Origin of the sequence: Paracoccus rhizosphaerae (genome assembly GCF_026162645.1) — a bacterium.
Classification (GTDB): domain Bacteria; phylum Pseudomonadota; class Alphaproteobacteria; order Rhodobacterales; family Rhodobacteraceae; genus Paracoccus; species Paracoccus rhizosphaerae.
Genome location: NZ_JAOTBE010000013.1, coordinates 1 through 57,671 on the forward strand (window position 1 = coordinate 1; position 57,671 = coordinate 57,671).

Sequence of the window (57,671 nt, forward strand, 5' to 3'; positions counted from 1 at the left end):
GGATCAGGATCTCTTGGTCCAGACGGCCCAGAAGCTGCCGTCCATGCACTGCGGAACCCTCGGCGAAGACCAGGTGCCGTGCCCCCGCATAGGCCTCGAGCTGCGCGCGCAGCGGCAGGCGTCGCGCGGTCCGTCCAAGGGCCGACGATGGCGCCGCGGCCATGACCATTCTGCGCCGCTCGCGACGCCAGCGCCCTTAGGCGACCGACGGCAACCTCGACGGATGTGACCTGCAGCTCGAGCAGGCTGTGCTGGTGAGCGCCTGCAACACATGATGGTCACGTATCGCGGTCACTAAAAAGCCCGGCGCGAGGGCCGGGCTTTCTGGACGGAATGTCGGATCGTCAATCGACGGCTGCCCTGTTGACGCCGCCTTCGGCGATTTGGGTCATCGTCTGGTCGCCGTGACGCGTGTGGTCCAGGCATTCCTGCAGGGCGGCACCGTCGCCGTCGTGACCCAAGCGGTTGGCGAAGCTGCGCACGCAGCCATAGCCCGCGATCGCATAGTGGGTCAGCCGCTGGTACTGCGTGATGATCGCCGCGTCGCGGGTGTCGTCATCGCCGAACTGCGTGTCGATGGCGTGCTTGCGGGCCTCGGCGACGATGCCTTCCATGCCCTTGCAGTGCTCTCCGGTCGGGTCGACGCCGTGGCGGTTGCACAACTCGGAGATGGTCTCCATGCCGCGCTCGATGCCTTGGTTGCCGGCGATCAGCGCCTCGGACAGTTCTTTCGATTTGGCGGCCCGGCCCATTTCGGTCACGATGGGCTGGGACTGCTTGCAGGCCGAATAGAGGTCCTTCAGCTGGTCGAGATAGAGGTCGTGGAGCGAATTGACGGTCATGTCTGCGCCTTTCTGTGATCGATCAAGAATCTGCGGCACAACGCGCGGCGGCGGTCGATGTTCCAGACGATTGGCGGTCATGGAGCGCTTGACTCTGGGTGCGTGCCGGGTCAGCACTGCAGGCCGCATATCCCCGTCCCGATCGCAAGAGGCCGCACCATGTTCGCCTGGTTCGAACGGCGCATCGACCCCTATCCGGACCAGACGCCGCAGATGCCGCCGCGGTCCTTCTGGCGCTTCGTCCTGCACTACAGCCGCGGCTCTTTGCCTTGGCTGGTGGCGCTTGCCGTGGGTTCCGGCGCCATCGCCATCATCGAGGTCCTGCTGTTCGGCTGGCTGGGAGAGCTGATCGACAGGCTGGCCGACACGCCGCCTGATGTCTTCTGGGGGCAGGAGGGGCGGCGCATCGCGATGATGGCGGTGGTGCTGCTGGTCGCGATGCCGGTGCTGAACCTGCTCAGCACGCTGATCCTGCACCAATCGCTGATGGGCAACTTTCCGCAGCGCATCCGCTGGCAGGCGCACCGCTATCTGCTGCGCCAGTCCGTGGGCTATTTCCAGGACGAGTTCGCCGGCCGCATCGCGCAACGCCTGATGCAGACCGCGCTGGCCGTCCGCGAGGTTGCCATGAAGATCATGGATGTCGGCAGCTATGTCCTGATCTACTTCCTGGGTGCGCTGATGCTGGCGGCCAGCCAGGACTGGCGCCTGGCGCTGCCGTTCCTGCTGTGGGCGCTGGCCTACGGGGTGATGCTGTGGCAGATCGTGCCCAAGCTGGGGCGCGTCGCGCAGGCGCAGGCCGATGCCCGCAGCTTGATGACGGGGCGCATCGTCGACAGCTATACCAACATCGCGACGGTGAAGCTGTTTTCCCATTCCGACCGAGAGGAACGGTGGATGCGCGAAGGCATGGACGGGTTCCTGCGGACCGTCTATGCGCAGATGCGCCTGTCCAGCACGCAGGACGTGGTGCTGAACCTGATCAACGTCTGGCTTCTGGGCTCGGTCGCGGGACTGGGGCTGTGGCTGTGGTCGCAGGGGCAGGTCGCGGTCGGCGCGGTGGCCATAGCGGTGCCGCTGGCCATGCGGCTGAACAGCATGTCCCACTGGATCATGTGGGAATTCGCCGCGCTGTTCGAGAACATCGGCACGGTCCGCGACGGCATCACCAGCCTGGCCCTGCCGCGCCAGGTCCGCGACGCTCCGGGCGCCGTCCCGCTGCGCCCCGGTGCCGGAGAGGTGCGGTTCGAGAACGTGACCTTCCGCTATGCCGGCGTCGAGGGGGCCGAGCCGATGGCGGTGCTGGACAACCTGACGCTGCACCTGCGCCCCGGCGAGCGGGTGGGCCTGGTCGGGCGGTCAGGCGCCGGCAAGTCGACGCTGATCAACCTGCTGCTTCGGTTCCACGACATAGACGGCGGGCGCATCACCATCGATGGCCAAGACGTGTCGCTGGTCACGCAGGACAGCCTGCGGGCGGCCATCGGGGTGGTGACGCAGGACAGCTCTCTGCTGCACCGGTCGGTGCGCGAGAACATTTCCTATGGCCGCCCTGACGCCTCCGAGGAGGAGATCCAAGCCGCGCTTCGTACCGCCGAGGCCGAGGGCTTCGTGCCGGATCTGTCGGACAGTCATGGCCGCAAGGGGCTGGACGCGCATGTCGGCGAACGCGGCGTGAAGCTGTCGGGCGGGCAGCGGCAGCGGATCGCGATCGCGCGGGTGGCGCTGAAGGACGCGCCGATCCTGATCCTGGACGAGGCGACCAGCGCCCTGGACAGCGAGGTCGAGGCCGCGATCCAGTCTCGGCTCGAGGTGCTGATGCAGGGAAAGACGGTCATCGCCATTGCGCACCGCCTGTCGACCATCGCGGCCATGGACCGGCTGGTGGTCATGGATCGCGGCCGGATCGTCGAGCAGGGCAGCCATGCGGAACTGCTGGCCCGCGGCGGCATCTATGCGCGGCTGTGGCAGCGCCAGTCCGGCGGCTTCCTCAGTGCGGACGAGGCCGTGCCGGCCTGACCGGGCGGCCTCAGCGCACCAGGGCGGCCTTGGCGGCGCCGATGACGGCCGTGGTCAGCCCCTGCAGACGCTCGGTGGCCATGCGGCTGATCTGCCAGAACAGCGGCACGTCCAAGGGCGTCTCCGGCACCAGCTCGACCAGCGCCCCTGACGCCAGGTGATCCTCGACCAGGGATGCGGGGTTCAGGCCCCAGCCCAGCCCCGCGCGACAGGCATCCACGAACCCCTGGGTCGAGGGGAGGGAGTGGCAGGGCAGTCCGACCGGCTGTCCGAAGACCTGCCGCACCCAGCTTTGCTGCAGGTCGTCCTTCTGGTTGAAGCGCAAAGCCGGCGCCCTGTCCAGCGCGGCCAGGGTGACTCCATCGTCGAAGTGCCGGCGCATGTATCCTGGGCTTGCCGTCGCGCGATAGCGTTGGCTGCCAAGCCGCATGACGCCGCACCCCTGCACCGGCCGTTCCAGCGAGGTGACGGCAGCCAGGACACGCCCCTGCCGCAGCCAGTCTGCAGTGTGCTGTTCGTCGTCGATCGCGATGTTCAGCAAGTGGTCCGACTGTTTTGCGAAGGTCGCCACCGCGGGCAGGAACCATGTGGCCAGGCTGTCGGCATTCGTCGCCACCTCCAGCGTCACGCGGGGGCCGCCATCCGGTCCGGCCGCGCCAGGCAAATGCTCCAGCAGCGCCTCCTCCAGCATGGCGACATTTTCCATGTGACGGCAGAGCCAGGCGCCCGCCTCGGTGGCGAGGCAGGGCTGCCCGCGCTGGATCAGCACGGCCCCCAGCCTCTCCTCGAGGTTCCTGACCCGCTGAGAGATGGCCGAGGGCGTGACGTTCAGCGCCCGCGCCGCGCCTTCAAAGCTGCCGGTCTGCACGATCATCGCGACAGCGCGCGCCCCCGCGTAATCCAGCATGAACAGTTTCCCTTATGCCGCGTTAGAAGATCAAGTTTTCCTAATGCGGACGGGTGCGCTAGATCAAGCGTCACCTGAACGGGAACCGCGGATGAACCCTGGCGTCTACATGACCGGCATGATGACCGGCCTCAGCCTGATCCTGGCGATCGGTGCGCAGAATGCCTTCGTGCTGCGGCAGGGGCTGCGGGGCCAGCATGTTCTGGCCGTCTGCCTGGCCTGCGCGCTGTCGGATGCAATCCTGATCGTGCTGGGCGTGACCAGCTTCGGCCGTGTGGCGGTCTGGCTTCCGTGGTTGTCGCCCGTGATGCGCCTCGCGGGGGCGGCGTTCCTGATCTGGTACGGAGCGCTGAGCATGCGCGCGGCGCTGCACTCTGACAATGCGCTGGTGATCGGCAACGGCAGCTCCGCAGGACTGCGGCGGACGCTGCTGGCGTGCCTGGCCATCACCTGGCTGAACCCGCATGTCTATCTTGATACGGTTGTGCTGCTGGGGACGATCTCGACAAGGTTCGCCCCTGACACGGCGTCCTTCGCCGCGGGGGCCGTCAGCGGGTCGTTCCTCTTCTTCTTCTCGCTCGGCTATGGTGCCGCGCGGCTGCGGCCGGTCTTCGCGCGTCCGTCGTCCTGGCGGGTGCTCGAAGCCGTCGTGGCGGTCGTCATGTGGACCATTGCCGCCAAGCTGATCCTGGCGGACTGACCGCCGGCGGGTCCGCCAATGAAAAGGCCCCGGACGATGCCTGACACATCCCGGCCCTTAGGACACCGCCCGCCCCGTGAAACGGGGCGGGCTTTCGACATTTTCCTTTACCCTGCAAGCCGGCTCCAGATCGGCGTGCCGTAGAGCAGCCACGGTTTGTAGAGGACCCTGTGAAGGTCCGGTGCCTTGCAGGGTGTCGCACTTCCGGCTCGGCCCTGAAGTCCAAGCCGCATCGCCGGAGTCTGCTTGATTGATACGCGCTTTCTCTGCTTCGGGATCGTGATCCGGTCGGACGAGCCTGGGACGCGCTTGGCCACTGTTCCTGGCGGCACTGCTTGGGTGGCGTCGTTTTCGTTCAGCTCCGAGACGTAAGAGCGCGGGTCGAACCAGTTGTAGTAGATGCGGTAGATGTTGAGCACGGCGATCAAGACCCGCGGGTTGTAGGCAGCGCCGCTGACGAAGCTGGGTCCGCTTTGCGTTGATCTGCCGCCAGCGCGCCCGGCGAAGGCAAGGCGCGTGCGAAGCGCGTTGAAGAACGTGCTGGTGGCTTGAAGCGTCGCTCGAAGGGTGCGGCGCGCCAGGGCTGCGCGAAGATCTGGCTCGGTCGGATCAGCATCGAACGGAAGCGGACGCAGGCGCGAACGATATTGGGGCGAAAGGATCGGGAACCCCACGATCTTCTGTGTCTCGCCAGCGATCTCGGCCGGCGATTTGATCCATAGCTGAGAGAACGCACGCGACTCGAAGGTAGCACCGTGCGCTGGCCCGCATTTGCCGCCGCGCGTGCTGGATAGGCGTTGTTGCAGAACTCCAGCCTACAGCGGGATTCACGTGGGCTGGCTGGTAGGGTAAGCGTGTATGCATGAGCAACCCTGAGGCTGTACGCTACCGCACGACGAACTGGAAGTCCTACAATGACGCGCTGAGGCGGCGCGGCTCGCTGCTGATCTGGCTGGACAAGGACATGGGTGGCTGGCGGACAGGGCGGGACGACCTGGCCGTCCGCCGGTGTTCTCCGATGCGGCCATCCAGTTCTGCCTGATGGTGAAGGTGCTCTTCGGCCTGCCGCTGCGGCAAAGCACAGGGATGGTGGCCAGCATCCTGGAGATGGCAGGGCTGGACCGGCCGGTGCCGGACTTCTCCACCTTGAGCCGCAGGCAGAAGATCCTTTCTGTGCAGATCCCCCACCGCCGCGCGCCAGGCTCTCTGAACCTGCTGGTCGACAATGAGGCGCAAGCGCCATCGGTCCGAGCGCCGCGCCGAATGGCATCAAGTTTCTGGGGGTGAAGAGGGACCGTGGCCCCAGTGGGGCCGCGCAAGCCCGATGAACGCGAATGGCAGACCCGCAAGCACGGCACCCACCGCAGGCGCCAATACCGCAAGGTCCATCTGGCCATGGACACAGCCACCGGTGACATCCGAGGTGGAGAATTCACCTCAGGCCGTGAAGGTGACAGCCCGGTTCTGCCTGACCTGCTGGATCAGATCCCGCCGGATGAACGGATCGGCACCGTGACCGGCGACGGTGCCTTCGACACCCGGCGTTGCCACACCGCAATCGTGGATCGCGGCGGCACCGCCGACATACCCATCCGCAGGAACGGACGCCTGTGGAAGGAGGACTGTCCTGCCGCGCTTGCCATTGTCCTCGGACCGATGGCGGACATTGTCTCGCCCCGCAACGACATCTTGCGGACGAGCAAACGCTTCGGGCGAGCCAACTGGAAGCACTGGTCCGGCTATCACGTCCGAAGTCGGATCGAGGCAAAGATGCGCTCGCAGGTTCGCTAGAACCGGTGGCGCTGAACCTGCTCGACCTCAAGTCCTTCGGCGAACAGATCGCCTCGCGAGACCCGGACAGACAAACGGCCGAAGTTCATATCCGCATTGCGCTCATGAACCGCTTCAACGCACTCGGCACCGCCGAGATCGAGCGCGTGGCCTGAGCTTTAACGAGGTAAGGGAAGTCCTGCTTCAACGCCGAGTTCTGCAACAATGCCTGCTGGATGTCGCAGGCGTCATGCTGTGCTCGACGAAGAGTTCGAGCATTTCCCCGTCGGACACAACCTGGCCCGTGTAGGACTGCCGGAACTGCTCAAAGTTGCTGCGGAACACGCCCACCCGGTGCTGAACCTTTGGCTTCGTCGCCTCCTTGTCAAAGGCGATGGCCAGCCACTCGAAGCGGTCCGCAAGGATTTCGTCGCGGAAGATGTGCGGCGCGGTTCGGGCGATGAGGGCTTCCTGTTCCGACACCAGGGTCATCTTCCCCACAGGAAGCATCTCCTTCAGCAGCGCCAGATGCGCTGCCTTTGTATAGGCGTCGCGCGTCATGATGCCGGTGAAGGTGTTTCGGCTGTCGCATCGCTGCTCGGACAGCCCGAACCAGCCCTCCCCAACGAGTTCAGCCGCGTCGGCGAAACACCGTGCTTCCGTTACAACCTGCTGGACATCCGGCGGCAGGGCGGCCTCGCCGAAGGCGTCCTCCGCCTGCACCGCGAACAAGCGCAGGCTCGACTGGCAGGCACCGAAGAACGCGGCCTCGTCGAAGCGCCCCGTTGGGCGCTGGTAATGCAGGAGCGGAGCGACGAAGCGCTGTGTCGCGTTCTGATACTGCCCGTGCAGGTTCATCGGGTTCCGGTTTCCATCGAGGCAGGCGTCCTTGAATGCTGCGACCGGACCGACGCGAGGGTCTAAATCTACATCGAGGCGGAAGATATACCTACTCTCGATGTCCGTCGAGGCCGTGCAGTTCAGGGCGGTGATTCGCCGATCAGCGGAAGTTTCCCAGTTGATGCCGAGCACGATGTCATCATGCGCCACGCGCGTGTGATAGAACATGCCTCGGCGCTCCAGGTTCTTCCGCCACTTCCCGAGTTGGGCCCGCTCGAACGCAAGAAGTGTCCGCTCCAACCAGAAGATCCGGTCGTAGATCCTGGACATGCCGGCGCGCTCGCCGATTCTGGGGCAAGTCAGGACCCGCTGGATGCTATTGATCGACGCTCCGGTCACCAGCATCTTCAGGATCTTGATGTTGTCCTCTCGATCGCGCTGTTCCTGGTGATCCTTCGAGACGGTGAAGCGAGCGCCTTTTCGGCTCCTGCACGGCTTGTGTATCACGCGAATCCCGAGTGGACGCGCGGTCTTCGGGTCCTTCCCGTTGGCTCCGTTCAGAGCAAACTCCTCTGGTGCGTCGAAATATCGTCTTCCACATGCCCCGCATCTGGGACCATCGAGGGCACCGTTGTTGTCCCTGAGCCGCTCGACTTCATCCAGAAAATGCTAGTTGGAATAGAGGGTAAAACCGACCTTGCACTGAGACACAGTGAGCTTCGGCAGAGTCTGGACCTGCAAGTTGCCTCGCGTCTTGATCATTGCGTAGCTCCATAGATTGGCCGTTCTCGCCAGTTACGAAGCGGAATAATCCGAAATCCCGAAAAAAGTGTTTCCAGGCGCAGCTGCGCGCCACCTCTCGCGCAAGTTGTGCCGGAGCGGCCTCCATAATGCCGTTAAACAACAAGGGCCTGCCGGATCATCTCCGGCAGGCCCCTGCCTCGTGTCCTAAAGGACGGAATGTGGCAGACGATGCCGGGGCCTTCCTCGTTCAATCAACGGGCGTCAGCGCGCCAGCAGGTCAGTGATGCGGCGGACCGAGGCGCGGCGGTTTTCGCGGATGTCGCCCTCGGCGCGGACGCGCGGGAACTGCTCGCCATAGCCCTGGGTGACCAGGTTCTCTGGCGGGACGTCGAAATACTCGGTCAGTGCCAGCGCGACGGATTCGGCGCGACGGTCGGACAGCGCCAGGTTCGCCGCGTCGGACCCCACGGTGTCGGTATGGCCCTCGATCATGAAGATCTCTTGCGGGTTCTCGGCGATGACGTCACGGATGGCCGCGCCAAGCGACTGCAGCTGTTCCGCCTGGTTCGGCCGGATCGCCGCCGACCCGGTATCGAAGGTGATCGCGTCTATGTTGACCGGTGCCACCAGCGCGCGGACCTCGGGGATATTGCGGATCTGCGAGAGGGTGAAGCGGCGGTCGAAGTCGGCCTCGCGCTGCAGGGCCTCGCGGAGCGCGGCCTCGTCCAGCGTCGTGCCGTTGTTCTGGACAGGCGCGGGCGCGGGAAGCTGGCTGACGTCGACCGGCTGCACGTCGGCGGTCTCATCGATCAGTTGCGTGGTCTGACCGTCGGGCGACACCAGCGTACGGCGCAGCACGCGCAGGTCCGCGTCGCGGATGGTGACGACGCGGCTGCCATCCTCGCGCGTGACGATCGTGCGCGACGAGCCGTCGTCGAAGTTCTCGGTCGTCACGGTCGCGCCTGGCTGGCGCAACAGGGCGACCTCATCCTTGATGACCTCCTGGCTGCCGTCGGAGCGCGTCACCACTACCCGGTCAGGCGTGCTCAGCGCCACTTGGCGGTTGTTGTTGAGGTAGGTGCCGACGGCCACCGCGCCCAGGCCCAGCAGCAGCGCGCGGGTCAGGTCGTTGTCGTCGTCATCCTCTTCGGCGCGGGCTTCGGGTTGCTGGCCGGTCGCTGCCGCCAGAGCGTCGCGCAGGTTGGTCGCGAACTCTTCCGAGGAGGAACGCGCGGTTTCCTCGGTCACCGTCTGCTCGGTGACCTCGCCCTGACCCTCGGCTGCGTCAAGCGCTGCGGCATTGACCGGCGCGCTGGCCTGGGCTGCCTCGCGCGAGGCCTCGGTCTCCGGCGTGTCCTCCTCTGCGGCGCGGCGCACCAGCTCGCCATTCTGGCCGACCCGGTACATCTGGACATCGACAGGAGCGAGGCGAAGTTCGCCCGCCTGGTTGGTCTCGACCACGACGCCACGGGGGGTCATGGCGCGGCCATTGTCGGCGCAGGGGAAGCTGCCGCCGCTGAGGCAGGTCAGCGACCCGGCCTGAAGGCCGCCCGAGAGCTCCTGCTGAAGCACGTTCGCAAGCCCTGGCATGACACCCGCACGGTCCGTCTGCACGCCGCCGGCAGCCAGCCGCAGACCGCCCTCTGCGGCAGCGGCGGCTTCGGTCGGCTGACCGGCCGGTTCCGCAGTTCCGGTGGCCGGCTGAGCCTGAGACTCCGCGGCGGCCGGCGCTTCTGCGGGGGCCGGTTCGGACGAGGCTGCATTGGACTCGGCCTCGCGCAGCGCCTCGGTCAGGTCCTGCGTTTCCTCCTCGACCTGCGCCTCGACGGGGGCTTCGGCCTGCGCGTCGTCCGCCTGCGGCTTGGCCGCGGTCTCCTCCTCCAGCAGGGCGTCGGTCAGGTCCTGGGTCTGTTCCTCGACCTGCGTCTCGGCCTGTGCAGGGGCGGCTGCGTTCGAAGGCGCTTCGGCAGCAGCCGGCGCATCCGCGGCGGGGGCTGCATCAGCCTGCTCGGGCGCTGCGTCGGCCGGCGCAGCGGCACGTTCCGGCTTGGGCGCAGGGGCGCGTTCCGGCGCACCCGCCTGTGCAGGGGCATTGCCGTTTTGATCCTGGGCACCCGCTTGCGCCGCGGCATCGCCGTTCTGACCCTCGCCAGCGGCTTCGCCACCCGAGCCATCGGTCGAGGCCTGCGCCGCGGCGCCGCCGTCTTGACCGGTGCTGTCGGCTTCAGCAGCGGCCTCGCCGTTCTGACCATCGGCATTGGCCTCGGCTGCAGCATCGTCACTCTGCCCACTCGCGTCGGCTTGCGCAGCAGCTTCGCCATTCTGATTGCCGGCCTTGACGGGCGCAGCGGCGTTCTGACCGTCGGCGGGCTGCTCCTCGGCAGCCTCGGCCTCGTCGGCGGCCAGCGCGGCTTCCAGGTCTTCAACGGCCGCGGCGTCCCCGCCTTCGGCCTGACCGTTTGCCGGCATGTCCTCTGGCGCGGCGGCCTGTGCCAGCACGATGCCCCCAGGGGTGGGGGCCGCCTCGGTCTGGATCTGCTGCGCGGCCGCCAGATGCGGGGCCAGCAGCGACAGGCAGGCGGCAAGGGCGGTGGAGTTGTGGATGATCCGACGCATTGGTCGCTCCTTTGCGGATGATCTTTGGCTCTGGTTGACTGCATAACAGGCACTTGGCCCAACGGTTCCCCAAAAGGCCGTGACCTTTGCGTGAACAAGAGGCATGCGAAAGCGGCCGCACCCTTTCCGGGTACGGCCGCCATGCAGAACAGATTTGTCCGAGAGATCAGACGCCTTCGCCGACGAAGGCTTTCTCGACCACGAATTCGCGCGGGTCCGAATTTGCGCCCTCGTGGAGGCCGAACCCTTCCAGCACCGCCTTCACGTCGACGTTGAAAGCCAGGCTGCCGCAGATCATCGCGCGGTCGGTCTCGGGCGAGATCGGGGGCAGGTTCAGGTCCGTCAGCACCTTGCCAGAGGTCAGGTTGTCCGTGATCCGGCCCATGAAGGGGGACTGCTCACGCGTCGTCGTGGGATAATACAGCAGCCGCTTGGCGAAATCCTCGCCATACATCTCGGCCAGCAGCGGATCGTGGCGAAGGTTGTCGACCAGTTCAGCGCCATAGACCAGTTCTTCGGCGGTGCGGCAGGTATGCATCATCACGACCTGTTCATAGCGCTCGTAGGTCTCGGGGTCGCGCATCAGGCTGGCAAAAGGCGCGATGCCGGTGCCGGTGGCCAGGAACCACAGCCGCTTGCCGGGCAAGAGCGCGTCCAGAACCAGGGTGCCGACGGGCTTGGGACGCAGGATGATCTGGTCGCCGGGCTTGATGTGCTGCAGCCGAGAGGTCAGAGGCCCGTCCGGCACCTTGATGGAATAGAACTCCAGCTCGTCGTCCCAGTTGGGCGAGGCGATGGAATAGGCGCGCAGGATCGGCTTGCCGTTGTCGCCGGGCAAGCCGATCATCACGAATTCACCCGAGCGGAAGCGCAGCGAGGCCGGCCGGGTCACGCGGAAGGAAAACAGGCTGTCGGTCCAGTGCTTGACCTCGGTCACGGTCTGGGCATCGGGCAGGGTCTTGGCGGGGGCCTCGGTCACGGGCAGGTCCAGTGTCATGGCGAATTCCTGTCGGTTCTTATCGGAGAAGGCGGTTTGGCGAAAGGCCGGTTCACCCGGCCAGCTGCGCCCGATGGTCCCAGTCCTTCCAGTCTGCGCGGGCCAGCCACTGATCCTCGGGCTGGCGGGCGGCGATGTCGGCGGCGACTTGCACCTCGTCAAAGCCCACGCGGCGGGCCATGGCGTACTGGTCGGCAATCAGCCGGCCGCTGGCGCGCAGGCGGCCCTTGTAGCCGAGTTCCCGCAGGCGCCGCGCCAGCGAAAAGCCGCGACCGTCGCCAAAGGAGGGAAAGTCGATCGCGATCAGGTCGTGATGCATCCGGTCGGCCAAGGTCTTGGGATCGGTGTCGGGGGCCAGCGTGACGGGCGCTTCCTCGGTCACCGGGTGGAAGCCGTCGTCGCGGGCCAGGACGGGTTCGCTGTTCAACTGCTCGCTCATGCCGAGACCTTTCCGCGGACCATGCGCCCGCCAATGAAGTGGATGCCGCATTCGGATTTCTCCTGCCCGCGCCAGCGGCCCGAGCGGGGATCTTCCCCCGGTGCTACGGGCGAGGTGCAGGGCGCGCAGCCGATCGAGGGATAGCCCTGCGCCACCAGCGGATGCCGGGGCAGGGCGTTTTCGATCATATAGTCCTGCACGTCCTCGGGGCGCCAATGCGCCAGCGGGTTCACACGCAGACGCGCGGGCGGCTCGGGTTCGAAGAACTCCAACGCGGCGCGCTGGCCGTTCTGAAAGCGCTTGCGGCCGGTGATCCAGGCGTCATAGCCGGACAGCACGCGTTCCAGCGGCACCGTCTTGCGAAAGTCGCAGCAGGCGTCGGGGTTCGACTTGTGCAGCAAACCGTCCGGGTCGTGGGCCGCGATTTCCGCGTCGCTGGCGGTGATGACCTGCACATTGGTCAGGCCCAGCTTTGCCGCCACCTCACGCTGATAGGCCAGCGTTTCGGGGAACAGCATCTGCGTGTCGATGAACAGCACCGGAAGCCCCGGAGCCGCGCGGCTGATCATGTGCAGCAGGACCACGGATTCGGCGCCGAAGGACGACACCAGCGCCACCCGCCCCAGGTCGGGGTCCGTGACGGCGCGGCGCAGAACCTCGGTCGCGGCGTGGTGGCGATAGCGGTCGTTCAACCGCCCCGCGCGAGTATCCAGGTTGCCGTCAAGCATCGGCGGCCACGGGATAGAGCGCGGCCTTGAAGGGCGCGGGGCCCAGGCGGCGATAGGCGTCGATGAAGCGTTCGGACGCGTCCTGCCGGACGTCCAGATAGGCGCACAGCAGGCGGTCTATGGCGGGCACGACCTCCTCGGCCGGGAAGCCCGCGCCGGCGCGTTCACCGATGGCGGGGATGTCATAGGCATCGCCGCCGAGCGTGATCTGATAGTTCTCGACCCCGGCCCGGTCCAGCCCCAGGATGCCGATATGGCCCAGATGGTGGTGGCCGCAGGCGTTGATGCAGCCCGAGATGCGGATGTTCAGGTTGCCGATCTCTTCCTCAAGGCCCACGGCGCGGAAGTGGTCAGCGATCTCTTCGGCGATGGGGATCGAACGGGCGGTGGCCAAGGCGCAGTAATCCATGCCGGGGCAGGCGATGATGTCGCTGGTCAGGCCAGCATTGGCGGTGGCCAGACCGGCTTCCTTCAGCTCGGCATAGAGCGCGGGCAGGTCCGACTTGTGGACATGCGGCAGCGCGACGTTCTGGTCGTGCATCACGCGCAGGTCGGCGTGACCGTAGCGCTCGGCCAGGTCGGCCAGCAGGCGCATCTGCGCGGCACTGGCGTCGCCGGGCGTCTGGCCGGGGGCCTTGAAGGTCACGATCACGCTGGCATAGCCGTCCACGCGGTGCTGGTGCAGGTTCGTGTCCGTCCAACTGCGGAAGGCCGGGTTCGCCTGACGCTCGACCTCGAAGCCGTCCACCGGAGCATTGCGGAACGAGGGCGCGCGGAAGCGGTCCTTGAAAATGCGAAGCGCTTCGCGGTCGGCGCCGTGAAATTCGCGGCGGCGGGCCAAGAACTCTTCCTCGATCTCGGCACGCATCACGTCCAGGCCGCGCTCGGCCACGGTGATCTTGATCCGGGCCTTGTACTTGTTGTCGCGGCGGCCGGACAGGTTATAGGTCGCGATGATCGCCTCGACGTAGGGAAGCAAGTCTTCCTCGGGCAGGAAGTCACGGACGACCTTGCCCAGCAGGGGCGTACGGCCCAAGCCGCCGCCGATCCAGACCTCGAAGCCGGTTTTGCCGCCCTGTTCGGTCATTCGCAGGCCAATGTCATGGGCGGCGATGACCGCGCGGTCCTTCTTGCCGCCGGAGATGGCGATCTTGAACTTGCGCGGCAGGAACTGGAACTCGGCATGGTCGGTGGACCAGCTGCGCAGGAGTTCCGCATAGGGGCGGGGGTCCGCGACCTCGTCGAAGGCGGCGCCGGCGAAGGCGTCGGTAGTGACGTTGCGGATCGTGTTGCCACTGGTCTGGATGGCATGCATGCCGACATCGGCCAGCGCGTCCAGCATGTCGGGGATGTCGACCAGCTTGGGCCAGTTGAACTGGATGTTCTGGCGGGTGGTCCAGTGGCCGTAGCCCTTGTCATAGGTCTGGGCCAGATGGGCCAAGGTGCGCATCTGGTCGGGGCTGATCGTGCCATAGGGGATCGCCACGCGCAGCATATAGGCATGGAGTTGCAGATAGACGCCATTCATCAGGCGCAGCGGCTTGAACTCGTCCTCGGTCAGGCTGCCGTCCAGGCGACGTTCGACCTGGGCGCGGAACTGGGCCGCGCGGTGGCGGACATAGTCGGTCTCGACAGGGCGGATGTCAAACATGGGCGGTCTCCGGGGTGTCGTTGGCCTGATCGGCCTGGATGCCGTGGAAATAGTTCGAAGGACCGCGCTGGCGGAAGGTTTCGCGGAAATGCGTGGGCTCGGGCCCGTTCGGGCCGCGTCTGGCCTCGACCAGATAGGGGCCGACAACCAGATTGGCTTGGCCGATCGCCTTCAGCAGCGCCAGTTCGGCGATGGCCTCGTCTTCATAGATCGTGGCTTTGCGGGGGTCAGGGGTCCAGCCGTCGTCGCACATCCAGACGTTATGCCCCTGGCGCAGGTCGTTCGCGGTGATGACGCCGGGCCGGGCCGCCGACAGGGTGAAGGCTTTGGACATGGTGCGGACCTCTTTCTTGCTGCTCTCTATATAGAATTTCGTTCTGGATTCTTGCGAGTGGTCGCGCGAAATAAGGATGATCCAAGGCGAGAGGTGCTTGATGACGGAACCTGTTTCCCCCGATGCCGGTGCAGGGCAAACGCCTGTCCGGCTGGACGAGGTGGACCGCAAAATCCTGTCCCTGCTGCAGATCGATGCCAGCCTGTCGCTGGACCAGATCGCCGAGCGGGTGGGGGCCTCGAAGACGCCGGTGTGGAACCGAATCCGCAAGCTGCGCGAGGCCGGCGTGATCCGCCGGCAGGTGGCGATCCTGGACCCAGACGCGTTGGGGCTGGAGGCCTGCTTCTTCGTCCTGATCCGGACCAGCGAGCATGACAAGGAGTGGGCCGCGCGGTTCCTGCGCGCGCTGCGCGAGCGGCCCGAGGTCGTGGAGGCGCACCGGCTGGCGGGCGACATCGACTATATCCTGAAGGTGCAGGTGAAGAACGCGCGCGCCTATGACCGGTTCTACCAGTCGCTGATCGGCGAGGTGAGGATCCACAACGTGACCGCGCTTCTGTCGATGGAGGAGATCAAGGCGTCGAGTGCGTTGCCGATTCCGGACGGAGGCGCCGGACGATGACATACGTGATCTGGCACAAACCGACCTGTTCGACGTCGCGCTTCGTCCTGGGGGCGCTGCGCGAGGCGGGGGCTGATGTCGTCGTGCGCGATTACGTGCGGGACCCTCCCGATGCGGCTGAACTGCGCCGCGTGCTGGGCCTGCTGGGGATGGGGCCGCGGGGGCTGTTGCGGCGGAAAGGGACGCCCCATGACGAGTTGGGTCTGGGCGATCCGGACCTGAGCGACGAGCAGTTGATCGCGGCCATGGCGGCGCATCCGCTGCTGATCGAGCGGCCGGTGGTGCTGGCGCCTGAGGGGGCGGTGCTGTGCCGGCCGAAGGAGAGGGTCTTCGAGGTTGTCCCAAGGTAAGGGCAATGGCCCCGATCGCGTCCCGCGGTGGCCGGGGGGAAGCCCCCCGGACCCCCTTCGGACGAACCGCGGGGGGCGGCGCGGGTCAGTCGTCCACGACGTTGAGGATCTTGGGAAGGGCGGGGCAGGGCAGCAGCTGGTTCCTGGCCACGTCGGCCAGCGTGTGGTTGTGCAGGAAGACGTAGACATGCGCCGAGAGGCTTTCCCAGAGCCGGTTGGACAGGGTCTGCGCCCTGGACCCCGAGACACCGCCCGAGGCGCCGGCGCCCACATGCATCGCGCTGACGGTTTCGTCCACGGCCTCGAGGATGTCGGCCACGCGGATCGTCTCGGGCAAGCGGGCAAGGCGATAGCCGCCGCCGGGGCCACGCACCGAGGCGACGAGGCCCGCCCGGCGCAGCCTGACGAACAGCTGTTCGAGATAGGGCAGCGAGATGTCCTGGCGTTTCGAGATCTCGGCCAGCGAGGTCAGCTCGTCGCCCTTGGCGATCGCCAGGTCGACCAGCGCGATGATGGCGTAGCGTCCCTTGGTGGACAGTTTCATGGCCTCGACCCCTCCCTTCGGCGACCCTGCCGGCGCGCCTTCCATTGACGCATGCCGCCGTGCCGCGCTATGCCCTGCCAGCACGTTTCTTGCCAACCTGGCCGCGGCTGCCCAGATAACCCTCTAGAAGCCGTGCGCGCACGCGTCAAGAAACCCGAAGCCCCGTGAAGGACAACCATGCCCGAGCTGATTTTCCCCGGCCCCGAAGGCCGTCTTGAAGGCCGTTACCATCCCCAGCCCGGCAAGCCCGACGCCCCCATCGCCATCGTGCTGCACCCGCACCCGCAATTCGGCGGGACGATGAACAATCGCGTCGTCTATAACCTGCATTACGCCTTCCACAAGATGGGCTTCACGGTGATGCGCTTCAACTTCCGGGGCGTGGGCCGCAGCCAGGGCGAGTTCGATCAGGGCATCGGAGAGCTGTCGGACGCGGCCTCGGCGCTGGATTACCTGCAGGCGATGAACCCCAACAGCAAGCATTGCTGGGTCGCTGGCTTCAGCTTCGGCGCCTGGATCGGAATGCAGCTGCTGATGCGCCGCCCCGAGATCACCGGCTTCATCAGCGTCGCGCCGCCGGCGAACATGTACGACTTCAGCTTCCTGGCGCCGTGCCCGTCCTCGGGGCTGATCGTGAACGGCACCGCCGACCGGGTGGCGCCCCCCAAGGACACGCATTCGCTGGTCGCCAAGCTGCGCGAGCAGAAGGGCATCACCATCACTCATGAAGAGATCGAGGGCGCGGATCACTTCTTCCGCGACGACGAGGCGCACATGAAGCCGATGATCGACATGGTCCAGGGCTATGTACGGCGCCGGCTGACCGAATCCTCTCGCTGAGGCGCAGATGGAGGACCGGCGGGACCTGGACCGGCGCATCGCCTTCCTGTGCGAGGCCGACCGGCTGAAGTCGGTCGATCGCGCCAACGTCCTGATGGACCTGTCGCGGCCAGAAAACAGCGCCGAGCACAGCTGGCACGTCGCGCTCTATGCCTTGGTCTTCGGCGCCAGCGACCGCGCCATTGCCATGATCCTGCTGCACGACCTGGTCGAGATCGACGTGGGCGACCAGCCGATCCACCTGGAGCACGACGCGGGAATCCTGGCCGCGGCCGAGGCTGCGGCCGCGCAGCGGATCTTCGGCCTGTCGCCCGATCGCGACCGGCTGCTGGCGCTGTGGACCGAGTTCGAGACCGGCCTCAGCCCTGACGCCCGGTTTGCCAAGCGAATGGACCATGTCCAGCCGCTCTTCCAGGTGCTGCAGAGCAACCGCCCGCTGCCCGATCACGTCGAGATCGTCAGGGCGAACATCGACCGCGGCCGAGCGGCGCGCCTGTCGCAGGAATGGCCCGAAGCGATCGCCGCCGCCCGCGCGATGCTGGCGGGCGACACGGCCGAGCCTGGCGAGCTGTCGCGCCGGCTGGCCTTCCTGGCCGAGGCGGACCAGCTGAAGTCCGTCTATCGCGCCAACACGCTGATCGACGGCTCGCGCCGCGAGAACAGCGCCGAGCACAGCTGGCACCTTGCGCTCTATGCGCTGATCCTGGGGGGCATGGCGGGTGCCGGCGTCAATCCCGCGCGGGTCATCCGGATGCTGCTGATCCACGACCTGGTCGAGATCGACGTGGGGGACGTCCCGCTGCATTCGGCGGCTGGGCAGGCCCACGGCTCGGCCGCGATTCAAAAGGCCGAGGCCATCGCCGCGCGGCGCATCTTCGGCCTTCTGCCGGACGCGCAGGCGCGCGACCTTCTGGCGCTTTGGTCCGAATTCGAGGCCGCGTCCACGCCAGACGCGATCTTTGCCAAGGCACTGGATCGGTGCCAGCCGGCGATCCAGAACCTGCAGTCTGGTGGCGCCGGATGGCGGGAATATCGCGTGACGTTCGACGACATCGCGACGCGGGTCGGCACGAAGGTGCATCTGGGGGCGCCGGACCTCTGGCGCTGGCTCGAGGTTGGGCTGCGATCACATTTCGGTTGATCGGCGCTGCTGGCCGGGTCAGGCGGCCCCATGCGATGGAACGGGATACGGGCTTGGGGGTTGTCACGCCATACACGGCCCATACGCAACCCGAGGAGGTTCCACATGACCTACAAGGCTTTCACGTCGCCTGTCGCCCTGACCGCAGCTGCCGTCCTGTCGCTGAGTTCCGCCGCATTCGGCCAGAACATGATCGCTGGACAAGAGATCCAGCAGGGCGACCTGGCCGCGGTCACCGCGCATTGCGAGATGCTTGCAGGCGAGACGCCGACCGCCGCGAACGCCGCTGACGGCAATGCCGGGAATATCGAGGCAGAGGACAACCTGCCGTCGGGCGACATGGCCGAGGCCACCCCGACCCCTTCGCCGATCCCTGCGGACGCAAACTCGGGCAACATCGACGCCGAGGACAACCTGCCCGATGGCGACCAGACGGACGTCATGGCGACTCCGGCTCCGGTCGAGGCTGACGGCAACTCGGGCAATATCGACGCCGAGGACAACATGGTGAACCTGAACCTTCAGGACCTGACGCTTCAGGACTGTCAGGAAGCCGGTTTCGGCGCCTGATCACCATCTGACCTGACGACACGGCCCCGGGACGCGATTCCGGGGCCTTCGTCATGCCACGCCCCTGTCGTTCGGCATGCCGTTGCATACAAACTTTCCATCCAGTGGATTTGCGGCTATAGGGGCAGGCGAAGCATATCCAACGCCCGAGGAGTATCACATGTCGAAGATCAAGGTCGCCAATCCCGTCGTCGAGCTCGACGGCGACGAGATGACGCGCATCATCTGGGACTTCATCAAGCAGAAGCTGATCCTGCCTTACCTGGACATCGACCTGAAATACTATGACTTGGGCATCGAGGAACGCGACCGCACCGACGACCAGATCACCGTCGACGCGGCCGAGGCGATCAAGCAGCACGGCGTCGGCGTCAAGTGCGCGACGATCACCCCGGACGAGGCGCGGGTCGAGGAATTCGGCCTGAAGAAGATGTGGCGCAGCCCGAACGGCACGATCCGCAACATCCTGGGCGGCGTCATCTTCCGCGAACCGATCATCTGCCAGAACGTCCCGCGCCTGGTTCCAGGCTGGACGCAGCCGATCATCGTCGGCCGCCACGCCTTCGGCGACCAGTACCGCGCCACCGACTTCCGCTTCCCCGGCAAGGGCAAGCTGACGATCAAGTTCGTGGGTGACGACGGCGAGACGATCGAGCACGAGGTCTTCCAGGCCCCGTCCTCGGGCGTGACCATGGCGATGTACAACCTGGACGATTCGATCCGTGACTTTGCGCGAGCGTCCATGAACTATGGCCTGTCGCGCGGCTATCCGGTCTATCTCTCGACCAAGAACACCATCCTCAAGGCCTATGACGGCCGCTTCAAGGACCTGTTCCAGGAAGTCTACGAGGCCGAGTTCGAGGACCAGTTCAAGAAGGCCGGCATCCATTACGAGCACCGCTTGATCGACGACATGGTCGCATCCGCGATGAAATGGTCGGGCGGCTATGTCTGGGCCTGCAAGAACTATGACGGCGACGTTCAGTCGGACACCGTCGCTCAGGGCTTCGGCAGCCTGGGCCTGATGACCTCGGTCCTGATGACGCCCGATGGGAAGATCGTCGAGTCCGAGGCCGCGCACGGCACCGTGACCCGTCACTATCGCGAACACCAGAAGGGCAATGCGACTTCGACCAACTCGATCGCGTCGATTTTTGCTTGGACCGGCGGTCTGAAGCACCGTGCCAAGCTGGACGACAACGCGGCCCTGCTGAACTTCGCCGAGACGCTGGAGAAGGTCACCGTGCAGGCGGTCGAGGATGGTCATATGACCAAGGACCTGGCGCTGCTGGTCGGGCCGGACCAGAAGTGGCTGACCACGATGGGCTATCTGGAAAAGGTCGACGAGTACCTGAACAAGGCTCTGAACTGACGTCAGGCGGGCACCGGCCCTGTGGGTCGGCCGGTCTTCGGCCGATCCCTTCTGAAACCGGCGCGATCCCCCGACCGGCAGGCGCCCGTCCTTGGCAAGGCCAATCTCGCTTTGTCATGCTGTCGGCCCGGTCGGCGCGGCTTGACCGCTCGACAGACCTTTCCCGCATCGATTGCGGAAGTTGCCGATGCCTTGCGGACTGATCGCGGCGTGGGCTGGCCCCTTTCTTTACGGCACGACCTGGAGTATCTGCACGGCATCCCCATGCAGGAGCCTTGCGATGAGAGCCGCCGTCGTCACCTTTCCCGGATCCAATTGCGACCGCGACCTTGCCGTCGCCCTGACACAGGCAGGCGCCGATGTCGTGCGCGTCTGGCACAAGGATCGCGAACTGCCCGAGGGGATCGACCTTGTCGGCGTGCCGGGGGGCTTTTCCTATGGCGATTATTTGCGCTGCGGCGCCATCGCGGCGCAGTCGCCGATCTCGGGGGCGGTGAAGGCGCATGCCGAACGCGGCGGCTATGTGCTGGGGATCTGCAACGGCTTCCAGGTGCTGACCGAGCTTGGGCTGCTGCCGGGGGCGCTGATGCGCAACGCCGGCCTGACCTTTGTCTGCCGGCAGGCGCCCCTGCGCGTCGCCACTGCCGACAGCGCGTTCACCCGGGGCTATGCCACCGGGCAGGACATCACCATTCCCGTGGCGCATCACGACGGCAACTTCCAGATCAGCCCCGAAGGGCTGGCCGAACTGCATGACCAGGACCGGATCGCCTTTACCTATGCCCCAGCCATCAACGGTTCGGTCGATGCGATCGCCGGCGTGCTGTCGGTCAATCGCCGCGTCCTGGGGATGATGCCGCACCCTGAACGGGCGGCCGATCCCGTGACCGGCCTGACCGACGGGCGCCCGCTGTTCACTGCCCTTGTGGACAGCCTCGCGCATGCCTGACTTGAGCCTGCGAAAGGTTCGCCCTAGATTGCGGCAGTCAATCAGGATGGGCGGATCTTTGCTTGGTCAGGGACGATGACATTGACGACATCGGGGGCGGGCGCGTCGCACGGCGGCGGCTGACGAACCCGTGGTGGCTGCGCGCCACCATCGCCCTGATCTTCCTGACGGCGCTGGCGACGATCTGGACGACGAATGCCTGGCTGACCGCGCGCTTCTCCGAAAACACGCGCGTCAGGTCGGAACTCCGGCTGGCGCTTTATACCGGCAACCTCATGTCCGAGCTGCAGCGCAATTCGGTCGTGCCGCTTCTGCTGGCGCGCGACCCGTCGCTGATCGAGGCGTTGAACGAAAACGACTTCTCGACCACCTCGGCGCGGCTGATGACCGCGCAGAAGGAAATCGGCGCGGCCTCGATCAGGCTTCTGGACGCCTCGGGGCGGGTGGTCGGATCGACAGACCGTTACCAGATCGGCACCAACAGCGTGGCCGCGCCTTTCTACGTCGAGGCGCTGCGGTCCCGCGACACCGTCTTCACGGTGTCTGAACTGGATTCCGGGGCGCATGAATTCGCCTATTCGCGCGCCATCGTGTCTGACGGCAAGACATTGGGCGTCATCGTCGTCGGCGCCGACCTGACCCGGCTGGAACGGTCCTGGGCCGGCATCTCGGATGCGGTGGCCGTCACCGACAGCGAGGGAACGATCATCCTGGCGACCGAGCCGCGATGGCGCGGCCTGACCCTGCCCGAGGCGCTGGCCGTGCGCTCGGCGCCCTCGGCGATCCAGCGGGCCTTCCAGGTGACGGCCGACTGGACCTCGACCATGGCGGATGCCTATGTCCAGGGCAGGGCGGTCATGCAGTCCGAGGCGCGCGTTCCCTTCCGCGGCTGGCAGATGATCAGCTTCACCGCCTACAGCAGCGTCCGCGAGCGCGTGAATGCGATCCTGGCGCTCCAGATCATGGGATTCGCAATCCTGCTGGCCGGGACCTTCTGGTTGCTGTCGCGGCGCGCCCGGATCCAGTCGCAAGCCTATATGCGGGAATCGGCGGACCTGCGGGCCCTGAACGCCCGCCTGACGCGCGAGATCGCGGAGCGTGAGCGCGTTCAGAAGGAACTTCGCGTGGCCGAACAGACCATGCAGCAGTCCAGCAAGTTGGCCGCCCTGGGCGAAATGTCAGCAGGCGTCAGCCACGAGCTGAACCAGCCCCTGGCCGCCATGAAGACCTATCTGGCGGGCGCGCGGCTTCTGCTGCAGCGCGCCCGCCCCGAGGAGGCGCTGTCGAGCTTTCAGCGGATCGACGACCTGATCGACCGCATGGGCGCGATCACGCGGCAGCTGAAGTCCTATGCCCGCAAGGGCGGCGAGGCGTTCGAGCCCGTGGACCTGCGCGCCGCCGTCAGCAGCGCCCTGACCATGATGGAGCCGCAGCTGCGCACCCGCCCCATCCGGGTGACCCGCCAGGTTCCGCGCGAACGGGTGATGGTGATGGCCGACCGCATCCGGCTGGAGCAGGTGCTGATCAACCTGCTGCGCAATGCCGTCGATGCCGTGAAGGACCGCCGCGATTCCTCGATCGAGATCACCGTCGAGGCCGGGGCTCACGCCTATGTGTCCGTTCGCGACAACGGTCCGGGTGTCTCTGATCTGGAAAAGCTGTTTGAACCCTTCTGGACCACGAAGAAGCCTGGCGAGGGGACCGGGCTGGGGCTGGCGATCTCGTCCACGATCGTCGCCGATCTTGGCGGTCGCCTGACCGCCCATAACGAAACCGAAGGCGGCGCCGTGTTCCGTGTGGAACTGCCGCTTCATCGTCCCGGCCAGCCGCGCCAGGCGCTGGCCGCCGAATGACGCAACAGAGGATCAGAGAATGTCCCGCAAGCTGAAGATCGCCATTGTGGATGACGAACCTGACATGCGCGAATCGATTAGCCAGTGGCTGGTCCTCTCGGGGTTCGAGACCGAGACCTTCGCCAGCGCCGAGGACGCGCTGAAGGTCATCGGACCCGACTGGCCCGGCGTGGTCGTCAGCGACATCCGCATGCCGGGCATGGATGGGATGGCCTTCCTGAAACGGCTGATGGCGCTGGATTCCAGCCTGCCCGTGATCATGATCACCGGTCACGGCGACGTGCCGATGGCGGTCGAGGCGATGCGCATCGGCGCCATGGACTTCATGGAAAAGCCCTTCAACCCCGACCGCATGACGGCGCTGGCCAAGAAGGCCACGCAGGCGCGGCGCATGACGCTGGACAACCGCGCCCTGCGCCGCGACCTGTCCGAGGGCCAGCAGGTCATGTCCAAGCTGATCGGCGCCAGCCCGGTGATGGAGCGCCTGCGCGAGGACATTCTCGACCTGGGCCAGGCCGACGGCCACGTGCTGATCGACGGCGAGACCGGGACCGGCAAGACGCTGGTCGCCCATGCGCTGCACGCCGTGGGTCCGCGCGCGTCGAAGAAGTTCGTGCCGGTGTCCTGCGCCGCCTACAACGACGAGGCGCTGACCGCGCGGCTGTTCGGCCCGTTGGAAGACGGCCTGCCGGCGCTGGAGGAGGCGCGGGCCGGAACGCTGTGCCTCGAGGATGTCGAGGCGCTGTCCGAGCCGCTGCAGGCCCGTCTTCTGGCCTTCATCAGCGACCAGGGAACCCCGGCCGAGACACGGATCATCGCGATCAGCAACGCCCGCGGCGAAGGCCGCAGGGCCGAGGATTCGCTGCGGCCCGACCTCTTCTATCGCCTGTCCGCGCTGAAGATCACCCTTCCGCCGCTGCGCGCGCGCGGAGAGGATATCCTGGCGCTCTTTACCCGCATGACCGAACAGTTCAGCGAGGAGTACGGCTGTGAACCCCCGCAGGTCAGCGCGCAAGAGGCCGCGCAGCTGCTGCAGGCGCCCTGGCCCGGCAACATCCGCCAACTGATCAACGTGGCCGAACGTGCGGTGCTGCAGAACCGCCGCGGGACGGGGTCCATCGCCTCGCTTCTGATGGCTGACGGAGAGGACAACCAGCAGGCCACCACCACCGAGGGCAAGCCGCTGAAGGAATATGTCGAGAGCTTCGAGAAGATGCTGATCGACAACACGATGCGTCGCCACAAGGGCAGCATCGCCAGCGTCATGGAGGAGTTGTGCCTGCCGCGCCGGACGCTGAACGAGAAGATGGCGAAATACGGCCTGCAGCGCGGCGACTATCTGTAAGCCGGTCGAAGGCCTTCAGGAAAGGTGGCGGGGGCGGAAATCTCCGCCCCCTGCCTAAGCGATCCCTGCGGTCAACACAAAACTTGCACTCACGAACGCGACGGCAGAAATCGGAAAAAGGTCACTTGGAAAAAGCCGCCCGAACCCAGGCGACGAAACTGATTAAATGTACCGGAGCATCTGGCCGGACGACCGCGCAAAGATCTGGTGGCGATATGGCAAGATGCGACTGCCTCCACTGCTGTGCCCGGGCGGGCCTTGAGGTTCCGCAGCACGACTGGACATGCCGCGAAGCCATGTTCAGACAATAGTCGTGCCAGGCGATGAAATCCAACTGTACATTTGGTTAGGTAAAAGGATATGTCACTGATTTCAGGTGATTAACTGCATGACATGCAAAATGTCGCCTAGACGACAGATGAAGGGCTTGATCACCCTCCGCGGGCAACGCGCTTGCGCAGCGGAACGGTAGAGATTACGCCACGTCCAGCAGCGAAAAGGCACCGCAACATGACCGGCCCGACCGACAAGAAGCTTCACCCGCGCACCCAGGCCGTCCATCACGGCACCCGCCGCAGCCAGTATGGCGAGATGGCCGAGGCGATCTTCCTGACGCAGGGCTTCGTCTATGACAGCGCCGGGCAGGCCGAGGCGCGGTTCCAGGGCACCGGCCCTGACGAATTCATCTATGCCCGCTATGGCAACCCGACCAGCCGCATGTTCGAGGACCGGATCGCCGCGCTGGAGGGGACCGAGGACGCCTTCGCCACGGCCAGCGGCATGGCGGCTGTCAACGGGGCCATGTTCGCGATGTGCAAGCCCGGCGACCATGTCGTGGCGGCCCGCGCGCTGTTCGGCTCCTGCCTCTATGTGCTGGACCTGCTGGCAAAGTTCGGCGTTCAGGTCAGCTATGTCGACGGGACCGACCTGGACCAGTGGAAGGCCGCAATCCGCCCCGGCACGCGGGCCGTCTTCTTCGAGAGCGTGTCGAACCCCACGCTGGAGATCGTGGACCTGAAGGCGGTCGCGGACCTGGCCCATGCGGCAGGGGCGACCGTGGTGGTGGACAACGTCTTCGCCACCCCCGTCTTTTCCCGCGCGGTCGAGCAGGGCGCGGATGTCGTCGTCTATTCCGCCACCAAGCATATCGACGGGGGCGGGCGCGCCCTGGCCGGCGTCATCTGCGGCACCCGCCAATTCGTGCGCGAGGTGGCCGAGCCCTACCTCAAGCATACGGGCGGGGCGATCAGTCCCTTCCACGCCTGGATCATGCTGAACGGTCTGCAGACGATGGACCTGCGCGTCCGCGCCCAGGCCGATGCCGCCGCCCGGATCGCCCGTGCGCTGCAGGGACATCCGCGCCTGTCGCGTGTCGTCTATCCGGGGCTCGAGGACCATCCCCAGCACGATCTGGCGATGCGCCAGATGGGGTCCGGCGGCACGATGATCGCGGTCGAGGTCGAAGGCGGCAAGGACGCGGCCTTCGCGGCGCTGGACCGGATGCGGATCATCAGGATCTCGAACAACCTGGGCGACGCCAAGTCGATCGTGACCCACCCCGCCACCACCACGCACCAGCGGCTGTCAGATGCGGACAAGGCCCATCTGGGGATCACGCCGGGACTTCTGCGCTTGTCGATCGGATTGGAGGATGCGGACGACCTGATCGACGATCTGCGGCAGGCCCTGGAAGTCTGATCACGGATGGGCTGACAAGAGCCGTGGCGATCGCTATATCGGCCGCAACGCACTCGGAGGCCCCCATGACCGAAGCACGCCCCCTGATCCCTGCCTATCCCGCCCTGGCGCGGACCTATGATGGCGATTTCAAGGTCGACCCGGCCTATCGCGAGACGTTGCCCGACCTGCAGAACGGCCCGGCCAGCCTGATCGTGGGTGCGCGGGCCGCCATCCAGCATGTCGGCATCTCGAATTTCCGGCTGCCGATCCGCTATTTGACCCGCGACGGCGGAGAGATCACGCTGGAAACCAGCGTCACCGGCACCGTCAGCCTGGAGGCTGACCGCAAGGGCATCAACATGAGCCGCATCATGCGGTCGTTCTATGCCCATTCCGAAAACCAGTTCAGCCTGTCGGTGCTGGAAGCGGCGCTTGAGGATTACAAGTCCGACCTGGACGCGCTGGACGCGCGGATCCAGATGCGGTTTTCCTATCCGATGAGGGTGGCGTCGATGCGCTCAGGTTTGTCGGGTTGGCAGTACTATGACATCGCCGAGGAGCTTATCGAGAGGCAGGGAAGCCGGCTGCGGGTCATGCACCTGGACTATGTCTATTCCTCGACCTGTCCCTGTTCGTTGGAACTGTCCGAACATGCGCGCGAGACACGGTCGCGGCTGGCGACGCCGCATTCGCAGCGGTCGATCGCCCGGTTGTCGATGGTCATGCAGGGCGCCGAGCGGCTGTGGTTCGAGGACGTGATCGAGATGTGCCGCCGCGCCGTGCCGACCGAGACGCAGGTCATGGTCAAGCGCGAGGACGAACAGGCCTTTGCCGAGTTGAACGCCGCGCACCCGATCTTTGTCGAGGATGCCGTGCGCGCCTTCGCGGCCGAGCTGATCGCCGACCCGCGCGTAGGCGATTTCCGCGTGGTGGCCAGCCATCAGGAATCGCTGCATTCGCATGACGCCGTCAGCCTGCTGACGAGCGGGCCGACATTCGCGCAGAACTCTCTGGACCCGGGGACGTTCGCAGGCCTGCGGGCCTGATTGCGTCCCGCGACCGCCGGGGGGCTTCGCGCCCCCCGGACCCCCCGCGGGATATTTGCTGACCGTCGCAGGAACAGGACGTGAACATCGGGCTTTCCTTGGACCGTCGCCGGTCCTATGTTGAGGCGATGGACCAATATGACGATTCCGAGGATCTGGCAGCGGTGCCCCTGTCGCGGCGGGCGATGTCTGCGCGGCCTGCGCCCTATCTGGACGGGCTGAACGCAGCGCAGCGCGCGGCGGTCGAGGCGCTGGACGGGCCGGTGCTGATGCTGGCCGGCGCGGGGACAGGCAAGACCCGAGCGCTGACGATGCGAATCGCGCATCTGCTGATGCTGGGCAAGGCGCGGCCGGGGCAGCTGCTGGCGGTGACCTTCACCAACAAGGCCGCCCGCGAGATGAGGGAGCGGATCACTCGCCTGCTGGGCGAAACCGTCGAGGGGATGCCCTGGTTGGGGACGTTCCACAGCATCAGCGTCAAGATCCTGCGGCGACACGCGGAACTGATCGGCAATGGCAGCCTGCACCTGAAGCCCAGCTTCACCATCCTGGACACGGACGACCAGATCCGGCTGCTCAAGCAGCTGATCGCCGCCGAGAACATCGACGAGAAGCGCTGGCCCGCGCGGCAGCTGGCGCATCTGATTGACGGCTGGAAGAACCGCTGCCTGACCCCTGCGAACATGCCGCGTGGCGAGGGGGAGGTCTTCGACGGCTATGGCGGCAAACTTTATGCCGCGTATCAGGAACGGCTGCTGACGCTGAACGCCGTCGATTTCGGCGACTTGCTGATGCATTGCGTGACGCTGTTCCAGGCGCATCCTGACGTGCTGCGGCAATGGCAGGACCGCTTCCGGTACATCCTGGTGGACGAATATCAGGACACCAACGTGGCGCAGTACATGTGGCTGCGGCTGCTGGCACAGTCACATCGCAACATCTGCTGCGTGGGCGACGACGACCAGTCGATCTATGGCTGGCGGGGCGCCGAGGTGGGCAACATCCTGCGGTTCGAGAAGGACTTTCCCGGCGCCGAGGTGATCCGGCTGGAGCAGAACTATCGCTCGACCCCGCAGATCCTGGGCGCGGCCTCGGGCCTGATCGCGGCGAACCGGGGGCGGTTGGGCAAGACGCTGTGGACCGATGCCGAGGAGGGCGAGAAGGTCCGCCTGATCGGACATTGGGACAGCGAGGCCGAGGCCCGCTGGATCGGAGAGGAGATCGAGGCCTTCCAGGGCGGGCACCGCGCGGCCTTGGGCCGGGTCAGCCTGAACGACATCGCGATCCTGGTGCGGGCGTCGCACCAGATGCGGGCGTTCGAGGACCGCTTCATGACCATCGGCCTGTCTTACCGCGTGATCGGCGGGCCAAGGTTCTACGAGCGGCAGGAGATCCGTGACGCCATGGCCTATTTCCGGCTGGTCGTGTCCCCCGATGACGACCTGGCGTTCGAGCGGATCGTGAACACGCCCAAGCGCGGGCTGGGCGACAAGGCCCTGCAGACAATCCAGGCGGCGGCGCGCCAGAACGGCGTCAGCCTGCTGGAAGGCGCAAAGATCGCTGTCGAGGAAGGGCACCTGGGCGGCAAGGGGCTGGCCAACCTGCGCGCATTCGTGGCGCTCATCGGGCGCAGCCACGGCGACGTCCTGGACGGGCGCGGCCATATCGAACTGGCCGAGCGCCTGCTGGACGAATCGGGCTATACCGCGATGTGGCAGAACGACAAGTCGCCCGACGCACCGGGCCGGCTGGACAACCTCAAGGAGCTTGTGAAGGCGCTGGAGGAGTTCGAGAACCTTCAGGGATTCCTGGAGCATGTGGCGCTGGTCATGGACCGCGACGACGGCGACCAGGCCGAACAGGTCAGCATCATGACACTTCACGGCGCCAAGGGGCTGGAGTTTCCGGTCGTCTTCCTGCCGGGGTGGGAGGACGGGCTGTTCCCCAACCAGCGCGCCATGGACGAGAACGGCACCAAGGGGTTGGAGGAGGAGCGGCGGCTGGCCTATGTCGGCATCACCAGGGCCGAGCGTCTGGCGACGATCAGCTTTGCCGGGAACCGCCGCATGTACGGCCAGTGGCAATCCAGCCTGCCGTCGCGCTTCGTCGACGAACTGCCCGAGGAGCATGTGGAGGTGCTGACCCCGCCGGGCCTCTATGGCGGCGGATATGGCGCGGCGATGGCCTCGGCCGGGAACACGCGCATGGACGAGCGGGTGGCGAAGGCCGATGTCTACAACTCACCCGGCTGGAAGCGGATGCAGGCGCGGGCGGCCGAACGGCGCGGGCCCATGCACCGCACGCCGGTCACCATCGACGCGTCTCCGGCCAGCCGGTTCACCGTCGGCGACCGGGTCAGCCATGCGAAGTTCGGCGAAGGCCAGATCATGGGTATCGCGGAAGATACGCTGACCGTGCAGTTCGACGCGGGCTTCAAGAACATAAAGGCGGCCTACGTTCAGCCGGCGGGCGGTGGCGACGACGTCCCGTTCTGACGGCGCAGCCGCGACAGGCGGCCGCCCTTCTGCCTGACCCTCGACAGGGCCTGCGCATATTCCAGGTCCATGTCCAGCGACGGATGCTGTTCGGCCAGACGCAGCAGGCGGAAGTGGATCTGCGCCACGCGTTCGTAATAATCGACGAAGGCGTAGTTGATCGCGGCCCCCGTCGCCGCGTCAAGGACCGGAACCGCCTGCGCCCCCAGCTTGGTCGTCAGCCGCGCCGCGAAGGACCCCGCAAAGCGCGAGATAAGTGCCGACACGGTCTGCCCGTTCGTCAGCAGGCGGTTTGCCAGGAACGACTTGGCGGCGGCGTCGCCCTCTTCCCCCGGTTCGCCGAACTGGAATACGGCCAGGCATTCCAGCCGCACCGACGGATCGGTCGTGTCGAAGCCATGCTGCCGCGCGACCTTCTGGATGGCGTTGAAGATCACCGTGGTCGAGGCCACGAGGTCCGGCACAATCCCGACAAGTCCGAACCACCCGCCGGTCGCGCCCGACAGGACCGCCGCCGCGCGATTGGCGATCAGCGGCGCGTCGCGCACCACGCTGATGCTGTCGCCACGGCCCGACAGGTCGTAGAGCTGACGAAACGCGGTCTCGAGCACCTTTTCCAGCCCCACGGGCGACATGCCCATGACGGTCGTCGCCGCGCCTTCGGTCAGGCGGCCGACGGCCTCGACCCCGCGCATCATCAGGCCGCGGCTGCCGATCTGGCTGGCCGCCAGCCGGTCCAGTTCGGCGTGAAGGGTGGTGCGGGGATCGGCGGGCAGGGTCATGGCGGCGCTCCTTCAATCGGTCGACGCGGAACGCGCCTTGCGGGCGCCGGGTTGCAGCGGATCCGACGCAACGGGACGGCTGGCCGCCGCCTTGGGCGGATGCTAGCTTGCCGCCGGACGACAACAGGGACGCGTCAAGGTGGCACTGATCCGGCTGTGGCTGATCGTCTTCGCGCTTCAAGTGGCGCTCTATCTGCTCTTGCGGTTCAGCATCCGACTGCGACAGGTCGAGCGGTTGGAGCGGCGGTGGGACGACCGCCATCCCGGGCAGGGCGACCGGGCGGCGAGGCGCGCCTTCGTGGCGCGGGGCATGGCAAGCTTCGGGCGCAGCCTTCGGGTGCGGCTGGCGGCCGTGGTCTTCGTGTTGCCGACGCTGGCCATCCTTGGCATCGTCGTCCTGGTCAACTGGCAATAGGAGCTGCCGCACCATGTATCACGCCCGCGTCGTCATCGGCGTCCTGTTCGGCATCCTGGTCTTCGGGCTGCTGGACTATACGCTGCCGTCCAAGAACACGGTGCGGATCAGCAACACCTACAACCGGCTGACCTCGATCCCGCCATCGGCCACGATCTTCTGGGCCGCCGAAAGCACCGGCACGGTCGAGAACACGCAGGGCCAGCGCGACGTGCGCTTCATCGACACGGTGCGCCCGAACGGCCGCGTCTTCGTCTATCGCAACGAGGATACGGGCTGGGTCTGGCCGCCCTATTTCAAGTACGACAGCGCCAACCTGCACGCCGAGGCCACCAACCTGCAGTCGACGTCGCGCGACCCGATCTGGGTCAGCATCACCGCCTATGGCTGGCGGATGCCTTGGCTGTCGACCTATCCGAACGCGATCTCGATCAACACGGTGGCGGGGCCGGACGCACGGCCGCTGAACTGGGCGGCGATGCTGATCTGCATCGTGCTTCTGGCGCTGCTGGGCCTGATCTGGCGCGTCTGGGGGCAGGTCACCCGCCGCAACCACCGCCATGGAAGGAGCAGCACATGAGCAATCCCGGCACAGACCTGAACCTGGACTGGTTCAGCGGGCTGCGGATCAACACGCCCGCCGTGGAACGCCGGGCGGCGACGCTGCCCGCGCGGCGCAGCCTGAAGAAGGACCACCAGGCGGCCTGGCTTCTGAACGCGGTGCGCTGCATCGACCTGACAACGCTGGCGGGCGACGATACGCCCGACCGCGTGGCGCGGCTTTGCGCCAAGGCGCGCCAGCCCATCGCGGCGGACCTGCTCGACGCCATGGGCGTCGCCGGCCTGACGACCGGCGCGGTCTGCGTCTATCCGACCATGGTGGCGCCGGCGAAGCGCGCCCTGGGCAACTCTGGCATCCCTGTCGCCAGCGTCGCCACCGGCTTTTCCGCAGGCCTGATGCCCCTGGACCTGCGCCTGGCCGAGATCCGCTATGCCGTCGATCAGGGCGCCGATGAAATCGACATCGTCATCACGCGCGCCCATGTCCTGCAGGGCAACTGGGCGGCGCTCTACGACGAGCTGCGCGCAATGCGCGAGGCCTGCGGCGCGGCGCGGATGAAGGCAATTCTGGCCACGGGCGATCTGAAGTCGCTGGAGAACGTGGCGAAGGCCAGCCATGTCGCGATGCAGGCGGGCTCGGACTGGATCAAGACCTCGACCGGGAAGGAAGGGGTGAACGCCACCCTGCCTGTCAGCCTGGTGATGGTCCGCACGATCCGCGACTTCCATGCGCGGACCGGCATCAAGGTCGGCTTCAAGCCCGCCGGCGGGTTGCGCACCGCCAAGGACGCGATCAGCTGGCAGGTGCTGATGGCCGAGGAACTGGGCCGGGACTGGCTGGCGCCTGACCTGTTCCGGATCGGCGCCTCCAGCCTGCTGGGCGATATCGAGCGCCAGATCAGCCACCACGTCACGGGCCGCTACGCCGCCGCCCATCGCCAAGCGATTGCCTGAGGACCCGACCAGATGAGCCGAGTGAGCGAGATCATGCAGACGATGGAATACGGCACCTCGGTCGAGGACAGCGCCGCCGTGCGCGACTGGCTGGCGCGGCGCGGCACGTTCGGCCACTTCATCGGCGGCAGCTTCACCGATCCGGGCGACCTGTTCGACACCCGCGATCCGTCAACCGGAGAGGTTCTGGCACAGGTGTCGCAAGGCTCGGACACCGACATTGCCGCGGCGGTCGCGGCCGCGCGCGCGGCGCAGGCGGATTGGGCGGCGCTGCCCGGGACCGAGCGGGCGCGATACCTTTACGCGCTGGCCCGCCACGTGCAGAAACGCGAACGCTTCCTGTCGGTGCTCGAGACGCTGGACAACGGCAAGCCGATCCGCGAAGCGCGCGACATCGACGTGCCGCTGGTCGCGCGGCATTTCTATCACCACGCGGGTTGGGCGGAGCTGCGCGACACGCAGTTTCCGGGCCAGGCGCCTCTGGGGGTCTGCGGCCAGATCATCCCCTGGAACTTCCCGCTGCTGATGCTGGCCTGGAAGATCGCGCCGGCGCTGGCGGCGGGGAACACCGTGGTGCTGAAGCCTGCCGAATACACGCCCTTGACCGCCCTGGCCTTCGCCGAGATCTGCCAAGAGGTCGGCCTTCCCGCGGGCGTCGTGAACATCGTGACCGGCGACGGTGCCACGGGGGCGGCGCTGGTGGCGGCCGAGGTCGACAAGATCGCCTTCACCGGCTCGACCGAGGTCGGGCGCGGCATCGCCGCCGCGCTGGCTGGCACCGGCCGTAAGCTGACGCTGGAACTGGGGGGCAAGTCGCCCTTCGTCGTGATGGAGGATGCCGACCTGGACGCCGCGGTCGAGGGCGTCGTCGACGGCATCTGGTTCAACCAGGGCCAGGTCTGTTGCGCGGGCTCTCGGATCCTGGTGGCCGAGGCGGTGGCGGGGCGGTTCGAGACGCTGATGCGTGCCCGCATGGACCGCCTGCGCGTCGGCGCCCCGTTGGACAAGTCCACCGACCTGGGCGCGATCGTCGATCAGGTCCAGAAGGACCGCATCCTGGCGATCTGCCGCGCCGCGGTGGATGCGGGCGCGGAACTGGTCGGCGGCCAGCCGCAGGACGGATGCTTCATCGCGCCGGGTTACCTGCGCAACATCGCCCCCGCCAATCCCGGCATGACCGAGGAAATCTTCGGTCCCATCGCGACGCTCTCGACCTTCCGCACGGCGGACGAGGCGGTCGAACTGGCGAACAACACCCGCTATGGGTTGGCAGCGTCGGTCTGGTCGGAAAGCGCGACGGTGGCGACCGATCTGGCGTCGCGGATCAGGGTCGGGGTCGTCTGGATCAACGGCGCGAACATGTTCGACGCCGCCGCCCCCTTCGGTGGCTATCGCGAAAGCGGTTATGGCCGGGAGGGCGGGTCCGGAGGGATGCTGGACTATCTGGCCGAACTGCCGGTGACGGCTGTGCCGGACGCCGCGCCGTCGGTCCCGGTCGCCGTGCCCGAGGGCACCGCGCCCAAGGGGCAGGGGATCGACCGGACGGCAAAGCTCTACTACGGCGGCGCGCAGAAGCGGCCCGATGGCGGGGCAATGTATGCGGTTCCGGGCGGGCTGGCGCCCCTGGGCGGCCGCAAGGACATCAGGAACGCGGTCGAGGCCGCCGCGAAAGCGGGAAAATGGGCGGCGATGGGCGGCCATGCCCGAGCGCAGGTGCTGTATTACATCGCCGAGAACCTCTCGGCCCGCGCGGCCGAGTTTGCCGCCCGCACCAGCTGGGCCGAGGTCGACGCCGCCATCGCCCGCGCCTTCCACTATGCCGCCTGGGCCGACAAGTTCGATGGCGCAACGGTGCAGGCGAAGCCGGGCCATCTGGTCAACGTCATTCCCGAACCCTTCGGCGTGGTCGGCATCGCCTGCCCGAACGCGCAACCGCTGGCCGGCTTTATGTCGCTGGTCATGCCGGCCATCGCGATGGGCAATGCCGTGGTGGCCATCCCGGCGCAGAACGATCCGCTGGCGGTGACCGACCTTTACCAGGTGTTCGACACCTCCGACCTGCCAGGGGGCGTCGTCAACATCGTGACCGGGCCGAGCGACGACTTGGCCCGGCACCTGGCGGGTCACGAGGAGGTCGCGGCCTTCTGGCATGCGGGGGCGCAGGCGGGGCTGGCGGCGGTGGATCGCGCGGCTGCTGGCAACCTCAAGCCGGTCTGGGCCGTGCCGTCGCGCGACTGGATGGGCACCGACGCACAGGGCGAGGTCTTTCTTCGGAAGGCGACGCGGACCAAGACGATCTGGCTGCCCTACGGGGCGCTTCCCTCGGGCAGCGGCGGCGCAGCATACTGAAACAGGAGGGGGCAGTCTGCCCCCTCTTGGCCTTCGGCCAATTCACCCCTGAGGGTATTTCTGCAAAAGAGATGACCTTTTGCTGTGCGTGGACACCGCGGGGTTAACGCCGCTACCTGCCCCGGATGCGGGGATCCATGGCATCTCGCAGGCCGTCGCCGATGTAGTTCACGCAGAGCACCGTCAACGAGATCAGGAGGCCCGGGAAGATGACCCGCCAGGGATAGAGCACCATCTGATCGACGGCGTCATAGAGAAGCCGGCCCCATGTCGGGAAATCGGGCGGGAAGCCCAGGCCCAGGAAGCTGAGGGCGGATTCGGTGATGATCGCGGTCGCGATGCCAAGCGTGGCCGCGACCATGATCGGCGACAGCACGTTCGGGAGGACATGCCGCAGGATCATCCGGTGCGACGGCGTGCCGATGGACCTGGCGGCCAGGATGAACTCGCGTTCCTTGAGGCCCAGGACGTCGCCGCGAACGATGCGGGCCGCCTGCATCCAGCTGGTCGCCCCGATGGCGCCCACGATCAGGAAGAAGATCCCCAGGGCCGGCCCGAAGGTCTGTGACAGGGGTTCGCGGAACAGGGTGACCATCAGCAGCAGCAGGGGCAGCAGAGGCAGCGCCAGGAACAGCTCGGTTAGGCGCATGAGAGGCGCGTCAAGGCGACGGAAATAGCCCGACGTCACGCCGACAAGGCTGCCGATGAAGATCGCGATGATCATCGCGGTCAGGCCCACCGCGATCGAGACCTGCCCCCCCGCCATCAGCCGCGCCAGCAGGTCGCGGCCAAGCTGGTCCGTTCCCAGGGGATGGGCCAGCGAGAAGCCCGAATTGCGGGCGCGAATGTCGACATAGGTCGGGTCGATGGTCCAGATCAGCGGGCCCACCGAGACGAAGAGGATGATCGAGACGAAGATCACCAGCCCCACCATCGCGCCCCTGTGGCTGCGGAACTGGCGCCAGACGTCGCGCCACTGGCTGCGGGTGACGTCGTCGGGCTGCGGGGGAACCACGGGCGGGCTGATGCCCTCGGGCGTTGCGGCGTTGCCGGCGGCGGCGCGCAGGGGATCGGTGTCGGGGCGGGTCGTGTCAGTCATAGCGGATCCTCGGGTCCAGCACCCCGTAGAGGATGTCTGCGATCAGGGTGAAGACGACGATCAGGATCGCGAAGATGAAGGTCAGCGTCAGCACCATGGGAATGTCGTTGCCGTGGATGGCCGAGATCAGGAGCTGTCCCAGGCCGTTCACCTTGAACACCTGTTCGGTGATGATCGCGCCGCCGAAGACGGCGGGCAGGCCCAGGGCGATGACCGTCACGACCGGGATCAGGCTGTTGCGAAGCACATGCTTCAGCACCACGACGCGTTCGGATAGCCCCTTGGCGCGGGCGGTGCGGACATAATCCTGGCCCAGGTTGTCCAGCATCGACGACCGCATGAAGCGGCTGATCTGAGCAGCGTTGTAAAGCGCCAGCACCGTCACCGGCATCACCATCTGGCGCGCCTGCTGCAGGAAGCTGTCCCAGTCCGTGACCTCCAGCGTGGTGTCATAGACCGACGGGAACCACTGCAGGTTCACTGCGAAGATGATGATCAGCACGACCCCAGTGAAGAAGGTCGGCATGGAAAAGCCGATCATCGACACGAAGGTGCCGATCTGGTCGAACCAGCTGTATTGGCGATAGGCCGACAGGATGCCGATGGGGATCGCGATCAGGATGCCCACGACATAGGACATGCCCACGACCGTCAGCGTCTGCGGCAGACGCTGCGCGATCACGTCGAAAACAGGGCTGCGCGACTGGAAGCTGATGATGCGCTGCATTCCTTCGCTGAAGGAGGTGCCGAACAGCTGGTCGGTCCAATGAAGCGGCTCGACCCAGAAGAACTGTTTCAGCCAGAGGACATAGCGGATCGGCCATGGGTCGCCCAGGCCAAGCGCTTCTCGCATGCGTTCGCGGACTTCTGGCGGGACGGTCAGGGGCACGTCGGCCAGCGGATCGCCGGGCGAGGCTTCCAGAAGCAGGAAGATCACCAGCGAGATGAAGAGCAATGTAGGTATCGCCAGCAACAGCCGGCGGATCGTGAAGTTCAGCATGGCGCCTCGGTCGGATGAATGTCAGCCACGGTCCGTCCCCCCATCGGGATGTCGCGGGCGCGCGGCACCCGGAAAGAGGGGCGCCGCCCCGGTCCGTGAACCGGGACGGCAGGAACGGTCATTCCTGGATGCGGTACCAGTCGGCCACGTTCCAGGTTTCGCTGTCCCAGGCGTTCAGCGCCACGCCGCCAAGCGTGTTCGAATGCGCCGAGGCGGTGCCGCGGTAGACGATCGGGATGATCGCGTTGCTGTCCTTGGTCAGCATGTCGTTCATCTTGCGGCCCATCGCGGCGCGTTCGTCGGCATCGACGATGCCCTCGATCTCGTCCACCATCCGGTCGTATTCCTCGTCGCAGAAACGGCTGATGCCTTCACCCTGCCACTGGTTCGCGGGCGAGGGCGCCTTGTCGCAGGTGTGCTTGGCCAGGTAGGGGGCCGGGTTGGTGCCGTCGAAGTTGTCGGCATACATCTGCACGTCGGCATAGAACTTCTGCAGCGTGTCGGGCGAACCTGCGTCCGACCCGAAGAACACCGACGCATCGACGGTCTTCAGTTCGGTCTCGACACCGATTTCCGACCACCACTGCTTGATCAGCGCCTGAAAGTCCTGGCGCACGGCGTTGACCGAGGTCTGGAACAGCATGCTGAGCCGCACGCCGTCCTTTTCGCGGATGCCGTCGGGTCCGCGGACCCAGCCTGCCTCGTCCAGAAGCGCGTTGGCGCCCTCGATGTCCTGGGTCAGGCATTCGGTGTTGTCGGATGCCCAAGCCTCGGGGGCGGGGACATAATTGCAGGTCGGCTGGCCGGCCGGGCCATAGCCGATCTCGACCAGCAGGGCGCGGTCGATGGCCATGGACAGCGCCTTGCGCACCGCCGGATCGGTCAGGAAGGGGTGCGGATGGGCGCGGGTCGACCGCTCGCCCTCGGGCAGCGACGACGAGGGATCGGTCAGGTTGACGTGGATGCGTTCCACCAGACTGCCGAAGGCGGCCGAGACCTTGCCGCGGCCGGCGGCCTCCATCCCGGCGATGACGTCGGGGGCCAGCTGGGTGTTCCAGGCATAGTCGAACTCGCCCGTCTCCATCACCGAACGCGCGGCACCTGCCGCGTCTCCGCCCCCCTTGACCAGCATCGTCGCGAAGGCGGGCTTGGCCGGGTCGCGGTATTCGGGGTTGGCTTCCAGGGTGATCGTGTCGTTCGTCAGGAACTCGGTCACGCGGAAGGCGCCGGTGCCGACGGGGTTGAAGTTCTGCTCGGTGCAGGTGGGGGCGTTCGCGCCGATGCACTGTTCGAACTGCGCCTTCTGCAGGATCGGCGACTGGCCGCCCACGAAGGCCGAAAACGGGTCGGGACGCGGCGAATCAAAGTTCACGCGCACCGTATGCGGATCGACCGCTTCGATCGAGGTCACGCCCTCGAACTTGGCCAGCTGCGAACAGCCGCCCTCGGGATGCATGCAGTATTCGCCGGTGAACACGACATCCTCGGCGGTGAAGGGCGTGCCGTCGGACCACTTGATGTCGTCGCGCAGCTTCCACGTGACCGAAGTCAGATCCTCGGATATGCCGCCGTTCTCCAGCGACGGGATCTCGGTCACCAGGCGCGGGAAGATGTTGCCTTCGGTGTCATAGCCGGCCAGCGGCTCAAGGACCAGGCTGCCGGCAATGATCTCCTTGGTGCCGCCCGACAGATACGGGTTCATCGTCGAGGGCGCCTGCCACATGATGATGTTCACCTGCCCGTCGCTGCCGCGTTCGGCAAAGGCGGCAGGGGCCATCGCCAGCGATGCGGCGGCACCCATCAAAACGGTTCTCAGTTTCATTCCAATCTCCTGTTGGGTGTTCGGACCCGCGGGGGATCTTCGTCACCTTACAGCCATTCTGGGGCTGCTTTCTTGTCCTGGTCCCGGTGGCCGGGCTGGTCGTTCGTGTCGTCGTCATCCCTGCGGAATGGCCGCATCATCGGACGAAGCCCGTTTGGAAAGCAAGACCATTCGCGCCGGACGTGACGCGCCGTTTCGGCTTTGACTTTCCGGGGGCAGCGGCTAGCCTTCCGGCTTGAGCGCTGTGAGGAAACTGTCATGCTTGATGAAAAACCGCTTGTTTCCATTGAGAAACTGCGCGTCGAATTCGAAACCAACGATGGTGTCGTGGTGGGCGTCAAGGATGTCAGCTTCGACATCAAGCCCGGCGAATGCGTCTGCGTGGTGGGCGAATCCGGGTCGGGCAAATCGGTCAGCTCGTTGTCGCTGATGCGGCTGGTGGAATTCGGCGGCGGCACCATCGCCGACGGCCGGCTGATGTTCGAAAAGAACGACGGGCAGGTGATCGACCTGGCCAGCCAGGGCAGCGCCGCGATGCGCGACATCCGCGGCAACCAGATCGGCATGATCTTCCAGGAACCGATGACGGCGCTGAATCCGGTGTTCACCGTCGGCGACCAGTTGGTCGAGGGGCTGATCGCCCATCGCGGCCTGAAGAAGGCCGAGGCCCGCGCCCGTGCGCTGGAGATCCTGCGGCAGGTCCGCATCCCCGAACCCGAACGGCGGCTGGACCAGTATCCGCACGAACTCTCGGGCGGAATGCGGCAGCGCGTCGTCATCGCCATCGCCATGGCCTGCGAACCGCGCCTGCTGATCTGCGACGAACCGACGACCGCGCTGGACGTGACCATCCAGGCCGAGATCCTGGCCCTGATCGACCGGCTGAAGCGCGAAAAGCAGATTGCCGTTCTTTTCATCACCCATGACATGGCGGTGGTCGCGCAGATGGCAGACCGCGTCGTCGTCATGTACCGCGGCGACAAGGTCGAGGAGGGCCCAGTCGAGCAGATCTTCGAAAATCCGCAAATGGATTACACCAAGATGCTGTTGGCCGCCGTTCCCCGTCTGGGGGAAATGACCGGCAAGCCCGCCCCCGAACGCCTGCGCCTGATGGGCGACGGCAGCCACGCCGCGCCCGAGCCGATCATCGTGGCCGATCCGAAACCGCTGCTGACCGTCAGGAACCTGACCACGCGTTTTGCCGTCAAGGGCGGCGTCCTGCGCCGCACCGTGGCGCGCGTTCACGCGGTCGAGGATGTCAGCTTCACCATCAACGCCGGAGAGACGCTGTCGCTGGTCGGCGAATCGGGGTGCGGAAAATCCACCTGCGGGCGGTCGATCCTGCGGTTGGTCGAACCCGAATCCGGCAGCGTCGACCTGGGCGGCACGGATGTTCTGGCCCTGTCTCAGCGGGCGCTGAGAAAGGCACGGCGCGACATGCAGATGATCTTTCAGGACCCGTTCGCCAGCCTCGATCCGCATATGAAGCTTTACGATCAGGTGGCCGAGCCCATGGAGAACTATGGCATCGGCAGCCGCAGCGAACGCCAGGACCGGATCGCCGCCCTCTTCGACCGGGTCGAACTGCCGCGCAGCTTCATGCGCCGTTACCCGCACGAGATGTCGGGCGGCCAGCGCCAGCGCATCGCCATCGCGCGCGCCTTGGCATTGAACCCCAAGCTGATCATCGCGGACGAGGCCGTATCTGCACTGGATGTGTCGGTTCAGGCGCAGGTCCTGAACCTGCTGATGGAGCTGCAGCAGGACCTGGGCATCTCGATGCTGTTCATCAGCCACGACATGGCCGTGGTCGAACGCGTCAGCCATCATGTCGGCGTGATGTACCTGGGCCGCATCGTCGAGATGGGCACAAGGCAGCAGGTGTTCGAGAATCCGCAGCACAGCTATACCCGGCAGCTGATGTCGGCCGTGCCGGTCGCCGATCCGCGCCAGAAGAAGATCAGCGAGGATCTGAACTTCCGTCCGATCCCGTCGCCCATCCATCCTGTCGATTACCAGGCGGTCCCGTCCGTCTACCGCGAGGTGTCGCCCGGTCACCGGGTGCTGGTCGATCCGGTGACCCACTCGTGAAGGCTGCCCCGCCGATCGGCCCCGACGCCACGCCCCGACATCGCGCCGCGCTGCCCGACGCCGCGGATGTCGTCGTCATCGGCGGCGGGATCGCTGGCGTCACCACGGCGCTTTACCTAGCGCGCGACGGGCAGCGGGTCGTGCTGTGCGAAAAGGGCGTGATCGCGGGCGAGCAATCCAGCCGCAACTGGGGCTGGGTCCGCGCGCAGGGCCGTGACGAGGCCGAGATCCCCATCATGCTGGAGGCGCGGCGACTGTGGGCGTCGCTGGCGCAGGAACTGGGCGACCGGATCGGCCTTGCCACCTGCGGCGTCAGCTTCCTGGCGCCGGATGATGCGGCGATGGCGCGGTACGAGGCCTGGCTGGAGGTGGCGCGGCGACACGGTCTCGACAGCCGTGTCATCGGACGCAATGCGTTGGCGCGCGACCTGCCGAACGCCGCTGGCTGGGCCGGGGCGCTGCAGACGCCGTCCGACATGCGCGCCGAGCCCGCCCATGCGGTGCCCGCCATCGCGGAACTGGCCGCGGCGGAAGGGGTGGTCATCCGCGAACATTGCGCGGTGCGGACGCTGGACATGCAGAACTGCCGCGTCACCGGCGTCGTGACCGAGGACGGGCGTATCGCGGCCGATCGCGTCCTTCTGGCCGGCGGGGCGTGGTCGGGCCTCTTTGCCGGCAATGCAGGGCTGAGGCTGCCGCAGCTGTCGGTGCGCGCCACCGTCGCCGCGACCGAACTGATGACCGAGTTCTGGCCCGGCGCCGCAACCGATGCGAACTTTGCCTTCCGCCGGCGGGCCGACGGGGGATACACGCTGGCGCCCGGCATGGCCCATGACTTCTGGATCGGGCCGGCGGCGGTGTGCAATCTGCGGACCTATCTGCCGATGATCCGGCGAGACCTGCGCCTGACGCGCCTGCAGGGCGGCGCGCCGCGTGGCTATCCCGACGCCTGGACCACGCCCCGCCGCTGGCGCGCCGACAGGCCCTCGCCGTTCGAGGCGATGCGCGTGCTGTCGCCCGACCCGAACCCCCGCCGGGTGGCGCGGCTGCAGGACGACTTTGCGGCCGCCTTTCCGCAGATCGGCCGCCCCCGTATCCGGGCGGCCTGGGCCGGCATGATCGACACGACGCCCGACCAGGTGCCGGTGCTGGACGAAACCACCGTTGGCGGTTTCTATATCGCCACCGGGCTGTCGGGCCACGGCTTCGGCATCGGGCCGGGGATCGGCCGCGTCATGGCGGACATGATGCAGGGCCGCGCCCCCGCCCATTACCTGCGCCGCTTCCGCTTTGCCCGTTTTTCGGACGGCTCGCCCATAGAGCTCGGGCCGGACCTGTAAAGCCCGCGCAGCCCTCTTGCAGAACGTGCAGGAAATCGCCAACCTGCGTCCCGAAGGAGAACATCATGCCCGTCAAGAACCGTTTCGCCGAACTTCTGCCCGAGATCACCGCCTGGCGCCGGGACTTCCACGAACATCCCGAACTGCTTTATGACGTCCACCGCACCGCCGGTCGCGTGGCCGAACTGCTGCGCGAATTCGGCTGCGACGAGGTGACCGAGGGCGTGGGCCGGACCGGCGTCGTGGGTGTCATCAAGGGCAAGACCGACAGCAAGGGCCGCGTCGTGGGACTGCGCGCCGACATGGACGCGCTGCCCATCAGCGAGCAGACGGGCGTGGAATATGCGTCCAAGACGCCGGGCAAGATGCATGCCTGCGGCCATGACGGCCACACCGCGATGCTGCTGGGCGCGGCCAAGTACCTGGCCGAGACGCGCAACTTCGATGGCACCGCCATCGTGATCTTCCAGCCCGCCGAAGAGGGCGGTGCCGGGGGCGAGGCGATGGTGAAGGACGGCCTCGTCGACCGCTGGAAGATTGACGAGTTCTACGGCATGCACAACATGCCCGGCATGCCGGTGGGCCAGTTCGCCATCAAGCCTGGCGCGATGATGGCCGCCGCCGATCAGTTCGACATCACCGTGACCGGCAAGGGTGGCCACGCCGCCAAGCCGCATGAATGCATCGACACGACGCTGACCGCGGCGCAGATCATCGTGGCGGTCCAGTCGGTCGTCGCCCGCAACATCGACCCGCTGAAGAACGCCGTGATCTCGGTCTGCGTGGTCAGCACGGATTCGACGGCGCACAACGTGATCCCGCAGGTGGTCAAGCTGAAGGGCACCGCCCGCAGCCTGGACCCCGGCGTCCGCGACCAGCTGGAGGAAGGTATCAAGCGCGTCGCCACCAACATCGCCGCGGCGATGGGGGCGAAGGCCGATGTCGATTACCAGCGCGGTTATCCGGTGACCATGAACGACGAGCAGGCGACGGACTGGGCGGCAGACGTGGCGCGCCAGATCTCGGGCGACATCAACATGGACATGCAGCCGATGATGGGCGGCGAGGATTTCAGCTATATGCTGAACGAACGCCCCGGCGCCTATATCTGGGTCGGCAACGGCGACACGGCGATGGTCCACCACCCGGCCTACAACTTCAACGACGACGCGATCCCGGCAGGCTCCAGCTGGTATGCCGGCATGGTCGAGGCACGCCTGCCCGCCGCCTGATGTCGCAGGGCGCGTTCGCCCTGTCGCAAACGCGATTGTCTTCCCCGGACAATCGGACGAAATGGTCGGACGGCGCGGGGCAGGACCCCCGCGCCACGACAACAAGGGGACGACCGACGCATGAAGAGCTATACCCTGCGCGTGACCTGCGCATCGACCCGCGGCATCGTCGCGGCGATCTCGGGATTTCTGGCGGACGCGGAATGCAACATCACCGACAGCGCTCAGTTCGACGATGTGGAAACGGGCCGCTTCTTCATGCGCGTCAGCTTCCGGTCGGAAGGGGCCGCGACCCTGGAGAGCCTGCGCGAGGGATTTGATAACATCGCGGCGCGGTTCGGCATGGAGGCCGAGATCAGCGACGACAGCGTCAAGAAGAAGGTGCTGATCATGGTCAGCCGCTTCGGGCACTGCCTGAATGACCTGCTCTATCGCTGGCGCATCGGGGCGCTGCCGATCGACATCGTCGGCGTCATCTCGAACCACCACGAATACCAGAAGGTTGTCGTCAACCACGACATCCCCTTCCACATGATCCGCGTGACCGCAGACACCAAGGCCCAGGCCGAGGCGCAGCAGATGGAAATCATCGAGCAGACTGGCGCTGAACTGGTCGTGCTGGCGCGCTACATGCAGGTGCTGTCGGACCGCATGTGCCAGGAGATGTCGGGCCGGATCATCAACATCCACCATTCGTTCCTGCCTAGCTTCAAGGGCGCGAACCCCTACAAGCAGGCGTACGAGCGGGGCGTGAAGCTGATCGGGGCGACCAGCCACTATGTCACCGCCGACCTGGACGAGGGTCCGATCATCGAGCAGGATACCGCCCGCGTGACCCATGCCCAGTCGCCCGGCGACTACGTCAGCCTGGGCCGCGACGTCGAGGCGCAGGTGCTGGCCCGCGCGGTCCACGCCCATATCCACGGCCGGGTGTTCCTGAACGGCGCCAAGACGGTGGTCTTCCCCCCGTCCCCCGGCAGCTATGCCAGCGAGCGGATGGGCTGATGTCCCCTACTGGGCGGCCGGCGCATGCCGCTGGTCGCCCAGGCCCTGTTCCGCCAGGACGCGGGTCGCGAACTCGTTTGCGGTCGGCGCGATCCGCGCATGAACCGGCGTGCGGGCACAGGTCTCCCACCAGAGCCGGTAATGCGCCAGGTCGAACGCCTTGATCGACTGGAACGGGTTCAGCTGCACCTTCTCGGCCCCTGTCGCCTTCAGATGGGTCAGCACCATCTCCTCCTGCCCGGCCGTCAGGCGCAGGTGGAACGGCTTGGCGACCTTGCCCGCGAAGTGGGCGACCGCCGGCCGCAGGGCCGTGTCGCGGCGCGTCGCCTCGTGGAAGCGGAAGTTGTAGCGGTCATGCGCCTGAACATAGTCGCTGCCATGCGCCAGCGAGAAGAGCCCCTGGTCGCCGAATGACAGGTCCAGCTTTTCCTGCGCCCAGGTGGCGACGTCGAGGTAGGTCTGGATGGAAAGGCCGTCCCGACGGGCCCGGTCCAGGTTGATGACCATGGCGCCGCTGTTCACGATCCCCTTCGAGATGCGCAGGATCCGGTCGTTCGACGCGCCGCGCGCATGCGCCTGCCGCGCCGGCCCCGCGATCAGCGGCGGGCTGTAGGGCGATTCCCGGCAGGCCGCCACAAGGCGTCCCAGAAGCGGCTGGTTCAGGAAGGGCAGCAGGTCGTCGGTGACAAGGATGTCCAGCGGGTCGAGGAACAGGACGCGCCGCAGGTCGCCTGGCAGGTGCTGGTGGGCGACCAGCCACAGGAACCGCGCGCCGAACGGCCGTCCGCCCAGTTCGCTCAGCTGCATGAAGCCCTTGTTGTCCGTGACGTGGACCAGGCGCAGCTCCAGGTTGGGCAGAGTGTCGCAGAACCGCGCCAGTTCGGCCAGCTTGTCGGGGCCAAGGTGCAGGTGGAACAGCCAGAACCGGACATGGTCACGCGGATGGCTCTCTGACAGCGACAGAAGCATCACCTGCAGCACATCGAGGTTGTTGCCGCCGATGGCGGTCATCACGTCCAGCCGCGCCGGTGCGCGGGCGCCACCGTGCCGGCGTTGCTGATAGGCGTCGAGCCCCCGTGTCCAGACCCGGGGCATGTGGCGAAAAGCCCGCTTTGCAAGCGGGCGCAGGTGCGGCAGGGGCATCGGGACCGGGGGGTTTGAAGGTGGCTGGGGCGGGGCCCGCGCATCATGCGCAGGCCCCGGCCGATCTGCAAGCCGCCTCGCGGCGGAGGGTCCCCGAAAACCGTTACTGCGGGATCTGGGCGTCGATGCCTTCGACGAAGAAGTTCATCGACTGCAGGTCCTGGTCGCTGGCGACCTCGCCCTCGGCCAGCCATTCGGTGCCGTCCGCCTTGTTCAGCGGGCCGGTGAACGGGTGGTATTCGCCCGAGCCGATCTTGTCGCGCAGCGCCTCGGCCTCGGCCTTGACCTCGGCGGGGACGGCGTCGGTGATCTCTCCGATGACGACCTCGCCGTCGCCGATGCCGGCCCAGCTGGAGCCGCTTTCCCAGGTGCCGTCCAGGACCTCGCCCACGCGCTTGATGTAGTAGGGCGACCATTCGTCGATGATCGAGGCAACGCGGGGGCTGGGCTTGAAGGCGGCCATGTCGCTGGCCTGGCCAAATCCGATGGCGCCGGCTTCCTGCGCCTTGGCAAGGGGTGCGGTCGAATCGGTGTGCTGCAGGATCACGTCCACGCCTTCGGCCAGAAGGGCGGATGCGGCCTCGGCCTCTTTCGCCGGATCGAACCAGCTATAGGCCCAGACCACCCGCATCTCGACATCCGGGTTTACCTTGCGGGCATGGATGAAGGAGGAGTTGATGCCCTGGATCACCTCGGGGATCGGGAAGGACCCGATATAGCCGATCTTGTTGCTTTCAGTCATGCGGCCCGCGATGGTGCCGATGACCGCGCGGCCCTCATAGAAGCGCGCATCATAGGTCGCGACGTTCTCGGCGGTCTTGTAGCCGGTGGCATGTTCGAACTTCACGTCGGGGAACTTGGCGGCGACGTTCATCACCGGGTCCATGAAGCCGAAGCTGGTCGCGAAGATCAGCTTGTTGCCGGCCAGCGCCAGCTGGGTCAGGGCGCGTTCGGCATCGGCACCTTCCGGCACGCTTTCGATGAAGGTGGTCTCGACCCGGTCGCCGAACTCTTCCTCGACCGCCTGCCGGGCCAGGTCGTGCTGATAGGTCCAGCCGCCGTCGCCCACGGGGCCGACATAGATGAAGCCGACCTTCAGCGGCTCGTCCTGGGCCATGGCCGGTGCGGCCAGCGCCATGATCGCCGCCGAGGCCGTGGCAAGAAGGGTTCTGCGTTGCATGTTCGTCAATCCTTTGTTGGACGTTGCATACCGGCCGCGTTTCACCGCAGCGCGTGGAAATTGAGCCCGAGCGAGCCGGGCGCCGCACCGCCTCCACGGCGGCTGAACTTCTGCCGGGCCGAGATCAGCACCAGCACCAGGATGGTCGCCAGATAAGGCGCCATCGACAGAAGCTGGACGGGCACCTGGACGCCCGCCGCCTGCAGACGCAGCTGCAGCACGGTGACGCCGCCGAAAAGCCACGCCCCCGCCAGAACGCCGGGCGCCGTCCAGCGCGAAAAGACGACGATGGCCAGTGCGATCCAGCCCGCGCCGGCGGTCATGCCCTCGGTCCATTGCAGCACCGTCGCGATCGAGATGAAGGCCCCGCCCACACCCGCCATCGCGCCGCCGAAGGCGATGGCCGCCATGCGCGTGGCCCGGACCCCGTATCCCAGGGCATGGGCCGCGTCGTGATTTTCGCCGACGCCTCGCAGGATCAGGCCGGGCCGGGACCGGTTCAGAAACCACCAAACGGCCGGCACCATCGCAAGGCCCAGCCAGACGATCCAGTTGATGTCCAGCGGACCGGCAGGCATAGGTGGCGCCTTCACGCCCTCGAATGGCTTGCCGAACATCGCGGCCAGGCCCAGCCCGAACAGGGTCAGCGCCAAGCCCGAGGCGACCTGGTTTGCCAGAAAGACCTGTGTCAGCACCACGAACAGAAAGGAAATCAGCGCGCCGGCCAAGGCGGCGGCGGCAAAGCCCAGGAACGGGTTGCCGCTGGCATAGGCGGCAGCAAAGCCAGCCAGCGCGCCGGTGATCATCATTCCTTCCACGCCCAGGTTCAGAACGCCCGCGCGTTCGGCGACAAGCTCGCCCAAGGCCGCGAACAGGATCGGGGTCGAAGCCGACAGAAGCAGCAGGAAGACGGACAGCGGGTCGATCATGCGCTGACCCTCCGGCGGATCTGGAAGCGGGTCAGCAAATCGAATCCCAGCAGGAAGAACAGCAGCATCCCCTGGAAGACTTGGACCGTGGCGGCGGGCAGTTGCATCGTCAACTGCGCCAGTTCGCCGCCGATGTAGGTCAGCGCCAGCAGCAGCCCCGCCAGCAGGATGCCCACCGGATGCAGGCGGCCCAGGAAGGCCACGATGATGGCGGTGAAGCCATAGCCCACGCCCAGCTTGTCGGTGATCTGCCCGGCCGGGCCCGCGACCTCGAACAACCCCGCCGCGCCGGCCAGTGCGCCGGAAAGGCCCAGGCAGAAGGCCACCAGCGTCTGCGGCCGCACGCCCGCAAAGCGCGCGGCGCGGGGCGCGATACCGGCGGCGCGGATGTGAAAGCCGCGGATGTGGCGGCTCATCAGGAACCAGGTGGCCAGCACGGCCAGGGCCGCCGCGACGACGCCCCAATGCGCGCCGGTCCCGGCGATCAGTTCGGGGTTCGCGGCCGAGGGGTATTGCTGCAGGTTCCGCGAGCCCGGAAAGCCCATGCCCTCGGGGTTGCGCATCGGGCCGAAGGCCATCCAGGCCGCGACACGTTGGGCGACATAGACCAGCATCAGCGACACCAGGATCTCGGACGCGCCGAACCAGTTTCGCAGCAGCGCTGGGATCATGCCCCAGGCCCAGCCACCGGCCAGCCCGGCGGCCACCATCGCGGGGAACAGCCACCACGCCTCCAGCGGATAGACCGCCAGCGCGACCGCTGCCCCGGTGATGCCGCCGATGATGTACTGCCCCTCGGCCCCGATGTTCCAGATGCCGGCGCGAAAGCCCACCGCCAGCCCCGATGCGATCAGGATCAACGGCGCCGCCTTCACCAGCAGCTGCGGTCGGGAATAGGACGCGGCGGGACCAAAGAGCGGGTCCCAGAAGATCGTGCGGATCGCCGCGACGGGGTCGTATCCCATGATCGCGAACAGCAGACCGCCCATGACCATTGTCGCCAGCACCGCCAGCAGCGGCGTCGCGACCTGCCAGCCGTTCGAGGCGCTTTGCCGGGGGACCAACCGGATCATGCCCGTGCCTCTTCCATGCCATGCGCGCCGCCCAGCATCAGGCCGATGCTGTCCAGCGTCAGCCCTTTTGTGGAGAGGGGATTGGACAGCCGCCCCTCGTTCAGTGCGCAGAAGCGGTCGGACAGTTCCAAAAGCTCATCCAGGTCCTGAGAGATGACGATGATGCCCGCCCCCTTGCGAGCGAGGTCCAGAAGCGACTGGCGCACGGCGGCGGCGGCGCCCGCGTCGACGCCCCAAGTCGGCTGGTTCACGACCAGCACGCGGGGGTCCTGCATCACTTCTCGGCCGATGACGAACTTCTGCAGGTTGCCGCCGGACAGGGCGCGGGCGGCGGCGCCGGGGCCGGGGGTGCGGACGTCGAAATCGCGGATCACCGCCTCGGCATAGGCGCGGGCGCCGCCGTGGTCGATCAGTCCGCCCCTGACCAGTCCCTTGCGGGCGCCGGCGGTCAAGAGCGTGTTCTCGGCCAGGCTGAAGTCTGGAACGGCGGCGTGACCCAGGCGATCCTCGGGTGCCGCCAGCAGACCCGCGATACGGCGCGGTTCGGGGCCTTCCGTTGATAGGTCGCGGCCGTCCAGCAGGACGGTGCCGGGGGTGCTGCGAACTTCACCAGACAGGGCGGCCAGCAGTTCCTCCTGCCCGTTGCCGGCGACGCCGCCGATGCCCAGGATCTCTCCGGCCCGCAGGGTCAGGGCCACCTCCTTCAGCGCCGTCCCCTCGGCGCTGGGGGCGGGCTGCGACAGCCCCTGCACCTTCAGCAGCACTTCGCCCGCCTGCCGGCCGCTGCGGTCGATCGCCCGCATCTCTCCTCCGACCATCATGGCGGCCAATTCGCGGGCGGAATGAGCGCGCGGGTCGCAGCTGTCCACCACGCGGCCGTGGCGCAGGATCGTCGCGCGGTCGCAATGGGCGCGGATCTCCTCCAGCTTGTGGCTGATATAGAGGATCGCGGTGCCCTTCGCAGCCAGCTTGCGCAGGGTGGCGAACAGCAGCTCGGCCTCTTGCGGGGTCAGGACGCTGGTCGGTTCGTCCATGATCAACAGACGCGGGTTCTGTAACAGGCAACGTATGATCTCGACCCGCTGGCGTTCACCCGCCGACAGGGTGACGATGCGGCGGCCAGGGTTCAGCGGCAGGCCGAAGTCGTGGCTGACTTGGGTGATGCGGGCGGCCAGTTCGCGCCGGGGGGGCGGGTTCTCCATCCCCAGTGCGATGTTTTCGGCGACCGTCAGCGCGTCGAACAGGCTGAAATGCTGGAAGACCATCGCCACACCGGATTGGCGGGCTGCACGCGGGTCGGTGGGGGCGTAGAGCGCATCACCCAGCCACATCCGCCCGTCGTCCGGACGTACGAGGCCATAGATCATCTTGACCAGCGTCGACTTGCCGGCCCCGTTCTCGCCCAGCAGGGCGTGGATCTCTCCGGCCGCGACGGCAAAGGACACCTCGTCATTGGCGCGCACGCCGGGATAGCTTTTCCCGATCCGCTCGGCGCGGAACACGTTGGCCGTCAATTCCTGTCCCTTCGTTTTTTGTCCGTCCGGTCAAACCAGATCTGCATATCGCCGTTTTGCCGCCGGGAGCAATTGCGCTGTTTGGGCAGCCTGCGATAGTGATCCCATCATGACCGCAAAATCCCCTCGATTCATCCACCTTCGCACACATTCCGAGCATTCGTTGCTGGAAGGTGCCATTCCGGTGGGCAAACTGCCTGCATTGGCGGCAGACGCGGGAATGCCCGCCGTGGCGTTGACGGACACGAACAACATGTTCGCGGCGCTGGAATTCAGCGTGAAGGCGCGTGACAAGGGGGTGCAGCCGATCATCGGCTGCCAGGTGACGCTGGCGGCCGACGCGACGGGGCCGGTGGTGCTGTTGGCGCAGGACCAGGAAGGCTGGCTGAACCTGATGTCGCTGTCCACCTGCCTCTATCTGCGCGAAGGCGGCGCGCTGCCGCATGTGACAGTCGAGGAGCTGTGCGAACGCTCCGACGGGCTGATCTGCCTGACCGGCGGTGCGACTGGTCCGCTGGGGGCGCTGGTCGCGCAGGGACAGGCTGACAAGGCCGCGGCGCTGGCCGATCGGCTGTCGGCGGCCTTTCCAACCCGGCTTTATGTGGAGCTGCAGCGACATCCCGGCGAGAACGGCCAGCTGATGGCCGCCGAAGCCGCGTCAGAGGCCGGGCTGATCGACCTCGCCTATGCCAAGGACCTGCCGCTGGTCGCCACGAACGACGTCTATTTTCCCAAGACCACGATGTACGAGGCGCATGACGCGCTGATCTGCATCGCGGAAAAGGCCTATGTTGACCAGTCCCAGCCCCGCCGCCGCCTGACGCCGCAGCATTACTTCAAGTCGCCCGAGGAGATGGCGGTCCTCTTCGCCGACCTGCCCGAGGCGATCGAGAACACCGTCGAGATCGCCCGCCGCTGCGCCTTCGCTGTCAAGAAGCACGCCCCGATCCTGCCGCGCTTTGCCGATGACGAGGTGTCCGAACTGCGCCGACAGGCGCGCGAGGGGCTGGAAGCGCGGCTGAAGGTCATCCCCCACGCCGTCAGCGTCGAGGAATACCACGCCCGCCTGGACTTCGAGCTGAACATCATCGAGCAGATGGGTTTCCCCGGCTATTTTCTGATCGTCGCGGATTTCATCGGCTGGGCCAAGGCGCAGGGCATTCCCGTCGGGCCGGGCCGGGGGTCGGGGGCGGGGTCGCTTGTGGCCTATGCGCTGACCATCACCGACCTCGATCCGCTGCGCTACAGCCTGCTGTTCGAACGATTCCTGAACCCGGAACGCGTCAGCATGCCCGACTTCGACATCGACTTCTGCATGGACCGCCGGGAAGAGGTGATCCGCTATGTGCAGGGCAAGTACGGGGCCGACAAGGTGGGGCAGATCATCACCTTCGGTGCGCTGCTGTCCAAGGCCGCCGTGCGCGACGTGGGCCGGGTGCTGCAGCTGCCCTTCGGTCAGGTCGATCGCCTGTCCAAGATGATCCCGGTCGAGGGCGTGAAGCCCGTCAGCATCACCAAGGCCCGCGCCGACGAACCCCGCTTGCGCGAGGCTGCGCGCGAGGAGGTGGTGAAGCGCCTTCTGGATTATGCCGAACAGCTGGAGGGGCTTTACCGCAACGCCTCGACCCATGCCGCGGGCGTCGTGATCGGCGACCGTCCGCTGGACCGTCTGGTGCCGCTTTATCGCGATCCGGCGTCCGACATGCCGGCCACGCAGTTCAACATGAAGTGGGTCGAACAGGCCGGGCTGGTCAAGTTCGACTTCCTGGGCCTGAAGACGCTGACGGTGATCCAGAACGCAGTGGACCTGATCAACGGGGCGGGCCGCCCGCTGCATGTCTGCGCCGAGGGGCGGACGCTTTACGAGCCGCCCAGTGGAGCCGAGAACCAGATCAACGCCATCCCGCTGGACGACAAGGCCAGCTACGACCTGTTCGCCAGCGCCCGCACGGTGGCGGTGTTCCAGGTCGAAAGCTCGGGGATGATGGACGCGCTGCGGCGCATGAAGCCGACCTGCATCGAGGATATCGTGGCGCTGGTGGCGCTCTATCGTCCCGGCCCGATGGAGAACATCCCGACCTATTGCGAGGTCAAGAACGGCCTGCGCGAACTGGAATCGATCCATCCCTCGATCGACCACATCCTGGCCGAGACGCAGGGCATCATTGTCTATCAGGAACAGGTGATGCAGATCGCGCAGGTCATGGCCGGCTATTCCCTCGGTGGCGCCGACCTGCTGCGCCGCGCCATGGGCAAGAAGATCGCCGCCGAGATGGCAAAGGAACGGCCGAAGTTCATCAAGGGCAGTGTCGCCAACGGCGTGCCGGAAAAGAAGGCGGGCGAGGTCTTCGATCTGCTGGAGAAATTCGCCAACTACGGCTTCAACAAGTCGCATGCCGCCGCCTATGCGGTCGTCAGCTATCAGACCGCCTGGCTCAAGGCGAACCACCCGGTCGAGTTCATGGCTGCGGTGATGAACTGCGACATCCACCTGACCGACAAGCTGGCGATCTACAAGCGCGAGTGCGACCGCATGGGGATCGAGATCGTGCCGCCCTGCGTGAACCGATCTGCGCCCACCTTCACGGTCGGGCCCGGCCGGATCTATTATGCCCTGGGCGCGCTGAAGGGCGTGGGCCTGGACGCGATGGGCCTGATCCATCAGGCACGGGGCGACACGCCCTTCAGCGACATCCACGACTTTGCCCGCCGCGTCGACATGAAGCGCGTCGGCAAGCGCCCGCTGGAGATGCTGGCTCGTGCCGGCGCCTTCGACGGGCTGGACGACAACCGGGCGCGGGTGATGAAGTCGCTGGACGCGCTCTGCGCCTGGTCGGCGGCGGTGCAGGAGCAGGCGGCATCGGCGCAGACGTCGCTGTTCGGTAGCGGCGAGGATCTGCCGCCACCGCGTCCACCCCTGACCGGGATCTGGCTGCCGACCGAGAAGCTGGGCGAGGAACACAAGGCCATCGGCTTTTACCTGTCGGGGCATCCTCTGGATGACTATCAGCCGGCCCTGAGACGCAAGAAGGTCCAGACCTTGGCCGAGATCAGCCAGGACGCGCTGAACGGACCGCTGGTCGCGCAGATCGCTGGAACCGTGGCCGCGCGGATGGAGCGGAAGTCGGCCAAGGGGACCCAATACGCCTTCGTCAGCCTGTCGGACCCGACCGGCCTTTACGAGGCGACGGTCTTTTCGGACCTTCTGAACGCCTCGCGCGACAAGCTTGAGCCGGGCGCGAACGTGGTGCTGCAGGTCAAGGTGGAACCGTCCGGCGACCAGGTGAAGATGCTGGCCAATTCGGTGGCGGCGCTTGAGGATTTCGTGGCCGACGCGGGCGCCGGCTGCCTTGCGGTCGAGATGCAAGGCGCCGACACCATCCCGCGCCTGGCCGAGGTGCTGACCCGCATCCGCACCGAGATCGTTGCTCCGTCGCGGGCGCGCGGCCCGATCCGCCTGCGCCTGCGCGAGGGCGACGAGGTCATCGAGATCGAGGTCGCCAACGACGCGCCTTTGACGACGCCAGCCCGCCAGGCCCTGCGTGCCGTTCCAGGCGTGCTGGACGTGGTCGAGGAATAGCCCTTCTTCTTTGTCGAAATACCCTCTGGGGGTCCGGGGGGCGAAGCGCCCCCGGCCTTTGACCCCTATGCAGATGTTCGCGCTTCGTGCTAACCATTGGGAAAAAGAGGGCAGCATGAAGGTCTTGGGCATCGATCCCGGGTTGCGGAACATGGGTTGGGGAGTGATCGAGGTGGACGGCCCCCGGCTCCGCCACATCGCCAACGGCACGATCCATTCGGATGGCGGCCATGATTTGGGGGCACGGTTGTCTGCGCTGTTTCGCGGCCTCTGCGCCGTCATTTCGGCCCATGCACCGGACGAAGCGGCGGTGGAGCAGACCTTCGTGAACAAGGATGCAACCGGCACGCTCAAGCTGGGACAGGCGCGCGGTGTCGCCCTTCTGGCGCCTGCCGAGGCTGGCATCGCCGTCGGCGAATACGCCCCGAATGCAGTCAAGAAGACCGTCGTCGGTGTGGGCCATGCCGGCAAGGAGCAGGTGCAGCACATGGTTCGGGTCCAGCTGCCCGGCGTCCGCTTCGAAAGCCCCGATGCCGCGGATGCGCTGGCGATCGCGATCTGCCATGCCCGGCATCTGCAAGGCCGGACGCTGCGCGTGGCGAGGTCGGCATGATCGGGCGGATTGCAGGCGTCATCATCCACCGGGCGCGGGATCAGGTCCTGATCGACGTGCGCGGCGTCGGCTACATCGTCCATGTCAGCGAACGGACGGCGGCGGGGCTGCCGCCGGTCGGACAGGCGGCCGCGCTTTACACCGAGTTGCTGGTGCGTGAGGATCTTCTGCAGCTGTTCGGCTTTCCCACCATGCTGGAGAAGGAGTGGCACCGGCTGCTGACCTCGGTCCAAGGGGTAGGGGCGAAGGTGTCGCTGGCAATTCTCGGGACGCTTGGGCCCGACGGCCTGGGCCGCGCCATCGCACTGGGAGACTGGGCATCGGTGCGCAAGGCCAATGGCGTCGGGCCGAAGCTGGCCCAGAGGATCGTGCTGGAACTGAAGGACAAGGCACCTTCTGTCATGGCCTTGGGCGGTGCCTTGACCGTCGACGCCGGGGACGTTGCCGCGGGCGGTGGTGCGGACGAGCCGGGCATTGAGCCCGGCCCGTCCGCCGCCTCGGCGCCGGGGTCGATCCCCGGCAACGAGGCGCGCCCCGCCGTTGGCGGGGCGGCGGCGGGGCAGGCGATGGCCGATGCGCTGTCGGCGCTGACGAATCTGGGCTATGGTTCGTCCGAGGCGGCAAGTGCCGTGGCAGAGGCGCAGGCGCGGGAACCGGCGGCCTCGATGCCGGCGTTGATCCGCGCGGCGCTGCGGCTGCTTGCGCCGAAGGAGTGACGGAGGATCGCGTGATGGCAGGTAACGTCAAGGTCTTCATGCTGATGGCGGCGCTGACGGCGCTGGTGATGGCGCTTGGCTGGATGCTGGGCGGGCAGGGCGGCGCGCTGATCGCGCTGCTGATCGCCGGTGGCATGAACTTCTTCAGCTATTGGAACAGCGACAAGTTGGTCCTGCGCCAGCAGGGCGCAGTCGAGCTGTCACCGCGTCTGGGGGCGGAGCTTTATGATCTGACCGCCGATCTTGCCCGCCGCGCCGACCTGCCGATGCCGAAGCTGTATCTTCTGCCGACCCAACAGCCGAACGCCTTCGCCACCGGCCGCAACCCCGATAACGCCGCCGTCGCGGTCACGCAGGGCCTTGTGGACACGCTGAGCCGGGACGAGATCGCCGGCGTCATCGCGCATGAACTGGCCCATATCAAGCATCGCGACACGCTGACGATGACCGTCACCGCCACCATGGCCGGCGCCATTGCAATGATGGGGAACATGATGCTGTTCATGGGCGGCCGCGAGGGGCGCGGCGGGGCAATCGGCGGCATCCTCGCCATGATCTTCGCGCCTCTGGCGGCAATGATGGTGCAGATGGCGATCTCCCGCGCGCGGGAATACGAGGCCGACGCGACCGGCGCGGCCATCTGTGGGCAGCCGCGGGCGCTGGCATCGGCCCTGCAGCGGATCGCCGTGGCGGCGGGCCGGACTGTCAACGTCCCGGCCGAGCGCAACCCGGCGGCGGCGTCGATGTTCATCGTCAACCCGCTGCACGCCCTGCGGGCCGACAAGCTGTTTGCCACCCACCCGCCGACCGAGGAGCGGATCGCCCGGCTGATGGCGATGCAGGGCGGGGCCGCCCCGGCGCCCGACCTGTCGCCAAGCCGCATCCCGCAGACCGGCCGACGCACCCCTTGGGGCCGGGGATGAGCCAGCCCGATCCCGTCCTGCGCCCCGAGGCGCTGGAGAGCGATGCCGAGGATCGTGCGCTGCGCCCGCAGAACCTTTCGGAATTCGTGGGTCAGGCCGAGGCGCGGGCGAACCTCAAGGTGTTCATCGAAAGCGCCAAGATGCGCGGCAAGGCGATGGACCACACGCTGTTCTTCGGACCGCCGGGCCTGGGCAAGACGACCCTGGCGCAGATCATGGCGCGCGAACTGGGCGTGAACTTCCGCATGACCTCGGGGCCGGTCATCGCGCGGGCGGGCGACTTGGCAGCGATTTTGACGAACCTCGAGGCTCGAGACGTCCTGTTTATCGACGAAATCCACCGCATGAATCCGGCGGTGGAGGAGGTGCTCTATCCCGCGATGGAGGATTTCGAGCTTGACCTCGTCATCGGCGAAGGCCCCGCCGCGCGCACGGTGCGGATCGAGCTGCAGCCCTTTACCCTGGTCGGCGCGACCACACGGCTTGGCCTGCTGACGACGCCGCTGCGCGACCGTTTCGGCATTCCCACCCGGCTGCAGTTCTACGAGATCCCCGAGCTGGACCTGATCGTCCAGCGCGGCGCCCGACTGATGGGCATCGGCGCCGACTCGGAAGGCACCTTGGAGATCGCGCGCCGCTCTCGTGGGACGCCGCGCATCGCTGGCCGCCTGCTGCGCCGCGTGGTCGACTTCGCGCTGGTCGAGGGCAATGGCCGCCTGACCCGAGAGATTGCCGACATGGCGCTGACCCGGCTTGGCGTGGACGACATCGGCCTGGACGGGGCGGACCGCCGCTATCTGACGCTGATGGCGCAGCATTACGGCGGCGGCCCTGTCGGCGTCGAGACGCTGTCGGCTGCCCTGTCCGAAAGCCGCGACGCCATCGAGGAGGTGATCGAGCCCTACCTGCTTCAGCAGGGGCTGATCGCCAGGACCCCTCGAGGACGGCAGCTTGCTGCGCGCGCCTGGCGGCATCTGGGGCTGGACATGCCGGCGCCGCAGGGACAGGGAACGCTGTTCGACGGCTGATTGCACAGCGCGCAAAATCACCTTAGCGTGACCGCCATGAGCCACGAGATCACACTTCGCGTCTATTACGAGGATACCGACCTGGCCGGTATCGTCTATTACGCCAACTACATGAAATACATCGAGCGCGGGCGGTCGGAATGGCTGCGCGCACTGGGGATCGACCAGCTGAGGATGCAGCAGGACACCGGACATGTCTTTGCCGTCAGGCGGGTCGAGGCGGACTATCTTCGGCCAGCCCGTTTCGACGATCTTCTGACGGTCAGGACGGCGCTTGCACAGGCCAGCCCGGCGCGCATTGTCGTCGACCAGCAGGTGCGGCGCGGCGACCAGCTGCTGTTCACCGCCTTCGTCACCGTCGCCTGCCTTGACCGGCAGGGGCGGCCCGTGCGGCTTCCTGCGTTTCTGAGGACCGCCATCGATGACTGAGCGGCGCATCGCCATGTGGTCGGGGCCGCGGAACCTGTCGACCGCGATGATGCGCAGCTTCGGCGCGCGGGGCGACTGCGCCTGCGTGGACGAGCCGTTCTATGCCCACTATCTGCTGCAAACCGGCCTGCCGCATCCGATGCGCGACGAGGTGATCGCCAGCCAGCCGGCGGACTGGCGCCAGGTGCTGCCCGAGCTGACGACGCAGCCGGCGGGCCTGCCCCTGCAGTACCAGAAGCACATGGTCCAGCACATGCTGCCGGGCATGGACCTGGACTGGACGGCGTCGGTCACCAACGTCTTCCTGATTCGCGAACCCGAACGGGTGGCCGCGTCGTTCGCCGCCAAGCGCGGCCTTCCCGACCCGGCAGAACTGGGGTTCGACCGGCAATGGCAGTTGTGGCAGCACATGGCCGCCCACGGCCTCGCCCCAGTGGTGATTGACAGCGCCGACATCCGCCGCGACCCGGCCGCTGCGCTGCAGGCCCTCTGCGCGGCC

49 protein-coding genes and 1 pseudogene (1 of these 50 running past the window's edge) are annotated in these 57,671 nt (G+C 66.8%); 30 read left to right on the plus strand and 20 right to left on the minus strand.

Translation table 11 applies throughout. The annotated features are described in order from the left end of the window. Nucleotides 1-344 precede the first annotated feature (344 nt). The gene (locus OC184_RS06980; RefSeq protein ID WP_265506463.1) at nt 345-842 is read right to left on the minus strand and encodes a ferritin-like domain-containing protein; all 498 of its coding nucleotides are present in this window, start codon (nt 840-842) and stop codon (nt 345-347) included. Between the two features lie 159 nt (nt 843-1,001). On the opposite strand from OC184_RS06980, the gene OC184_RS06985 reads away from it, so the two are divergent. Beyond that, nucleotides 1,002-2,861 (plus strand): ABC transporter ATP-binding protein, encoded by a 1,860-nt coding sequence (locus OC184_RS06985; protein WP_265506464.1) that lies wholly within the window; start codon nt 1,002-1,004, stop codon nt 2,859-2,861. Nucleotides 2,862-2,871: 10 nt separating this feature from the next. On the opposite strand, the gene OC184_RS06990 is transcribed toward OC184_RS06985, so the two are convergent. Continuing rightward, nucleotides 2,872-3,768, minus strand: coding sequence for a LysR family transcriptional regulator ArgP (locus tag OC184_RS06990; RefSeq protein ID WP_265506465.1), 897 nt, complete (start codon nt 3,766-3,768; stop codon nt 2,872-2,874). Nucleotides 3,769-3,859: 91 nt separating this feature from the next. Here OC184_RS06990 and OC184_RS06995 point away from each other — a divergent pair, with 91 nt between their 5' ends. Beyond that, nucleotides 3,860-4,468 (plus strand): LysE/ArgO family amino acid transporter, encoded by a 609-nt coding sequence (locus OC184_RS06995; protein ID WP_265506467.1) that lies wholly within the window; start codon nt 3,860-3,862, stop codon nt 4,466-4,468. Between the two features lie 107 nt (nt 4,469-4,575). On the opposite strand, the gene OC184_RS07000 is transcribed toward OC184_RS06995, so the two are convergent. Then, nucleotides 4,576-5,142 (minus strand): hypothetical protein, encoded by a 567-nt coding sequence (locus tag OC184_RS07000; RefSeq protein ID WP_265506468.1) that lies wholly within the window; start codon nt 5,140-5,142, stop codon nt 4,576-4,578. Between the two features lie 188 nt (nt 5,143-5,330). On the opposite strand from OC184_RS07000, the pseudogene OC184_RS07005 reads away from it, so the two are divergent. Next, nucleotides 5,331-6,414 (plus strand): annotated as a pseudogene (locus OC184_RS07005) (IS5 family transposase). Nucleotides 6,415-6,442: 28 nt separating this feature from the next. Here the strand turns inward: OC184_RS07005 and OC184_RS07010 are convergent. From OC184_RS07010 to OC184_RS07040, 7 genes are all read right to left on the minus strand, one after another. Further along, complete coding sequence (locus tag OC184_RS07010) at nt 6,443-7,585, minus strand: hypothetical protein (RefSeq protein ID WP_265506469.1); 1,143 nt, start codon at nt 7,583-7,585, stop codon at nt 6,443-6,445. A gap of 498 nt (nt 7,586-8,083) precedes the next feature. Further along, on the minus strand, nt 8,084-10,438 hold the full coding sequence (locus OC184_RS07015) for an OmpA family protein (protein ID WP_265506470.1): 2,355 nt from the start codon (nt 10,436-10,438) through the stop codon (nt 8,084-8,086). 166 nt (nt 10,439-10,604) lie between these two features. Next, nucleotides 10,605-11,435, minus strand: coding sequence for a ferredoxin--NADP reductase (locus OC184_RS07020; RefSeq protein ID WP_265506471.1), 831 nt, complete (start codon nt 11,433-11,435; stop codon nt 10,605-10,607). A gap of 52 nt (nt 11,436-11,487) precedes the next feature. Then, complete coding sequence (locus OC184_RS07025) at nt 11,488-11,874, minus strand: DUF934 domain-containing protein (RefSeq protein WP_265506472.1); 387 nt, start codon at nt 11,872-11,874, stop codon at nt 11,488-11,490. After that, nucleotides 11,871-12,602: a phosphoadenylyl-sulfate reductase gene (locus tag OC184_RS07030; protein WP_265506473.1), complete on the minus strand. Its 732-nt coding sequence runs from the start codon at nt 12,600-12,602 to the stop codon at nt 11,871-11,873. The genes OC184_RS07025 and OC184_RS07030 overlap by 4 nt, the downstream gene beginning before the upstream one ends. Next, a complete protein-coding gene (locus tag OC184_RS07035; RefSeq protein WP_265506475.1) occupies nt 12,595-14,253 on the minus strand; it encodes a nitrite/sulfite reductase in 1,659 nt (552 codons plus the stop codon). The genes OC184_RS07030 and OC184_RS07035 overlap by 8 nt, the downstream gene beginning before the upstream one ends. Then, the gene (locus tag OC184_RS07040; protein ID WP_265506476.1) at nt 14,246-14,587 is read right to left on the minus strand and encodes a DUF2849 domain-containing protein; all 342 of its coding nucleotides are present in this window, start codon (nt 14,585-14,587) and stop codon (nt 14,246-14,248) included. The genes OC184_RS07035 and OC184_RS07040 overlap by 8 nt, the downstream gene beginning before the upstream one ends. Nucleotides 14,588-14,687: 100 nt before the next feature. Here OC184_RS07040 and OC184_RS07045 point away from each other — a divergent pair, with 100 nt between their 5' ends. Continuing rightward, nucleotides 14,688-15,209 (plus strand): Lrp/AsnC family transcriptional regulator, encoded by a 522-nt coding sequence (locus tag OC184_RS07045; RefSeq protein ID WP_265506477.1) that lies wholly within the window; start codon nt 14,688-14,690, stop codon nt 15,207-15,209. Next, the gene (arsC, locus tag OC184_RS07050) at nt 15,206-15,559 is read left to right on the plus strand and encodes an arsenate reductase (glutaredoxin) (RefSeq protein ID WP_265506478.1); all 354 of its coding nucleotides are present in this window, start codon (nt 15,206-15,208) and stop codon (nt 15,557-15,559) included. The genes OC184_RS07045 and arsC overlap by 4 nt, the downstream gene beginning before the upstream one ends. A gap of 85 nt (nt 15,560-15,644) precedes the next feature. Here the strand turns inward: arsC and iscR are convergent, their stop codons facing one another. Further along, the gene (gene iscR / locus OC184_RS07055) at nt 15,645-16,103 is read right to left on the minus strand and encodes a Fe-S cluster assembly transcriptional regulator IscR (protein ID WP_265506481.1); all 459 of its coding nucleotides are present in this window, start codon (nt 16,101-16,103) and stop codon (nt 15,645-15,647) included. Between the two features lie 177 nt (nt 16,104-16,280). Between iscR and OC184_RS07060 the strand changes: the two genes are divergently transcribed. The 10 genes from OC184_RS07060 (at nt 16,281) to OC184_RS07105 (ending at nt 29,394) form a co-directional block, all read left to right on the plus strand. Beyond that, the gene (locus OC184_RS07060) at nt 16,281-16,943 is read left to right on the plus strand and encodes an alpha/beta hydrolase (protein ID WP_265506482.1); all 663 of its coding nucleotides are present in this window, start codon (nt 16,281-16,283) and stop codon (nt 16,941-16,943) included. Nucleotides 16,944-16,950: 7 nt separating this feature from the next. Further along, the gene (locus tag OC184_RS07065; protein ID WP_265506483.1) at nt 16,951-18,084 is read left to right on the plus strand and encodes an HD domain-containing protein; all 1,134 of its coding nucleotides are present in this window, start codon (nt 16,951-16,953) and stop codon (nt 18,082-18,084) included. Nucleotides 18,085-18,189: 105 nt separating this feature from the next. Further along, entirely contained in the window at nt 18,190-18,654 is a 465-nt protein-coding gene (locus tag OC184_RS07070) for a hypothetical protein (RefSeq protein ID WP_265506484.1), read from the plus strand. 160 nt (nt 18,655-18,814) lie between these two features. After that, nucleotides 18,815-20,026 (plus strand): NADP-dependent isocitrate dehydrogenase, encoded by a 1,212-nt coding sequence (locus tag OC184_RS07075; protein ID WP_265506485.1) that lies wholly within the window; start codon nt 18,815-18,817, stop codon nt 20,024-20,026. Between the two features lie 280 nt (nt 20,027-20,306). Continuing rightward, nucleotides 20,307-20,975 carry a phosphoribosylformylglycinamidine synthase subunit PurQ gene (gene purQ, locus OC184_RS07080; RefSeq protein WP_265506486.1) on the plus strand — a complete coding sequence of 223 codons (669 nt, stop codon included), beginning with the start codon at nt 20,307-20,309 and terminating at the stop codon, nt 20,973-20,975. Between the two features lie 80 nt (nt 20,976-21,055). Next, nucleotides 21,056-22,828 carry a sensor histidine kinase gene (locus tag OC184_RS07085; protein WP_378926283.1) on the plus strand — a complete coding sequence of 591 codons (1,773 nt, stop codon included), beginning with the start codon at nt 21,056-21,058 and terminating at the stop codon, nt 22,826-22,828. A 19-nt stretch (nt 22,829-22,847) separates the two neighbouring features. Further along, complete coding sequence (locus OC184_RS07090) at nt 22,848-24,173, plus strand: sigma-54-dependent transcriptional regulator (protein ID WP_265506487.1); 1,326 nt, start codon at nt 22,848-22,850, stop codon at nt 24,171-24,173. 510 nt (nt 24,174-24,683) lie between these two features. Beyond that, nucleotides 24,684-25,871 carry an O-succinylhomoserine sulfhydrylase gene (metZ, locus tag OC184_RS07095; protein ID WP_265506488.1) on the plus strand — a complete coding sequence of 396 codons (1,188 nt, stop codon included), beginning with the start codon at nt 24,684-24,686 and terminating at the stop codon, nt 25,869-25,871. 65 nt (nt 25,872-25,936) lie between these two features. Then, nucleotides 25,937-26,899, plus strand: coding sequence for a GTP cyclohydrolase FolE2 (gene folE2 / locus OC184_RS07100; RefSeq protein WP_265506489.1), 963 nt, complete (start codon nt 25,937-25,939; stop codon nt 26,897-26,899). 128 nt (nt 26,900-27,027) lie between these two features. After that, the gene (locus tag OC184_RS07105) at nt 27,028-29,394 is read left to right on the plus strand and encodes an ATP-dependent helicase (RefSeq protein ID WP_265506528.1); all 2,367 of its coding nucleotides are present in this window, start codon (nt 27,028-27,030) and stop codon (nt 29,392-29,394) included. Here the strand turns inward: OC184_RS07105 and OC184_RS07110 are convergent. Then, the gene (locus OC184_RS07110) at nt 29,358-30,176 is read right to left on the minus strand and encodes an EcsC family protein (protein WP_265506490.1); all 819 of its coding nucleotides are present in this window, start codon (nt 30,174-30,176) and stop codon (nt 29,358-29,360) included. The genes OC184_RS07105 and OC184_RS07110 overlap by 37 nt on opposite strands. Nucleotides 30,177-30,315: 139 nt before the next feature. Here OC184_RS07110 and OC184_RS07115 point away from each other — a divergent pair, with 139 nt between their 5' ends. From OC184_RS07115 to OC184_RS07130, 4 genes are read left to right on the plus strand one after another with little or no spacing between them, the layout of a single operon-like run. Further along, nucleotides 30,316-30,591: a hypothetical protein gene (locus OC184_RS07115; protein WP_265506491.1), complete on the plus strand. Its 276-nt coding sequence runs from the start codon at nt 30,316-30,318 to the stop codon at nt 30,589-30,591. 13 nt (nt 30,592-30,604) lie between these two features. Next, nucleotides 30,605-31,171, plus strand: a complete 567-nt coding sequence (locus tag OC184_RS07120) for a DUF1523 family protein (protein WP_265506492.1) — start codon at nt 30,605-30,607, stop codon at nt 31,169-31,171. Further along, nucleotides 31,168-32,106, plus strand: coding sequence for a deoxyribose-phosphate aldolase (gene deoC / locus OC184_RS07125; protein ID WP_265506493.1), 939 nt, complete (start codon nt 31,168-31,170; stop codon nt 32,104-32,106). Before OC184_RS07120 ends, deoC begins: the two co-directional genes overlap by 4 nt. A 12-nt stretch (nt 32,107-32,118) precedes the next feature. After that, on the plus strand, nt 32,119-34,455 hold the full coding sequence (locus OC184_RS07130) for an aldehyde dehydrogenase family protein (protein ID WP_265506494.1): 2,337 nt from the start codon (nt 32,119-32,121) through the stop codon (nt 34,453-34,455). 112 nt (nt 34,456-34,567) lie between these two features. Here OC184_RS07130 and OC184_RS07135 read toward each other — a convergent pair whose 3' ends face one another. The 3 genes from OC184_RS07135 to OC184_RS07145 form a co-directional block, all read right to left on the minus strand. Further along, a complete protein-coding gene (locus OC184_RS07135) occupies nt 34,568-35,554 on the minus strand; it encodes an ABC transporter permease (protein ID WP_265506495.1) in 987 nt (328 codons plus the stop codon). After that, nucleotides 35,547-36,554, minus strand: coding sequence for an ABC transporter permease (locus OC184_RS07140; protein ID WP_265506496.1), 1,008 nt, complete (start codon nt 36,552-36,554; stop codon nt 35,547-35,549). The genes OC184_RS07135 and OC184_RS07140 overlap by 8 nt, the downstream gene beginning before the upstream one ends. Before the next feature lie 118 nt (nt 36,555-36,672). Next, nucleotides 36,673-38,376, minus strand: a complete 1,704-nt coding sequence (locus OC184_RS07145; protein WP_265506497.1) for a peptide ABC transporter substrate-binding protein — start codon at nt 38,374-38,376, stop codon at nt 36,673-36,675. A gap of 258 nt (nt 38,377-38,634) precedes the next feature. Between OC184_RS07145 and OC184_RS07150 the strand changes: the two genes are divergently transcribed. From OC184_RS07150 to purU, 4 genes are all read left to right on the plus strand, one after another. After that, nucleotides 38,635-40,467, plus strand: a complete 1,833-nt coding sequence (locus tag OC184_RS07150) for an ABC transporter ATP-binding protein (RefSeq protein ID WP_265506498.1) — start codon at nt 38,635-38,637, stop codon at nt 40,465-40,467. Beyond that, nucleotides 40,464-41,807 (plus strand): NAD(P)/FAD-dependent oxidoreductase, encoded by a 1,344-nt coding sequence (locus OC184_RS07155; RefSeq protein ID WP_265506500.1) that lies wholly within the window; start codon nt 40,464-40,466, stop codon nt 41,805-41,807. Before OC184_RS07150 ends, OC184_RS07155 begins: the two co-directional genes overlap by 4 nt. A 65-nt stretch (nt 41,808-41,872) precedes the next feature. Then, entirely contained in the window at nt 41,873-43,039 is a 1,167-nt protein-coding gene (locus OC184_RS07160; RefSeq protein WP_265506501.1) for a M20 aminoacylase family protein, read from the plus strand. A gap of 120 nt (nt 43,040-43,159) precedes the next feature. Beyond that, complete coding sequence (purU, locus tag OC184_RS07165; RefSeq protein ID WP_265506502.1) at nt 43,160-44,044, plus strand: formyltetrahydrofolate deformylase; 885 nt, start codon at nt 43,160-43,162, stop codon at nt 44,042-44,044. A 6-nt stretch (nt 44,045-44,050) separates the two neighbouring features. On the opposite strand, the gene OC184_RS07170 is transcribed toward purU, so the two are convergent. The 5 genes from OC184_RS07170 to OC184_RS07190 form a co-directional block, all read right to left on the minus strand. Continuing rightward, a complete protein-coding gene (locus OC184_RS07170) occupies nt 44,051-45,139 on the minus strand; it encodes a glycosyltransferase family 8 protein (protein ID WP_265506503.1) in 1,089 nt (362 codons plus the stop codon). A gap of 151 nt (nt 45,140-45,290) precedes the next feature. Continuing rightward, entirely contained in the window at nt 45,291-46,367 is a 1,077-nt protein-coding gene (locus tag OC184_RS07175) for a BMP family ABC transporter substrate-binding protein (protein WP_265506504.1), read from the minus strand. A 41-nt stretch (nt 46,368-46,408) separates the two neighbouring features. Beyond that, on the minus strand, nt 46,409-47,296 hold the full coding sequence (locus OC184_RS07180; protein WP_265506505.1) for an ABC transporter permease: 888 nt from the start codon (nt 47,294-47,296) through the stop codon (nt 46,409-46,411). After that, a complete protein-coding gene (locus OC184_RS07185) occupies nt 47,293-48,369 on the minus strand; it encodes an ABC transporter permease (RefSeq protein ID WP_265506507.1) in 1,077 nt (358 codons plus the stop codon). Before OC184_RS07185 ends, OC184_RS07180 begins: the two co-directional genes overlap by 4 nt. Further along, entirely contained in the window at nt 48,366-49,883 is a 1,518-nt protein-coding gene (locus tag OC184_RS07190; protein WP_265506508.1) for an ABC transporter ATP-binding protein, read from the minus strand. The genes OC184_RS07185 and OC184_RS07190 overlap by 4 nt, the downstream gene beginning before the upstream one ends. Nucleotides 49,884-49,992: 109 nt before the next feature. On the opposite strand from OC184_RS07190, the gene dnaE reads away from it, so the two are divergent. The 7 genes from dnaE to OC184_RS07225 all read left to right on the plus strand — a co-directional run. Continuing rightward, a complete protein-coding gene (gene dnaE, locus OC184_RS07195) occupies nt 49,993-53,463 on the plus strand; it encodes a DNA polymerase III subunit alpha (RefSeq protein ID WP_265506509.1) in 3,471 nt (1,156 codons plus the stop codon). 115 nt (nt 53,464-53,578) lie between these two features. Then, entirely contained in the window at nt 53,579-54,076 is a 498-nt protein-coding gene (gene ruvC, locus OC184_RS07200; RefSeq protein WP_265506511.1) for a crossover junction endodeoxyribonuclease RuvC, read from the plus strand. Continuing rightward, on the plus strand, nt 54,073-54,792 hold the full coding sequence (gene ruvA, locus OC184_RS07205) for a Holliday junction branch migration protein RuvA (RefSeq protein ID WP_265506512.1): 720 nt from the start codon (nt 54,073-54,075) through the stop codon (nt 54,790-54,792). Before ruvC ends, ruvA begins: the two co-directional genes overlap by 4 nt. A gap of 14 nt (nt 54,793-54,806) precedes the next feature. Further along, entirely contained in the window at nt 54,807-55,715 is a 909-nt protein-coding gene (gene htpX, locus OC184_RS07210; RefSeq protein ID WP_265506513.1) for a zinc metalloprotease HtpX, read from the plus strand. Then, on the plus strand, nt 55,712-56,743 hold the full coding sequence (ruvB, locus tag OC184_RS07215; RefSeq protein ID WP_265506515.1) for a Holliday junction branch migration DNA helicase RuvB: 1,032 nt from the start codon (nt 55,712-55,714) through the stop codon (nt 56,741-56,743). Before htpX ends, ruvB begins: the two co-directional genes overlap by 4 nt. A 36-nt stretch (nt 56,744-56,779) precedes the next feature. After that, nucleotides 56,780-57,172 carry a tol-pal system-associated acyl-CoA thioesterase gene (gene ybgC / locus OC184_RS07220; protein ID WP_322630188.1) on the plus strand — a complete coding sequence of 131 codons (393 nt, stop codon included), beginning with the start codon at nt 56,780-56,782 and terminating at the stop codon, nt 57,170-57,172. Further along, nucleotides 57,165-57,671, plus strand: the 5' portion of a protein-coding gene (locus OC184_RS07225) for a sulfotransferase-like domain-containing protein (protein WP_265506516.1). 222 nt of this gene lie beyond the right edge of the window; only the first 507 of its 729 coding nucleotides appear in the window; its start codon is at nt 57,165-57,167; the stop codon falls past the right edge of the window. The genes ybgC and OC184_RS07225 overlap by 8 nt, the downstream gene beginning before the upstream one ends.

Coding starts and splice junctions, on each gene's coding strand:
- OC184_RS06980 (WP_265506463.1), bottom strand. CDS start 842: ATGACCGTCAATTCGCTCCACGACCTCTATCTCGACCAGCTGAAGGAC.
- OC184_RS06985 (WP_265506464.1), top strand. CDS start 1,002: ATGTTCGCCTGGTTCGAACGGCGCATCGACCCCTATCCGGACCAGACG.
- OC184_RS06990 (WP_265506465.1), bottom strand. CDS start 3,768: ATGCTGGATTACGCGGGGGCGCGCGCTGTCGCGATGATCGTGCAGACC.
- OC184_RS06995 (WP_265506467.1), top strand. CDS start 3,860: ATGAACCCTGGCGTCTACATGACCGGCATGATGACCGGCCTCAGCCTG.
- OC184_RS07015 (WP_265506470.1), bottom strand. CDS start 10,438: ATGCGTCGGATCATCCACAACTCCACCGCCCTTGCCGCCTGCCTGTCG.
- OC184_RS07020 (WP_265506471.1), bottom strand. CDS start 11,435: ATGACACTGGACCTGCCCGTGACCGAGGCCCCCGCCAAGACCCTGCCC.
- OC184_RS07025 (WP_265506472.1), bottom strand. CDS start 11,874: ATGAGCGAGCAGTTGAACAGCGAACCCGTCCTGGCCCGCGACGACGGC.
- OC184_RS07030 (WP_265506473.1), bottom strand. CDS start 12,602: ATGCTTGACGGCAACCTGGATACTCGCGCGGGGCGGTTGAACGACCGC.
- OC184_RS07035 (WP_265506475.1), bottom strand. CDS start 14,253: ATGTTTGACATCCGCCCTGTCGAGACCGACTATGTCCGCCACCGCGCG.
- OC184_RS07040 (WP_265506476.1), bottom strand. CDS start 14,587: ATGTCCAAAGCCTTCACCCTGTCGGCGGCCCGGCCCGGCGTCATCACC.
- OC184_RS07045 (WP_265506477.1), top strand. CDS start 14,688: ATGACGGAACCTGTTTCCCCCGATGCCGGTGCAGGGCAAACGCCTGTC.
- arsC (WP_265506478.1), top strand. CDS start 15,206: ATGACATACGTGATCTGGCACAAACCGACCTGTTCGACGTCGCGCTTC.
- iscR (WP_265506481.1), bottom strand. CDS start 16,103: ATGAAACTGTCCACCAAGGGACGCTACGCCATCATCGCGCTGGTCGAC.
- OC184_RS07060 (WP_265506482.1), top strand. CDS start 16,281: ATGCCCGAGCTGATTTTCCCCGGCCCCGAAGGCCGTCTTGAAGGCCGT.
- OC184_RS07065 (WP_265506483.1), top strand. CDS start 16,951: ATGGAGGACCGGCGGGACCTGGACCGGCGCATCGCCTTCCTGTGCGAG.
- OC184_RS07070 (WP_265506484.1), top strand. CDS start 18,190: ATGACCTACAAGGCTTTCACGTCGCCTGTCGCCCTGACCGCAGCTGCC.
- OC184_RS07075 (WP_265506485.1), top strand. CDS start 18,815: ATGTCGAAGATCAAGGTCGCCAATCCCGTCGTCGAGCTCGACGGCGAC.
- purQ (WP_265506486.1), top strand. CDS start 20,307: ATGAGAGCCGCCGTCGTCACCTTTCCCGGATCCAATTGCGACCGCGAC.
- OC184_RS07090 (WP_265506487.1), top strand. CDS start 22,848: ATGTCCCGCAAGCTGAAGATCGCCATTGTGGATGACGAACCTGACATG.
- metZ (WP_265506488.1), top strand. CDS start 24,684: ATGACCGGCCCGACCGACAAGAAGCTTCACCCGCGCACCCAGGCCGTC.
- folE2 (WP_265506489.1), top strand. CDS start 25,937: ATGACCGAAGCACGCCCCCTGATCCCTGCCTATCCCGCCCTGGCGCGG.
- OC184_RS07105 (WP_265506528.1), top strand. CDS start 27,028: ATGGACCAATATGACGATTCCGAGGATCTGGCAGCGGTGCCCCTGTCG.
- OC184_RS07110 (WP_265506490.1), bottom strand. CDS start 30,176: ATGACCCTGCCCGCCGATCCCCGCACCACCCTTCACGCCGAACTGGAC.
- OC184_RS07120 (WP_265506492.1), top strand. CDS start 30,605: ATGTATCACGCCCGCGTCGTCATCGGCGTCCTGTTCGGCATCCTGGTC.
- deoC (WP_265506493.1), top strand. CDS start 31,168: ATGAGCAATCCCGGCACAGACCTGAACCTGGACTGGTTCAGCGGGCTG.
- OC184_RS07130 (WP_265506494.1), top strand. CDS start 32,119: ATGAGCCGAGTGAGCGAGATCATGCAGACGATGGAATACGGCACCTCG.
- OC184_RS07135 (WP_265506495.1), bottom strand. CDS start 35,554: ATGACTGACACGACCCGCCCCGACACCGATCCCCTGCGCGCCGCCGCC.
- OC184_RS07140 (WP_265506496.1), bottom strand. CDS start 36,554: ATGCTGAACTTCACGATCCGCCGGCTGTTGCTGGCGATACCTACATTG.
- OC184_RS07145 (WP_265506497.1), bottom strand. CDS start 38,376: ATGAAACTGAGAACCGTTTTGATGGGTGCCGCCGCATCGCTGGCGATG.
- OC184_RS07150 (WP_265506498.1), top strand. CDS start 38,635: ATGCTTGATGAAAAACCGCTTGTTTCCATTGAGAAACTGCGCGTCGAA.
- OC184_RS07160 (WP_265506501.1), top strand. CDS start 41,873: ATGCCCGTCAAGAACCGTTTCGCCGAACTTCTGCCCGAGATCACCGCC.
- purU (WP_265506502.1), top strand. CDS start 43,160: ATGAAGAGCTATACCCTGCGCGTGACCTGCGCATCGACCCGCGGCATC.
- OC184_RS07170 (WP_265506503.1), bottom strand. CDS start 45,139: ATGCCCCGGGTCTGGACACGGGGGCTCGACGCCTATCAGCAACGCCGG.
- OC184_RS07175 (WP_265506504.1), bottom strand. CDS start 46,367: ATGCAACGCAGAACCCTTCTTGCCACGGCCTCGGCGGCGATCATGGCG.
- OC184_RS07180 (WP_265506505.1), bottom strand. CDS start 47,296: ATGATCGACCCGCTGTCCGTCTTCCTGCTGCTTCTGTCGGCTTCGACC.
- OC184_RS07185 (WP_265506507.1), bottom strand. CDS start 48,369: ATGATCCGGTTGGTCCCCCGGCAAAGCGCCTCGAACGGCTGGCAGGTC.
- dnaE (WP_265506509.1), top strand. CDS start 49,993: ATGACCGCAAAATCCCCTCGATTCATCCACCTTCGCACACATTCCGAG.
- ruvC (WP_265506511.1), top strand. CDS start 53,579: ATGAAGGTCTTGGGCATCGATCCCGGGTTGCGGAACATGGGTTGGGGA.
- ruvA (WP_265506512.1), top strand. CDS start 54,073: ATGATCGGGCGGATTGCAGGCGTCATCATCCACCGGGCGCGGGATCAG.
- htpX (WP_265506513.1), top strand. CDS start 54,807: ATGGCAGGTAACGTCAAGGTCTTCATGCTGATGGCGGCGCTGACGGCG.
- ruvB (WP_265506515.1), top strand. CDS start 55,712: ATGAGCCAGCCCGATCCCGTCCTGCGCCCCGAGGCGCTGGAGAGCGAT.
- ybgC (WP_322630188.1), top strand. CDS start 56,780: ATGAGCCACGAGATCACACTTCGCGTCTATTACGAGGATACCGACCTG.